The following is a 57,671-nucleotide window of genomic DNA, read 5'->3' on the forward strand; positions in this document are numbered from 1 at the left end:
ACCACACTGATCCCTTCCCGAACTCAGAGGTGAAACGCTGCTGCGGCGACGATAGTTCTCGGGTAGCCGATTGTCACAATAGCTCGATGCCAGGTTCTCTCTTCTCCTAAGCCTCCTCATTCTTCATGCGGGGGCTTTCGGTTTTTTTCTTCTTTTTTGTGAAGACCCATAAATATTGCTGTTAAATATTGCTGTTGAAGTACACATTGGCAGGAATGAAATCAAATCAAATTTTCTCCGAATCATCAAATTAGTTTCATTTTAAAGATTAGATAAGCTATTAATAATTATTTATTAACTTTGTTGTGAGAATTTTAGTTGCAGATTTGTTTTTATGAAAAAATTTGCTTCGGCAATAATGCAACTATGATTATTAATGGAACTGCCAGTATTGATGAGTTATACGCTCAAAATAATGACCAAATTTTTGGATTGGATGGGGACGATATCCTAGATGCCAGCAATGGTCAAGGGAGTAATTTACTTAATGGTGGTGGTGGCAAGGACAGACTTTTAGGTAACTTAAATGATACCTTAGTAGGTGGACTAGGTAGCGATCGCCTATATGCTTTAGGTGTATTGGGAAATAACTCCCTGAATGGCAATGAAGATAACGACCAACTGTTTGTAGTTGAGGGTGGTAATAATCAACTCGATGGTGGGTCTGGTAATGATCAGTTAGTGATTTCTGGTGGAAGTGGAAGTAACACCCTGGTTGGTGGACTTGGCAATGATGTACTCAATGTTGCCAATGGTACAGGTAATAACTATCTTGTAGGTGGTGAAAATGATGATATTTTAATTGGTGGAACAGCTAGTGATAGCTTATTTGGTGGAATTGGGGACGACTCGCTGTTTGGTGGTGTTCAAGGTAGTCAGTTAACAGGAGGTGCTGGACTAGATAGGTTTTTTATAGCTAGTGCAGCTATTCCTGATACTCCAGTAGAAGTATTAGACTTTACTAAAACGGAAGATAAAGTTATTGTTGTAGGTATCCCGGAAGTTAAATCATTTGCTGACCTCATATTAGAGCCAACCGGATCTGATACAACTATTAAAGCTAGTATCAACGGCAATATTAAAACTTTAGGTATTTTAAAAGGTATTCAAGCTAATAGTCTCACTCCTGATGACTTCAACTTTTTAGCTTCTGTTTTCTTGATTGTTCCTGCGTCAGCAAATGAAGGCAACGCTGTCACTTTCACCATAACTCGCACGGGAGATGCTCTAACTCAACAAAGTGTAACTGTCTCTACTTCCATAGTTGGTAGTGATACAGCTAGCGATAGCGATTTTGTTGCTAAAACTGAGACTATAGTTTTCAATTCTGGTGAAACTGCTAAAACCTTTACAGTTCAAACAAATCAAGACGCACTGTTTGAAGAAAACGAAACTTTTAGCGTTACTTTAACTAATCCTACAAATGGTGGGTTGATTAGTGCTACCAATGGTACAGCCCAAGGTACCATTAATAATGATGATGCTGCACCAATATTTGCGATCGCATCAGCTTCAGGAACAGAAGGAAATAGCATCACCTTCACTATCACCCGGACTGGAAACGCTCAAACATCCCAAAGTGTCACTGTTTCTACTGCTATCTCTACAGGTGACACTGCTAGCGAGAGTGACTTTGCTGCAAAAACTCAAACGCTGACTTTTGCACAGAACGAAACCAGTAAAACCTTCACGGTAGAAACTAATCAAGATTCTCAAGCTGAGGAGAATGAAACCTTCAGCGTCAACTTAACCAACCCTACCAATGGTGCAACTATCAGCACTAGCAATGGAACGGCCAAAGGTAGGATTAATGATGATGATACCACTACCACCAGTTCTGTTTTTGCGATCGCATCAGCTTCAGGAACAGAAGGAAATAGCATCAATTTCACTATCACCCGGACTGGAAATACTCAAACATCCCAAAGTGTCACCGTATCAATTCCAGAGGCATCTGTAGTCCTTTCTAATGACTTTGTTCCTAAAACTCAAACCCTCACCTTTCAAGCTGGAGATACTAGTCAAACCTTTAGCATTCAAACCATTCAAGATAACTTAATTGAACCAGATGAAACTTTCAATGTTGCTTTAAGCAACCCCACCAATGGTGCAACTATCAGTCCTACTAGTGGTACAGCACAGGGGACAATCATTGATAATGATAGCGCGATGTCCAGAAGAGAAGGTAGGGATGTATTTACCATCAAAGGTAATGCAGCCAAAGTCAGACTGAAAGCCATTCTCAAAAGACATAGTTCTAGTCTAGTCAATGAAATTGGAGTTTTTAAAGTTGATGATGAGAATGGTTCAATTAATGGAATTGTTCCAGATGGTGTAGGGTATACTCAAGCTGCATTGGCAAGAGCTAGGGTAATTTTCTCGACTATAGCTAATATTCCTAATGGATTTAGTACCCAGGACTTAACGAGCTTACGGGAATTTGAGTCTGGTGATAACCTCAGATTTTATATCATCAGAAACAGTACAACAGATGCTGTATTAGCAGGAATTACGCCATCTACAGAAGTTCTATTTTCTAATTCATTAACCCAAAAAATTACAAATTTAAATAATGGTGAGTTTTCGCTCGCGTGGGAAGATGGTTTTGGTACTAGTATTAGTGATTTTCAAGATTTAGTAGTTAATATTCAATCCACCAATGAATCATTGCCATTGGGAACTAATTTACATGGTCAAAACCAAGGTGAAGTAATCGATTTACGAGATATTAACCAAGCAGTCACAGCAGACTTTATCTTGAATCGTGAAGCAACTTTCAATAATTTTATTGGATTTTATCAAGTAGTTGATGATAATGGCGGAATTGATACTGACGGAGACCAATTAGCAGACATTTTACCTGGACAAACTGGTTATGCTCAAGCTGCTGTAAGGGGGCGTGTAGAAGGTATAGATTTAACAGTAAACAACCAAGCCACTTCTACATTTACAAACAAGCAGTTGATAGGAGGAGCAATTTTTGCACCTTTTATCATTAGTAATGGTACTGTTGACCAATTTTTAAATAATCAAGTTGACCAAGTGTATTTTGCTTACTTAGGAGCTAACCCTGATCAAACCGATCATATTAGATTGTTAGGAAATAACATCTTTGGTTTTGAAGATTTACCCGATGGTGGTGATCAAGATTTCAATGATGTTATTGTTAGGGTTAATTTGAGTATTGAGTAAAAAAATAACTAATTAGCGAGATTTTTTAAGTGAAAATTTCAAATAGGTTCCACCTAGCCCTTCAACAATACTGCGAGTATTAGCATCCATCATTTTTTGATAGGTTTCGCCATCACTACCAGGTTCACCTAGCCCCTCTAAATAAAGTTTTCTAGCGAAAATTCTCACTTTTGCTTCCTGTGCCACAGGTTCAACTAACTGAGAACTAGTAGTAGTATCGACAAAAATTGTTTTCACCCTCATTTTGCGAATATCTTGAGCTAGATTTTCTATTTTTCTATTGGTCAATTTCTTGGTATTTTTGATACCTTTTAAATTTTTCACATAAGGTAGTTCATAGGCTTGAGCATAATAAATCATGGCTTCATGAGTAGTCATTAATTTACGCTTTTTTACAGGAATACTAGCAATTCTCGACTTAATCCAGTTATTCATTTGGGTGAATTCGTTTGTCAGTTTGGCAGTATTCTTATCATAAATACCAGATTTATCTGGTATTGCTTTACTCAAGCTTTCATTAATAATTTCTAGCATTTTTATGGCATTATTTGTGCTATGCCAAATATGCGGTTCTGTGATTTTTTTACCATTTTGCACAAATTTGAGAGGTTGAGCTACAGCTTTTTGACCTACTGCGATTTGCCGTGCTGGAGAAGCTTTAATAATTTTCATTAGCTGTGGTTCAAAATTATAGCCATGATAAAGAATCAAATTAGCTCTCTCAATTTTTTGGCGGTCGGCTGATGTGGGTTGGTAAATAGTGGGATTACTACCAGGAGGAATTAAACAAGCAAGATTAATAGTTTGTTGGGCAATTTGTTTTGTTAAGTCACAAATAACGCTATTAGTAGCTACCACTAAAGGCAGATTATTATCTAATATATTAGTCGGGGATGTTTGATTATAGGATGTATTAAATCCCTTTCTATTACAGGCAACAAATCCGATTGCAAAAACAATCAAGGCTGTATTTAATACTATATAAGTTATTGTTTGTTGTTGTCTCATCGTAACTAAACTATATTAATAAAGGCACAGCTATGCCGTGCCTATAAAATAAGTGAAAATTTTCATTTATCAATATCTAGGTGTAGGCAGTTTGCCTTGCAACATCTCCAATTTAGTTTGAGTACAGGTAGCACAACTACAATTGAGTTGGTCAAGAATTGGATTGGTGGCATGAGTTAAAGTTGGTGCGAGCAATTGCAGAGTGGGTTGTGCAGATGGAACTATTGATATAGACTGGCTACTTGCTGCATGGACAGGATTGGCTAACAGTAGCACAGAAGCTAGAAAAGCAGGACAGGTAAGCAGAATCAGTTTAGCTATGTTCATATTTCTCACATAGAGGCTGCTGCTGATACAGCATAGCCAATTATTAGTCGTTAGTCATTAGTCAGTTATTGTGACCACATAAGTAATTCACCTTGTTCCCCTCCTGCGGCTAGAAATTGACCTTGGGGATGCCAAGCTAAACTGGAGAAGCCAGCAAGTGCACCTGTGAGAATTTGTTTTACCTGTTGGTTTTCATCCCAAAGACACAGCCAACCGTCAGCAGCAGCGGAAGCGAGAAAAAAGCTGTTGGGTGCAAAGGCGATCGCATTAATTATATCCACATGATTTGTTAACACTTTGGCTTCCCAACCTACAGACTCATCTGCTGATTTTTCCCACACTACCACCCCTTCTACGCTAGAAGAAGCCAACAAAGGAGCACCCACGGAGGTTTTAGCTTCTGACCAGGCTAAATGGCGAATTTTCCCCGGAAAGCCACGCATTACCCAAGGGTCAGGGTTTTCCCATTCCAAGACAGTTACACTGCGATCCATATTGCCAGAAGCCAAATATTGACCATCAGGCGACCAGGCCATGGCTATACTGACGGTAGACATAGATAGCACATAGGGTTCTTCATCCCAATTTTGGCTGTTCCAAATTTTGACACCTTTATAACCGCTAATGGCTAAATATTGACCATCTTTCCGCCAATCGATACCTAAAATTGATGAATTTTCAAAATTGAGGGTGACAACAATATCTTCCCTATCAGCATCCCATACTTGAACATAGCGACCTAAACTGAAAGCCAAGTGATTACTGGTATAACTCCAAGCTAATTTATCTACCCAAGCTGGTGCATTTTCTAAAGTAGTAATTAATTGATTTTCTCGCCAGATTTTTACTTTTCCATCTTGTCCACCCACTGCTAAATATTTACCATCGGGTGAAAAAGCAATGCAGTCTAATGATTTCCCAGTTTCACTTTGGAGGTTGATTAATTCACCATTTGACCACAGTTTGACTTCTCCAGCCCCAGAAGTAGCAGCAAGAATATTACCATCACCAGACCAAGCTAAGGCTGTAACATAATCTGCTAACTTCCCTGAATAGAATTGTTGAAATTCTGGAGATTTGCTACTGATGAAATTCATGTGTGTATTCTCAAAGTGAATTTTTATCTGCCGATGACGTAGATATCATAACCTCAGCCGTCACAACTGATAAATGCCAGTTTGTATATGCTTGATTTTGATTATTTATGAGGATTGACCAAGCACCTCTACAGGGGAAGTTTCTTCACTCTTTAGTCAATCTATGAAGGGTGTGGAAATTTGATCACACCCATTCATCGATTATGAATAAATTTAGACTCAGGAAAAGGCTATGTTAAATTTGCTCCTTGGTCTTAATGATAGCGGCTAAAGCTTTTTGGATTTCACTTTGAGCTTTTTCTAGGGACTCCTTGACAGTTGCGTCAATGGCAGGCTCGGCAGTTTCCGCTGAAGCCATACAGGTAATAGCTACATCAATAGCTTCCTTAGCAAGGTGGGACTTTTCCCAAGTTTGGGCATAATACCACGTAGGGTCGGGAATCATTTTTGTTATCCTCCTGTGATTGACAGTTTAGGTTTCCCATATCTGGAATTAGGTAATGGAGTTGTAGCTAGATTTTTGATCAATGTATTGTTGTAATACCTGTAACACAGATGAATGACGATTGTACCGCTTTGTACTGACAGAAAAGTTAAATCCATTAGTACCAACAGAAGATGCACACAACTTTAACCTCTAATGAATGTAAAGCAATACACTACTTAACTCCTAATCCGTAAAGTTAATCTTTTTTAGTATTGCAATCTGATAAAATTTGTAAGGTTTCTATAAGCTCTGAGCAATGGGATCGACTGGTGTACGGATCGCAATAGACGCTATGGGAGGGGATCACGCACCCGGTGAAATCGTCGCTGGCGCACTGCGAGCAAAAGAGGAATTGGGTGTGAACATTTTGTTGGTGGGCGATCCCCAACAAATTAAAGCTGTGATGCCGCCAAAAATCAACATGGATCGGCTGGAAATCGTGCCAGCCGAAGAAGCGATCGCCATGGATGAAGAGCCTTTAAACGCAGTCCGCAAAAAGCGTAAGGCCTCCATCAATGTCGCGATGGATTTAGTCAAAAAACAGCAGGCTGATGCAGTATTTTCAGCGGGTCACTCAGGAGCAGCAATGGCATCAGCTTTGTTGCGCTTGGGACGACTACCGGGAATTGATCGTCCAGCTATAGGTACTGTATTTCCCACCATTGTCGCCGGTAAACCAGTATTAATCCTGGATGTAGGCGCAAATGTAGACTGCCGTCCTAAATTTTTAGAGCAGTTTGCAGTGATGGGTTCAATTTACAGTCAGTATGTTTTGGGAATGCCTGAACCCAAAATTGGGTTGTTGAATATTGGCGAAGAAGATACTAAAGGTAATGACTTAGCCTTAAAGACCTACGAACTACTCCAAAAAAATCAGCAAATTAATTTTATTGGTAACGCTGAAGGGCGGGACGTGCTATCCGGCGACTTTGATGTCATTGTCTGTGATGGCTTCGTTGGGAATGTGCTATTAAAATTTGCCGAGTCTCTTGGTGGAGTAATTCTACAAATCTTGCGAGAGGAGTTACCTCAAGGGTTACATGGCCAAATTGGCACAGCGATTTTAAAACCCAACCTGAAGCGCATTAAACAGCGGATGGATCATGCTGAACATGGTGGTGCTTTACTATTAGGCGTAGACGGCATTTGCTTCATTGGTCATGGTAGTTCTCAAGCACCCTCAATTTTTAGTGCTATTCGTATGGCCAAAGAAGCTGTAGACAATCAGGTATTGACAAGACTTCAGTCCCAATATCAAATCCTACAAAACGAAGCCGATTAGGATTGAGCCATCGGCTTAATGTCATTAGTCAAGGAAAAATTCGGGAGTTCAAGAGTTGTAGGAGTATCAAATCCTCGCCTTAATTCAACTACTTAATTCTTGGAAATATTCTGAACTCCTGAACTCCTGAACTACTGAACTCCTGCTGAAAATTGACAACTGACAAAAACGCTGATAGCTGGGGAGATTAGGAGTGCAAAATATAGGCATAGCAATTACTGGAAGTGGTTCAGCATTACCAACAACTTCCTTACATAACCAGGAATTAACTCATCTAGTAGAAACATCAGATGAGTGGATTACTACAAGAACTGGGATTCAACAAAGGCGAATTGCCTCATCACAAGATTCATTATGTAAATTAGCAACGGCGGCCAGTCAACAAGCCATTGCTGCGGCTGGAATTACGGCAGCTGACATTGATTTAATTTTGTTAGCCACTTCCACCCCTGATGATTTATTTGGCACTGCCTGTAAAGTACAAGGCGAACTAGGTGCGATTAAAGCTGTGGCCTTTGACTTAACAGCTGCCTGTTCTGGCTTTGTCTTTGGACTAGTCACAGCAGCCCAATACATCAGAACTGGCGTATACCAAAATGTACTGTTGATAGGGGCAGATATCCTCTCTCGATGGGTGGATTGGCAAGACAGACGCACTTGTGTACTGTTTGGCGATGGGGCTGGGGCAGTGGTGTTGCAGGCCAATCAGAGCGATCGCTTACTTGGTTTTACCCTCAAAAGTGATGGCACGCAAAATCATTATCTCAATCTCTCCTACAATGGAGCCGCACAACAGTTAACGCCAGAAATTAGTGTCACCCAAGGAACTTATCAACCCATCACCATGAACGGCAAAGAAGTTTACCGCTTTGCTGTCCAGAAAGTTCCAGAAGTCATAGACAAAACCTTATTTGCAGCTAATCTCACCGTTGACCAAATAGATTGGCTAGTATTACACCAAGCAAATCAGCGTATTCTCAACGCCGTCGCTGAACGCTTAAATATTCCTGCACACAAAGTTATCAGTAATGTCGCTAATTACGGTAACACCTCTGCTGCCTCTATTCCCATCGCTTTAGATGAAGCAGTGCAGCAAGGCAAAATCAAGCCCAATGACATCATTGCCGCTTCTGGTTTTGGTGCTGGACTCACCTGGGGGGCAGCCATTTTTCAATGGGGCAGATAGTAACCAGGTGACAGGTGATAGGGTCTTGCCCAATCACTTATTACCCACTACCAATGATCAACTATTCATTAAGAAATTACCAAATGACTAAAACTGCATGGGTCTTTCCGGGACAAGGTTCACAAGTATTGGGCATGGGTATGGATTTATTAGAAATTCCCTCAGCCCAAGAAAAGTTTGCTCAAGCAGAGGCTATTTTAGGCTGGTCTGTAATTGATGTCTGCCAAAGTGATGAAGCTAAACTGTCTCGCACACTTTACACCCAACCTTGTTTATATGTAATCGAAAGTATTCTCGCTGATTTATTGCGGGAGAGAGGACAAAAGCCTGATGTAGTTGCTGGGCACAGTTTAGGCGAATATATTGCCCTCTATGTTGCTGAAGTTTTTGACTGGTCTACCGGACTCAAACTAGTCAAACAGAGAGCAGAAATTATGGATAGTGCTGCGGGTGGAATGATGGCAGCCCTGCTCAACTTTGACAGCGAACAGCTAGAACAAGTAATTGCCCAAACCCCTGATGTAGTTTTGGCCAATGATAACAGTCCCGCCCAAGTGGTGATTTCTGGAACTCCTGACGCAGTACATGCTGTGTTGTCCCAAGTCAAGGCTAAACGTGCTGTACCCTTAAAAGTTTCTGGAGCATTTCACTCACCTTTAATGGCTGAAGCGGCACAGTCCTTTCAAGCTATTCTGGAAGCCACTGTTTTCCAATCAGCAGTTGTGCCTGTGGCATCTAATGTTGACCCAGTTCCAGCTACTGATGCAGAAACTCTCAAACAACGTTTAATTCAACAAATGACTGGTTCAGTACGTTGGCGAGAAATTGCCTTGCAATTACCCAATAGTGGTGTAGAAAGAGTTGTGGAAATCGGCCCTGGCAATGTTCTCACTGGTTTAATTAAGCGCACAACTTCTGGCTTAACATTGGAAAATATTCGGAATGTAGCAGAATTGCCAGTGGAACGAGAATTAGTCCGCAGTTAAATCAACACTTTGGCTTGTAATTTTGGATTTTAGATTTTAGGTAGAAGTTGTACAAAAATCATCCAAAATCCGAAATCCAAAATTTCCATTGCTGATGATTTAAGAATGAAAAATCATTGTTAACAGTGGCAAAAAAGCCAACAAGAAGAAATACCAAGATAGTGTTTTGCCTTCACAAGTTGATGCTGGTGGTGTTAACAACGCCTCAATTCTCTGCTCTAATCTCTCCGCACCAGAAGAATTCAATGCGGCACAACAAACTTCTGTAGCCATGGTTTTGCCGCTGACTACTAATAGCAATGACTCTGCCAAGATTAAGGGATCTACTTGAGTAGCAGCGTAGCTATCAGCCCGTAATTCTCTCAACATTAATAATTCTTGCCACAGGGCTTCTGTATTAGGCAACCAACTGGTGCAGGAACGCACCCAACCTAGCCAAAAAAACCAAAAGGTATCTCTATAGTAGAAATGGCCTTGTTCGTGGGCTAAAACGCTTTCTATATGGCTAGGAGAGAGGGTTTGTAGTAATCCTTGACTCACTACTAGTTCTGGCTGCCAAAAGCCCATTTGACCAGCGAATAAAGCTGTGGTTGATAACAGGCGTGCAGTTTGACTACCAAGGCGAATTTGGGGACATTCCCGCGCAGATTTAACGGAATGCCATCCTTGCAGTGCTAGTTGGATACACAAACAACTAAAAAAGCCAATTTCGCATAAGGCCAGGGCGTAGCTGAAGGAGTCGATGTACATACCACCCATTTTCCCCTGTGGACCCATACACAGCACTGCCACTGATGTGATGAAAATTAGTAGAGGGGGGAAAAGAAATGAAAATAAGGTGCTGTGCCAGCGTAAATGCCAATTCCCTTGGGGTTGACTCCAAGACGACCTCAACCACCAAGCAATGGTTAAAACCGTGAAAATCATGACTAAATGCATTATTGTTCTCCCCTGGCTTGGCGTGCCGCTTGAATTCGTTGCGCGATCGCTTCTATTTGTTGACTAGTTGCTTCATCTAAACTATCGGCAAAGGCCGCAACTACATCGGGATTACCCACTGCTAAAAATCGCTGCAATTGTTCATGGGCTTTAATCATCTGTGCTTGTTGTTCAGTCAACAAGGGCCGCCAATAAAATGCTCTACCTTTTTTGTCACAGGCCAGCCAACCTTTTTCGGTGAGACGACGGAGAACCGTGGTGACGGAAGTATAAGCCAATTCTCGATTTGGGTCAGCGAGAATACGATTGTGTACATCCTTGACTGTAGCAGAACCTAGTTCCCAGACAATGCTTAAAATTTCAGCTTCTAGGGGGCCAACGGAAAGTTGTTTAGGACGATAATCGGGTAAAGGTGCCATATTTTAATTATTAGGTAATGGATTTGTCAGTTTCTAGCATTCACTGGTGACCAATCCTCAATCTTCTCTATCTTTCAGATTACAAGATGCAATGCCAAGCTTTAAGTCCTTAAAGCCATGAATATAGCCTTTTTTCAGCTTTTATAGTATTTATGTATTGATTAAGACTAGACCCCAGGCATAAACTGTAAGGGACATCAAGTAGGTAGAATATAACCGCAGTAGTATAGAGCAGGTGTATTCAAAGCGTGAAGCTATTTGTATATCACACTCCAGAATTAACCCCAACCGACGAAGCACCAGAATGTGCGATCGCGGTTGATGTCTTGCGGGCCACTAGTACAATGGCCACCGTTTTAGCCGCTGGAGGGGAAGCAGTCCAAGTCTTTAGTGATTTAGACCAACTTTTAGATGTTAGTGAAACCTGGCCTCCAGAAAAAAGATTACGGGCTGGAGAGCGTGGCGGTTCCAAAGTAGCTGGCTTTGAGTTAGGTAACTCTCCTTTAGATTGTACAGAGGAATTAGTCAAGGGCAGACGTTTATTCATTAGTACCACCAACGGAACTCGGGCCTTAACCAGGATACAAAAAGCACCTATTGTGATTGCCGCAGCTTTAATTAATCGGGCCGCAGTAGTGAATTTTATCTTGGAAAAGCAGCCAGAAACTGTTTGGATTGTTGGTTCTGGTTGGGAAGGTAGTTTTTCTCTGGAAGATACAGTTTGTGCTGGGGCGATCGCTCATAGCTTGTGGCAACAAACTCACATTCCTCTGGAGGAACTAGCTGGTAATGATGAAGTGGCTGGTGCGATCGCTCTTTACTCTCAGTGGCAAGAAAACTTATTAGGACTATTTCACCAAGCTAGTCATGGCCAGCGATTATTACGCTTAGAATGCCATGAAGACCTAAAGTATTGTTCCCAAACAGATATTTTAGATGTCCTGCCTATGCAGTATGAACCAGGTGTATTAAAAAGTCACAAAAGATAAGCAAAATTTAGTTTTTTTGTGTTTGTTTTATTTGTTTTACCCCGTTGAGGCAATTGCTAGCAATGGGGTATTTTTCATTTCCCAGGGAATAGGTCCAAAGGCTGTTGAGGTAATTAGGAGAAATACTCGATTTTCCAGGTTTTCCTACCGGAAACTAGTTCAGTGACAGCTAACATCGCACCTAGATTCACATAGTTATAGTTTCCGGTTCATTTGCCTGAAGATTATGACCGCACACTGCTCAAAGGTACACCTAACCAACCAGCAAAATTTTCTGCTTGAGTGGCATCAGGATTTTGCACAGGTACTAAATGATAATGGACATTGGGTGCATCGAGAGTCACTGAATAGGTACGCAATTCATCTTGATGGAAAACGGTGATGTGGATCAGATCATTGGGCCGATAATCCTTGAGGCGATCGCTTAACTGACCTGCTGCCACTTTCAACCCATCAATGGCCAGTATCTCATCACCTGCGTCTAATCCAGCATGATAAGCTGGTGAATCTGCCTCTATAAATTTAATGATTTCCCGACCATTTTCCGTTTTGAGTCTGACACCTAAATAAGGTTCTTCTTCTTTTTCTGCTTTCAATTCCACACCAAACAGTGTCAGGTATTTGTTGAAAGGTAGTTCTTCTACGCTGTCAATGTAAGCCTTAAAGAAGTCTGTTAAATCAATGCCCGCTACAGACTCAATCACTGCTTGCAACTGTTCGGGAGTATAGCCGATTTCCGCTTTGCCAAATTGCTGCCACATCTGCCGCATCACATCATCAAGCGATCGCTGATTGCTATGTAGGGCGCGAATCAATAGGTCTAACAGTAACGATACCATTTCCCCTTTCAAATAATAGGAAATTTGGGAATTACCGCTATTAGCATCAGGGCGATACAATTTGATCCAAGCATCAAAACTCGATTCCGACAACGGTTGTACCTTCCGTCCAGGAGTCGTTTGATAACGAGCAATTTCTTTACCCAAATAACTTAAATAGGCCTTAGCATCATAAAGTCCTGCCCGCAAAGGAATCAGCAAGTCATAGTAACTGGTAGTCCCCTCGCAAAACCATAGAGAGGGAGTGTAATTTTCCTGGTCGTAATCAAACACTTCCAAGGCTTTGGGACGAATCCGCTTCACGTTCCACAAGTGAAAGAATTCATGGGCCACCAATTGTAAAAATCGCTCATACTTATCTTGGGCACGAAAACCAAACCTTTGATAAATTAAGGAGCAAGAATTTTTATGTTCCAATCCCCCGTAAGCCTGGTTAAATAAATGCAGCAGAAACACATATCTGTCATAAGGCAAACCACCAAATAAATCTGCTTCTACTTCAATAATTTTCCCGAAGTCAGCAATCATTTTTTGGGCTTGAAAATTGCCTTTGCCCCAAATTGCCAATTCATGGGGTTTACCCAACACTTCAAATTTATACAAGCTGTGGCTGCCAATTTCAAAGGGGCTATCCACCAGGGTATCAAAATCAGCTGCCCAGAAGGTATTACTGCCCTCGGTGTGTTGTGGTAACCCAGTAGTAACTTGCCATTCTGAGTTGGGTGGAACGACAGTGATGCTAATGGGCAGGTGTTCCCAACCAGGAATGCGTAAAAATAACGCAGCCCCATTAAAATAACCATGAGTGTTATCTAAGTGGTTAGTACGCACTGATAAATCATTAGCAAACACCTGGTAGCGGATCACGACTTCTGAAGCATCACCTTTTTCTATCTGCCAGTGATTTTTACTAACTTTCTGCCAAGGTAAAGCTTCTGTCCCTGCCAATGCAGTAAAATCTTGTAAATTTTTGGCGTATTCCCTCACTAAGTAGGAGCCAGGAGTCCAAACTGGCATTTTCAAATCGAGTACGGGAAATGGGTAGTCTACCACCTGCAAAGTCACCTCAAACAGATGGGTTTCTGGTTGAGACATTGCCACTATATAGTTGATAGATGGACAGATTTCCTTAACTTGAGTATTGAGACGAGGTGCGATTGCTTCAGTCATCTTGTGTGCTGCGTCTTAAGTGATTAATCAATAGTCATTAGTCAATAGTCAATAATCCTAACCTGCTTGGATCAGGGTAGCTAAGGTCATTAGATTGTTTTAGCAAGTTACGGAGAATTGGTATTACACACTCAGATTAGTTGCTTAGGGTGGGTGTTGGGGTGTGGGGTCTAGACTTCCAGAGGGTAAGTACCCACGCCAATAGGGTGGCATAAATATGATATAATGAAACATTTTTTACATTTTTACCCCCGCCTTTACCCTGAATCTAACCTTGAGAATGTGCGATCGCTCGCCTCTTCTACTCACATCGCAACTACCAGTGTTACACAAGTTTCATGCAGTAGCTTGCTGCCTAATTGTGTAACTTCAGTGTTCAAATTTTGGCAGCTAAATTGGCCAATTGTTTAAAATTGATAATATTAATGACATTTTTTACAGGATCAATTTTTAGCCATCCCTTTTCATCCAGTTTTTCCATAATCTTCGTTGTTTCATCAACAGTAATTTCTGTCACATCCGCTAAATCTTTAAAAGAGATTTTCAAAATTTCTTTGCCGTGATCGAAATCTTGACCATAGCTTTCTCCCAAACTGACTAAAGTGTGGGCTAATTTCACTGCTGGTGGAGCTAAACGCATTTGTAGACGTAAATTAATCTGCCTCAAGCGTCGCACCATCAATTGCAGCATTCTATGATGTAGCTGTGGATCTTTAAATAAAATTTGGATGAATCTTTCACGGGATACACTTAATAATTTCACTGTTGACAAGGCAATTACATCTGTTGACCGAGGAGACTCGTCCAATACTGCCATCTCACCAAAAAAATCACCTCGACCTAAAATTGCTATGGCCACAGACTCATCTCCAGTGGTGCGTCGGACTTTCACCCAACCGGAAACAATAAAATAGACGGCATTACCCCAAGCATCTTCCATTAATACTGCTCGTTCCGCAGGGTATTCGTGTTCAACAGCTATACTAAACAGCCATTCCAACGTTTGCGGGTTAGCTGTACTTAGTAAGGGGAAAAGATCGCTTAAAACTTCGGTTTGCATGAAATGTGTGCGAGGAATGAATTCAAAACTAGAGAACTAGTACAGAATGATTCAAAATCTCTAACCACAATTTCCAAAGCTGATGGTAGAAAGTATCAGTCCTATGAAAAATTGAGGGATTTTGTCGCCATTGTACTCAGTCTGTTACTATCAGTTTTTTAGCACGCAATCATCAGCTAGTTCAGAAAACAAGTATTGCTCCTGTATCGCTAGAAAACAGATGAATTGTTAATGCTGTAATCACAACATAACAATTATTAATGGTAATAGAAAACAGCAATGATGTTTTCACATGTATTATTAGCTATTTTCCGGTAACGAATTATTACTTAAAAGGATTCGTACTTGTTGATCCAAATTTTCCATGAGTGGGTTGAGAGAGGCTAAAGCTTCTGACTGTTGAGGACTAAGCTCAAAATCAGGCAAGAACCTTTCTTGCAGTTCATTTAACAAACATCGTAGTTTTTGCACTGTCTCCAAGGTATCACGGCTCAAAAAGCCCATTTGCTGCTGATGGTAGAACTTTAATGCTGAACCCTTTAAAACTTGAATAGTTGCTTCTTCACCGTAATCCCCAGACATCACACGCAAGCGTAATAATATGGGTTTTTGATGGTAAAGGCATTCTTTTTCTACTTGTTTCGGCTCAGTTACTTTACTCATAGGTAAAGCAGCAAATCGTTTTAATTCATTTAATACACCTTGAAACACTGATAAAGGAATTTTCTCTACTTGTGCCTGTAACACTCCATTATCAGTCCAGAATATCTTTCCCTCATAAGGTTGTCTTTCCAAATAGAGACGACCAATTTTAGCAGTTATCACCCTACCCAGTAATTCTACGAGGATTTTTTTGGGGGGTATTGTTGCTAACTGATCAACAGGTGTAAATTCTGAGGGAATTTCTACAGCTATATTCGGGACTTGGTCTAACATCACTCCATCCAACATCAAATTGAGAGGAGTGAGCATATTATCTGTAGCAGACGAGTCTTCTGTTTCCGAATTCCAGGCTAAGTTTATCTCCTCTGTTTGGGTTTCTAGAGATGAGGGAGTCTTGGCTTGGGGTTCTACTTTTGGTGGCGATACTAGTTGAATTTTCGTGCCAGTAAATGTATTTTTATAATTCAGGTAGGCAGAAGATAGAGTTTGATGGGTTTCTAATGTAATTGGCTCAGTCACCATTGTGAGTTGAAGATAAGACAGAAACTGGGCCACATAATCAAGGGCTTCCCTATCTTGAGGGTCAACCATGCCCAAAACCAACTGCTGATTTTCGAGTTTTAAGGGCAAAATTTGGTGATATAGACAAGCTTCAAAGGACAATAGGCTATCAATTAGTTGAAATATTTGCAACTGCTCTGCTTCTAATTCTAGCTGAATTCCTGTGGTATTTGTTACTGAAGGGTTATTTACAGTTTGATTAATGGGTTTGCCGTCTGAAGACAACATAGGTGTAGTTTTTGGTTATGTCCTGTTATTAATTATTTTGCCTGTTGTCTCTAAGTTTAGTGGTTGGTCAGTGAAAATACGCTACTAGGCGAACTGAAAATAACAAGACTTAACCTTTGATGAACTTGGGCTAGGGAAGCTGTCCCCATGCTCAAATCATTTAATTAAACCAGTGATGTTAATTGTAAGGGTTAATAAATTTTGTTTTAGGACGCAACACGCTAATACGTAAACCGTTACTGTATTAGGTATGATGGAGACATCATGTTCAGGTAAGAATGCCTGTCTGTGTTAGCTTTGAGTCTTCCATCTGTCTTCATAGAAATGAAGTTAGATGAAACGACGCAGCTAATCAGGACAGAATCAGACAGTCAACTAATCTTGGGTTCTTAAGGTTTGGGCAGCAAGATAAACTTTAGTCCATTCACCCATCACTTGATGGGTTTTGAGCTTTAGGTGTTGGGCTGTAGACTCGATGGAATTACCTGCTCTCCGCAAGTTGAGAATTTCTCTACCTAATGGTGTTAATTGTTCGTCTAGTTGTTGCCATTTTTGTTGTGTTAGCCCCAAGTTATGTTCTGACAAGGAAATGGACAACCAACTGTCTACGAGTTCGGGCTTGCCTTTGAGGGCGAAAACTCTGACTGCATGGTAGCTGATTTTTTCTCTGAGTCGGTATACTTCTTTAATTGGTTTGTTGAGTTGTTTGGCGATTTCTTCTTGAGATTTGCCTTGGAGATAGAGTTTGAGCCAATCTACTGCTTGTTGTCCTAGATTTTGAAGTAAATAGGCTTCAAATTCTTGCTGGACGATTTGTCGCAGTACCTGTTGGTCTTCAATTTCTTTGGTTTCTTGATATTGGGCGATCGCTTGGGTATCTACTAAGCTGACTCTGTTCTCGCTGTCTTCTCCCAATACTTCTTCTGATACTAGCCGAATTAAATCACTAGCTGGTACTTGGGTTAAACCACCACGCTGACTACGACGGAGATAGTTGACAAAGCGATACACCAACAGGGGTTGATTCCGGACTGGACGTAAACAATATTCTTCCAGACTGGCAAACAACAATGTATCCCGTAATCTTTTATCGTTGCTCAATTTGGCGATATCGGCCATTTGCTGCTGCATATAAGAATCGCTTTGTAGCAACTCTTGCAATACTTCCTGTAGTACATCCACAACACTGCGTTGGCGATCGCGACTCAGAGACACCCAAGTCTGAATTTTATTTCTAATGGTCACCACGCTGCCTAAACGGCTAATTAAATGGCGATATGCCTTTTCTCTACCTGTCCCCAAATAGCGTTGCTGCAAAATTCGCCACCGATATTCCATCGCTTGTTTGGCTATCTCTAGTTCTTTGGGGTTAAGTAGGTCAAATCTTTGTAAGTCCACACCTAACAGCCAAAGAACGATACTATTTCTAGCAGCCTCACTTTGTTCTGGACATTCTACCGCCAGTCGCTTGTGCCAATATTGTGCCAGGTTTGGCCCCTCCGTTGTCATAGTGAGATTGCGCTCCTCAAAACTCTGTTGTAAAGCTAGCATCACAACCCCCATACCGACTTAACTTTTTTAACTAGTAGTTACATGCGGGAATTACTTTGTTCCCTTTCTAATTACGTCTTGCTAGACTCAATTTATGCAGGAATGTTTGATTTAACTAGTGCCCTTCCCAGAGCTATAGCAGGTGACAGGTAACAGGCTTCGCAGTGAGCGTCAGCCGAAGGGTGACAGTGCTAAAAACCTTTCAGGATCTAAGTTTTAGTTTTAGTTAATGTCCTAACTGCCTTGTCTACAGCTATAGATATAAAATTCAAGTATCCTCTGAGGAGTTAGCAAAAGTTTTTTAATTTAATTCATCCAGTTTGTTTACCCTTTTGGTAAATAGAGAGAGACAATTTAGATATCTCTTTGCTAGCTGACTGGTGACAGTCCCTAAATTTCAACAATTTCATTGGAGAGGCGAGGATGAGTTATTATTGTGGGTGACGTTATTTTTCGCTATAAGTTTCAAAATTCATTGAATAGTTAATAAATAATCACCAAGTAATCTTTTTACATACTCAATAACCTCTAAAACATCAACTTTATTTAGACTCCTAGTTAATTACTTATCAAAGATAGATAAACATTAGTTAGCAGCAAAAAAAAGTCGAAAACAAGTGTTTTCCACAATGAAATATAGTGAAGTCTACGGTTTATAAAATAATCAGAAAACACCATACATCCCTTCAGAGTAATCTTGAGGATTGTATTTAAGTTAAATATTAAGTTTTACAACTCAACAAATATCTTCACTAAAATAGTTAGATGAAGGTATTGCAGCGAAATAAGAAAACTTTTAAGCATTTTCTGTATCAGAATCTTACTATAGATATGCGGTAGATGTAGTGTGACAGAGATCACTGGTTTTGAGTTAATTTTTCCTTGCTATGCCACTACACGAACCGTACATTGGTGCAAAAACGTCTTTGATGGTGGGTGATTTTCTGGGTTAGGACTCTCTAGAGTCAACTTGAGAGAAGAGATTTGTTAAATCGACATCTGGTGGTAGAGACTGTAGAGATTTTACGTGTAAAGGCTCTACAAGGGTTATGGGAAAAGCATATTTAATTTTTGGATATATTTAATATAATTAAATTATTTCGTGATGCGTTAAAGCAGTGATCAGTAGTATTTATATATTGCATTAATTTTTATACTGACCACTGATTACAAACAGATTTAGTCTTTACCAAACTGCTTCTGATAAACTACTTCTTCTTTTTCTGTTTCTATTTTTAAATCAGAAAGAGGTTTAGCAACACAAAGCAGCGCATAGCCTTGTTTTTGCAAATCTGGACTGACACCCATTCCATCACTTTGGTCTACACTACCTTCAGTAATTAACGCAGCACAAGTTGTGCAAACCCCAGCATGGCAGGACGCGGGTAGTTCTAAACCATGAGTTTCTGCGACTGAGAGAATAGTTTCGTTTTCAGCAACTTGTATGTTAAGGATTTTACCTTGATGTTGAATTTCTACGTTGTAGGTTTTGGTCATATTACTAAAGATGTTTTTGTCAAAGTCCAAATACAAATATATGATTATATCTGATTAGGGCAATGTTTATACAAATTGCAATTAGTTATATTGTATACAGCTTGGTTCAGGGTTTTGAGGATTTAAGGATTTTCAAGATTAAATCACCATAGTTGAAGATTACAATAGAGGAATTAAAAGATAATTTCTGAAGATTTTGTTATTTTTGCTTGATTGTGTAGATAATTTTTTTTGCAATTCAAAAATCATCAACCATACACCACTCTATTTGATGAGTATTATTTGTCAATAGTTTTTAAATTTGTTGCTGTTCAATTGGCACTCACCTAAATTAAACACTACCCAGATTTAATAATCTTATAAATCCACTTCGGTACGGGTATATTTGTTTCTAGCAAAAATATTTAACTGTGGTATGTGTGACCTATTAATTGGCGAAAAATTGTTTTTCAACAACTCTTTTAGTTAGAAAAATCAGATAAACTGTGATAGCCAAATTCTGCCCAAAATTAGCTCATAATTAAAGAGATAGACTGACTAAGGAACAACACAAAAATGCTAGAACAGTATCGTCAACACACTGAAGAAAGAGCACAACTTGGTATTCCTCCGCTACCTTTGGATGCAAAACAAACATCAGAATTATGCGAATTATTGAAAAATCCACCTAAAGGCGAAGAAGAGGTATTATTACATTTATTACGCGATCGCATTCCCCCTGGAGTAGACCAAGCTGCTTATGTAAAAGCTGGTTTTCTGACAGCTATTGCTAAAGGTGAAGTTACTAGTCCCTTAGTTTCCCCGGTTCAAGCTGTGGAATTATTGGGAACTATGGTCGGTGGCTATAATGTGCAATCATTAATTGAATTGCTGAGTTTTCCAGTTGCAGAACCAGCAGCGAAGGCATTAAGTAAAACTTTATTAGTGTATGATGCGTTTCACGATGTTTTAGAGTTGTCTAAAACCAATGCTTACGCTAAAAAAGTGATAGATGCTTGGGCAGAAGCAGAATGGTTTACATCTCGTCCTACCCTTCCTGAAGCTATCACAGTTACTGTTTTCAAAGTTCCAGGAGAAACCAACACCGACGACTTATCACCCGCAACCCACGCTACCACCCGTCCTGATATTCCTTTGCACGCTTTGGCGATGTTAGAAACTCGTCAACCGGGAAGCTTGGAAACAATTGCAGAGTTGAAGAAAAAAGGACACCCAGTTGCTTACGTCGGTGATGTGGTGGGTACTGGTTCTTCTCGCAAGTCAGCTATTAACTCGGTATTGTGGCACATGGGTAATGATATTCCTTTTGTGCCGAATAAACGGGCCGGAGGATATGTTTTAGGTGGTGCGATCGCTCCTATCTTTTTTAACACAGCTGAAGATGCCGGTGCATTACCAATTCAATGTGATGTCACTAAAATGGAGACTGGTGACGTTATCACCATCTATCCTTACAAAGGCCAAATTACCAACGCTGCTGGAGAAGTAATTTCCACCTTCAGCCTCAAACCTGACACCATCTTAGACGAAGTGCGTGCAGGTGGACGCATCCCCTTATTAATTGGACGTACCCTCACCGACAAAACCCGTCAAGCATTAGGTTTAGCACCCAGCAATTTATTTATCCGTCCCCAACCACCAAAAGACACCGGCAAAGGTTACACCCTTGCACAAAAAATGGTCGGGAAAGCCTCTGGTTTACCCGGTGTGCGTCCAGGGACATCTTGCGAACCCATCATGACCACCGTCGGTTCTCAGGACACTACAGGGCCCATGACCCGTGACGAGTTAAAAGAACTAGCTTGTCTCGGTTTCAGTGCAGACTTAGTAATGCAAAGCTTCTGTCACACCGCAGCATATCCCAAACCAGTGGATATTAAAACCCATCACGACTTACCAGACTTCTTCTCTCAACGTGGTGGTGTCGCTTTGCGTCCTGGTGATGGTATCATTCACTCCTGGTTAAATAGGATGTTGTTACCCGACACCGTGGGAACAGGTGGAGACTCCCACACCCGTTTCCCCATAGGAATATCCTTCCCTGCTGGTTCTGGGTTAGTTGCGTTTGCTGGTGCATTGGGTGTGATGCCTTTGGATATGCCAGAATCAGTTTTGGTAAGATTTAAAGGAGAATTGCAACCAGGAATAACTTTACGGGATATTGTAAATGCTATTCCTTATGTTGCCATCCAAAAAGGTTTGTTAACCGTCGAGAAGCAGAACAAGAAAAACATCTTCTCAGGACGGATAATGGAAATTGAAGGTTTGCCAGATTTAAAAGTAGAACAAGCCTTTGAATTAACCGACGCTTCCGCAGAACGTTCTTGTGCAGGTTGCACAATTAAATTGAGTGAAGAAACAGTTGCGGAATATCTGCGTTCCAATATTGCCTTGTTGAAAAACATGGTCGCACGGGGATATGCTGATGCCAGAACCATTATGCGTCGTGTGGCGAAAATGGAAGAATGGTTAGCTAACCCGGTGTTATTATCAGCTGATGCCGATGCTGAATATGCAGCCATAATTGAAATTGATTTAAACGACATCAAAGAACCAATTGTTGCTGCTCCCAATGACCCCGATAATGTTAAGTTATTATCGGAAGTTGCTAATGACCCAGTACAAGAAGTATTTGTGGGTTCTTGTATGACAAATATCGGTCATTATCGGGCAACTGCCAAAGTTTTAGAAGGTGCAGGTGCAGTGAAAACTCGGTTGTGGATAGCACCACCCACCCGCATGGATGAACACCAATTAAAAGAAGAAGGTGTGTATGGCGTTTTTGGTGCTGCGGGTGCGAGAACTGAAATGCCAGGATGCAGTTTATGTATGGGTAACCAAGCGCGAGTTGCTGATGGCACAACTGTATTTTCTACTTCCACTCGCAACTTCAATAACCGTATGGGTAAAGGTGCACAAGTTTATTTAGGTTCAGCAGAATTAGCCGCAGTTTGTGCGTTGTTAGGACGTATTCCCACAGTACAGGAATATTTGGATATTGTGGCGAAGAAAATTAATCCTTTTGCTGATAATTTGTATCGGTATTTGAACTTTGATCAAATTGCCGGCTTTGAGGATGAAGGCAGAGTGATTAGTAAGGAGGAACAGGCGGCTTTGGTATAATTGTGATTAGGGTGGGTCTGGATAGACTCACCTTTATTTGACGCACATAGTATTAAGGCTCAGGATTAATATTTTTTGCGTCATACATTAAACCAAGACAAGATAAAATTAAAATCTATTTATACTCCGCTAATTAATCAACCAATTTCTGAATGCAAACATTAGCAAAAATTAATTATTAAATATGGTCACTCAATTAGAAATTACAAATCAGCGCAAAGAAAATGCAGAACAAGAAATCCGCGATAACAGAAAGCGTGTTGACTACAAGACCTTAGAATATCCTATCGAAGTAATTGTTCAAAAATATTTAGAGGGAATAGATGAAGATAAAAATGAAATTTTTATTCCAGATTATCAACGAGAAATGGCTTGGAATGAAGATACACAATCAAAATTTATTGAATCTATAATGTTAGATTTACCAATTCCTTATATTTTTGTGGCGGATGTATCAGAATCAGAAGATTCAACACGGTTGGAAATTATAGATGGTACACAACGTATTCGTACTTTAACCAGGTTTATTAATAATGAACTTACATTAGGAAATCTTGAAAAACTAACAACTCTTAATGGCTTTACTTTTAAAGATTTACTACCAACACGCCAAAGACGCTTTAATAGAACCACTATTAAAATGATTCAATTAACAGAGGAAGCGGATGAAGAAATTAGAAGGGACCTGTTCCAAAGAATTAATAGTGGTAGTGTTGAATTGAATGAAATGGAAAAACGTAGAGGAGGTGAACCAGGAAAGTGTCTTGATTTAATTGAAGAACTTTCAAAAAGTCAAATTTTTAGAAATTTATGTTCCTTTACTGAGACTGAAATTAATAAAAGAGATCCACAAGAATATGTATTACGTTTTTTTGCCTTTTTAAATAATTATCAAAATTATGGTCAGTTTGATAATAAAATTCATAAGTTCTTAAATGAATATTTAAAAATGGAAAATCAATCAGATGAGAGCAAAATAAATGCTATGAGGAATGAATTTCATTCAATGTTAGGATTTGTAGAAAGATATTGTCCTAATTCTTTACATATTTATAGAAAAACTAAAAATCGCTATGAACCTACAACTAGAATTAAGTTTGAATCTATTACTGTAGGTATTGCTTTGGCGTTAAGAGAAAATCCCAATTTAGTACCAAAAACTACTTCTTTTTTAGATTCTAATGATTTTAGAAAATTAACAAAATCTGATGCTAGTAGTTCTCAAAATAAAGTTACTAATCGTATTGAATATGTTCGTGATCACTTTTTAGTTAATTCATGACAAGTACATTATTTCAGGATTTTAATGAACGCGCCAAAGAAGTGAGTAAATACTTTTACTTTTTGAAAAACCTAGAGCAAGGTTCAATTAAATTAAATATGGGTAATGCAAATAATCCCACAACTAAACTAATAGATGATGATTTAGAAAAAACTCTTAAAGCAACAGGGTATTTATTACTATACAATCTAGTAGAAGCTACAATGCGTAATGCAATCGAAAAAATTTTTGACGAATTAAAAACGAGAAGAGTTTCTTTTGATGATGTGAGAGAAGAAATTAGAAGAATGATTATTAATCATATTAGATATAAAGATATCCAATCCGAAGATGCTCTTTTACTAGGTCTCAGAAATATTTCAGTTGATATCATATCAGTTACTTTTGATGCTCTTGTTAAGAAAGAGAATAAAAAAAGACTATTTTCTGGTAATGTGGATGCGTTAGAAATAAAAAATACAGCAAAAATTTATGGTTTTTCGTCCCAAACTAATAAGAGAAAAACTAGAGATGGAACTGATTTACTAACCATTAAGACTAATAGAAATGATTTAGCACATGGTTTTAAGTCGTTTGAGGAAGTTGGCAGAAACGCCACTGCTGATGAGTTATTGAAAATTCAAAAAAGAGTGATTTCTTATTTAAGAGAAATATTAGAAAATGTGGAAAAATATATATCAAATCAAGAATATTTACAGAGCAATGTGCAAAATAGTGAAAATATTTAGTGTATATAAATTATTAGCATCGCAGGTTAGGGGTACATATTGCTTTTTGGAAATGATGGGATGAGTTAGCGAATATCATTCTAGATATCGCTATTTGATGTAGGTAGGATGAGAGAGTGATCGCTATTTCAGGGATGATGGAATGCGATCGCTCTCCTGCTAGTATAATAATTCAAGCAGAGTGAGTATTCATACCTGACATTGGCTACATTTCCAGAGGTTAGAATATGTGCAGTACCAAATAGAATTTAAACCTAAAGCGATTAAAGATTTACAGAAAATTCCCGTAAATGACAGATAACGCATTATTAATAAAATTGAAGCAATGCAAGATGATTTACAGGGAGATGTAAAACGCTTAACTAATTTTACGCCAGAATATCGTTTAAGAGTAGGTGATTATCGAGTTTTGTTTGAATTAGAAGAACAGAATATAATCGTGTATAGGGTTAAGCATCGTAGTAAAGCTTATGAGTAGAAGGAGTTGCAAAAATGATTAAATTACATCCTGAGTTTTTAATAAAAAATGGTGAAAAGCAATTTGCAGTTTTACCTTATGAAGAGTTTTTGAAGATTCAAGAATTGTTAGAAGATTTGGAAGATTTACGAGATTTGAGAGAAGCTAAAGACGAAGAAAAAGATAGTCTTTCAGTATCTTTAGCCGATGTAAAGAAGATGTTATTATCTTGATGCCAGAAAATCAAGTGTTATTAACAGGGTAAAAATGCCAATCGACGAAGATGGGACTAATGAAGGAACAGCAACTGAGTTATTAAGGGAGATTGTACGAAAGAGTATATTGTTTTAGCTCTTCATAATCCGGAAATTTGGAAATTAACTTAGTTTAGTGTTGCTTAAAGTTTATTACTCAAGTCAATTGAGATGAAATTGCGAATTTTGAGGATTTCGGTCGGGTCATTCCTTGGAGAAGATGCCTAAGATTGAGAAGGTCTAGTATTGTATAATTTTAGGGTGAATCCTTATTGACTCAACTCGATCCTTTGCCATTTTAAAATATATGCAAAAGCAAAAAAGTATTAAAATAGAAAATTTTCGGTGTTTTCAAGACATAAAAATTAGCGGGTTTAAAAATGTTAATTTAATAGGAGGAAAAAATAATGCTGGTAAAACTTCATTGTTAGAAGCACTATTAGTTTATTTTTATCCTCATCCTTCTAGTATTGTTGGATTAAAGAGAATCAGAAAAGAATCTTCTGATACCATTAAAAGGCAACCCAAAGATGCTTGGAACAACTTTTTTTATAATCAAGACATAGAAAATAATATCAGTATTTATGGGCGTTTTGATGATGAGGAAAAAAAAGTTTCTCTTTCTATATCTCAATCTCTACAGTCTAAAATTCTTGAAGATAATGAAGATGTCAAAAAATTGCTCGATTTTATTTCAGATAGTAACTCTTCTATATCCATTTTACAAATACAACAACATTTAAATGATGAAAAAATATTTCAACGAAACTTAATTGCTCATTCTAGAGGAATTCTTTCTCCGGATTTTCCTGATGAAATTGATATTCCTTTTATTCCTTCTTCTCATAGAATATCTAACGAAGAAATTGCTAAAAAATATGACAAGATTGATTTTGAGGGTAATGGAGAAGACGTTTTACAAATGATTCAAATGCTAGATAATTCTATTGAAAATATAAGGACATATTCTCATATAGAACCAACTTTGTATTTACAAAAGAAAAATCAAAAAAGAGGCTTTCCCATTTCTTTATTTGGTGATGCGGTCTATCGTGTAGCAGAAATCACGTTAGAAATTCTTAATGAAGATCACAATGTAATATTTATAGATGAAATAGAAAATGGTATTCATTATACAAGTCAAAAGAAATTTTGGGAAGCATTATTTCGTCTTTCAAATGATTTACAAACTATGATTTTTGCAACAACTCATAGCTTAGAAATGATTAAATCATTTATGGAAGCCGGACAAAATTTCCCGAATCAAGGAGCTTATATTGAATTAGCTCATAATCCTAGGACAGATCAAATTATAGCAATTACAAGGGATACAGATATTTTGGAATATGAAATTGAGCATGGTAAACCAATAAGAGGAGAATAAGGAGTATAATTTTATTACAATGACAAATATACTAATTGTTGAAAGCAAAAATGATGAAATTTTTATTAACAAATTAATTGAATTAATGAATCTTAATAATGTAACAATAGATCAACCAATCTATATTCATGAATATGAACGCTTATCTGGACTAGACAAAACAAAATTAACTCAAGCTTTAAAGAGTCTATCTCTTAATGTTCCTAAAAAAGATATTCAAAAAGTAGGAATCATTATTGATCAAGATAATTACACGAAACAAGAAAGATTAGATTTTGTCAATGAATGCATTAATGATGTTTTTGAAAAATCTTCTGATATCAATGATGTTGATAACTTGATTGAAGTAGCTACAAAAGAAGATAATATTGGACTGAAATTAGGATGTTATTTTACCAATATTGATCAAACCGGAGAATTAGAAACCGTTCTGAAAGCTATAAAAACTCAACCTTCTCCTCATGCTGATTGTTTATACACTTGGCGTAATTGTGTTCACAAAAGTGAAATAATTATCTCAGACAAAGAGTTTGATAAATTTTGGTTTAGTATTTATCTGAGATATGACACTTGTTCTCACCAAGAATCTAAACAAGCAGGAAAAAAATGTTCAATGAGTGAATTTGCATATGTTTTGGAACACAAAAGTCATATTCTAGATTTTGAAAGTTCAATTTTAGATGATTTAAAAAATTTTTTGAGACTTTTTGCAGAGTAAGTGATTGCTTTAATTAAAGATGGTTGCCATATCATTCGTGATCCTTAAGATATTAATGGTGAACCTCCAAAAAAAGTAGAGAGAGGACAAGCACTAGTATTTAAGCTAAATATAAACAGATGTAGGTTGGGTTTAGGTAAGAAACCCAACACTCTAAAACCTTGTAAACGTTGGGTTTCACTTTGTTCAACTCAACCTACGCATCGGGAGCATTCTTTTATGGAATTGGTATTAGCGGTAGCTGACGGAAGGTATCGCTATTTGATGTAGGTAGGATGGAAGAGCGATCGCTGTTTGATGTAGGTACGATGAAGTGCGTTAGCGAAGCTCACCGTAGGTATCGCCATTTTAGGGATGATGGAATGCGATCGCTTTTCTGGTGTAGAGGAGTTGAGGAGCGATCTCTGTTTGATGTATGTGACATGAAGTGCGATCGCCATTTTAGTTAGGTAGGATGGAGGAGCGATCGCCATTTTAGTTAGGTAGGATGGAGGAGCGATCGCCATTTTAGGGATGATGGAATGCGATCGCTTTTCTGGTGTAGAGAAGTTGAGGAGCGATCTCTGTTTGATGTATGTGACATGAAGTGCGATCGCTTTTTTCGTTTTCTGGTAGCATCAAATTAGATGTAAATTTAGTGCAGAGTTACCAACCATGATTAATCTCAGTCAAGATATCCAATCCCTCTCAACTTTCAAACGCAACACCAATGAACTAATTAATCAGATGAAAGAAACTGGAAATCCTCTGATTTTAACGGTTAATGGTAAAGCTGAGTTAGTAGTACAAGATGCAGCATCTTATCAAAAAATCTTAGATTATATCAAACAATTAGAAACAATAATTGAAAACAAAAAAGAATTAGAACCGACAAAAAGCAACAACCAAAAAGCACTCGAATTATTAAAAATGTGGGAAGAAGAAGGAGATGAAGAGGAACAAACAGAAACTTTAGAGTATTTGTCTCAGTCTTTATAACAAGACCATTATTCCTAATTTTTATCTATTTTCATTATTATTATAATGCCAAGATTAATTATCCTGGATTCAGGAGTTTTAGGAATTATTACCAACCCCAAATCAACATCTATAGAATCTCAAAAATGTAAATTATGGTATCGTGACTTATTAGAAAAAGTGAAAATATTGCTTTACCGGAAATTGCTAACTATGAAGTAAGAAGAGAACTAATTAGAGCCAACAAAAACAATGGCTTAAAAAGACTAGAACAGTTACAATCAGTATTAATTTATCTTCCTATTACAACTCAGGTAATACTTTTAGCCGCGCAATTTTGGGCAGAAGTGAGACAAACAGGAAAAGCAACTGCTGATCCTAAATCTCTTGATGGTGACGTAATTTTAGCAGCACAGGCGAAAATTGCAGAACTAAATGGAAATCAAGTTATTGTTGCTACTACAAATGTAAAACATTTATCATTATTTGTAGATGCTCGTGAATGGACTGATATTGAGTAAATAGTGTTAGCTTACCGTAGGTATCGCTATTTTTAGGGATAATGGAAGAGCGATCGCTCTCCTGCTAGTATAATAATTCAAGCAGAGTGAGTATTCATACCTGACATTGGCTACATTTTCAGAGGTTAAAATATGTGCAGTACCAAATAGAATTTAAACCTAAAGCGATTAAAGATTGACAGAAAATTCCCGTAAATGACAGATAACGCATTATTAATAAAATTGAAGCAATGCAAGATGATTTACAGGGAGATGTAAAACGCTTAACTAATTTTACGCCAGAATATCGTTTAAGAGTAGGTGATTATCGAGTTTTGTTTGAATTAGAAGAACAGAATATAATCGTGTATAGGGTTAAGCATCGTAGTAAAGCTTATGAGTAGAAGGAGTTGCAAAAATGATTAAATTACATCCTGAGTTTTTAATAAAAAATGGTGAAAAGCAATTTGCAGTTTTACCTTATGAAGAGTTTTTGAAGATTCAAGAATTGTTAGAAGATTTGGAAGATTTACGAGATTTGAGAGAAGCTAAAGACGAAGAAAAAGATAGTCTTTCAGTATCTTTAGCCGATGTAAAAAAGATGTTATTATCTTGATACCAGAAAATCGAGTGTTATTAACAGGGTAAAAATGCCAGCCAAGGATATCTACCATGATGCAGTTAAAAATGCATTAATTAAGGATGGTTGGGCGATTTTAGCTGATCCTTATATAATTGAATATGAAGACGATAATTTTTTTGCTGACTTATTGGCAGAAAAAACTTTATTAGCAGAACAATAAAACCGGAGAATTGTTGTTGAAATCAAAAGTTTTATCAATACTTCACCAATGAATGACTTTCAAATTGAAGAAGATTGGACAGAGGAAGGTATTGCAACTGAGTTATTAAGAGAAGGTGTACCAAAAGAGGATATTGTTTTAGCTTTTCATGATCCAGAAACTCGTAAATTAACTGAGTTTGCTGGAGCTTAATAAAGAAAAATTTTATTGAGATAATTTATGATAGGGTGGGTTTAGATTAACTCGCCTTGATTTTATCAGATCGCTCTCCTCTTACTATCATACCAACGAGAGTTAGTGAAGGTGGGAAAAATTTTACCTGATTTACAGCATTGCAGGTGGAAGCTAACTCTCCAGACAGATGTAGAAATTTAAGAATTCAAGATATACATAAACGAACAAAACTATTTTATAAAATTACATCTCTCTTCCACTCTACACGATATCAGTTCTATATGAGGCGGCACAGAATTCCTAAATCTCTTGATAGAGACATCTTTATCTGTGTTCATCCGCGCTTATCTGCGTTCAATTGTTTCATTCTCCGCAGCTTGATAGTCATTCGGGATGAAATAAATTTACTTCCTTGGATATATCCCCATCAGCATAGATAAATCATCGATTAACTCCATGTTTAATTTCTTCCTCAAGTGTGATGGAAGTATTAAAAGTTCACTTCTTAATTACTCCTATACAGAAGAAAAGTTGTGATGACAACACATGGCAAAAAGATATCCAAAATTTAGCCAGGATTTGGCACAAGATCCAACCACAAGGCGGATCTGGTATGCAATGGCTCAAGGTAATGATTTTGAAAGCCATGATGACATAACAGAAGAAAATCTTTACCAAAAGATTTTTGCAACCCATTTCGGTCATGTGGCAATCATTTTCCTGTGGACTTCGAGTCTGTTGTTCCACGTTGCTTGGCAAGGTAACTTTGAACAATGGATTAAAGACCCCCTGCATATCCGCCCCATTGCCCATGCGATTTGGGACCCTCACTTTGGTAAACCAGCCATAGAAGCTTTTACTCAAGGTGGTGTTAACTATCCCGTGAACATTGCCTATTCTGGTGTTTATCACTGGTGGTACACCATTGGAATGCGAACCAACAATGAACTGTACATTGGTTCAGTATTTCTGTTGTTGTTAGCTGCCGTGTTTTTGTTTGCTGGATGGTTGCATTTACAGCCCAAGTTTCGCCCTAGTTTGACTTGGTTTAAAAGTGCAGAACCACGACTCAACCACCACTTAGCAGGTTTGTTTGGTCTGAGTGCTTTGGCCTGGACTGGTCACTTGATTCACGTGGCTATTCCCGAATCTCGTGGTATTCATGTGGGTTGGGATAACTTTCTCACAACCTTGCCCCACCCAGCAGGTTTAACTCCTTTCTGGACAGGTAACTGGGCTGTCTATGCTCAAAATCCCGATACAGCAGAGCATATTTTTGGGACTTCTCAAGGTGCAGGAACGGCAATTTTGACTTTTGTGGGTGGCTTTCATCCACAGACAGACTCGCTGTGGTTGACGGATATGGCCCATCACCATTTAGCGATCGCTGTTATTTTCATTATCGCCGGTCACATGTACCGTACTAACTTTGGTATTGGTCATAGCATCAAGGAAATGCTCAATGCCAGAAATTTCTTTGGTCTTGCCACCGAAGGTCAATTTAACCTTCCCCACCAAGGACTGTACGACACCTATAACAATTCCCTCCACTTCCAATTGAGTATTCACCTAGCTGCCTTGGGAACTGCCGCTTCCCTGGTGGCACAGCATATGTACTCTCTGCCTCCTTACGCCTTTATGGCCAAGGATTACACCACCCAGGCAGCCCTATATACTCACCATCAGTACATTGCTGGCTTCTTGATGATTGGTGCCTTTGCCCATGCGGGGATTTTCTGGGTGCGGGACTATGACCCAGACCAAAATAAAGGTAATGTTCTCGACCGGGTACTTCAGCATAAAGAAGCGATTATCTCTCACCTTAGCTGGGTGTCATTGTTCTTAGGATTCCATACTCTAGGGTTATATGTTCACAACGATGTTGTCGTGGCCTTTGGGACACCAGAAAAGCAAATATTGATTGAGCCGGTGTTTGCCCAATTTGTCCAAACTGCCCATGGTAAATTGCTGTATGGGATGGATGCTTTGCTATCTAATCCAGACAGTATTGCCTATACAGCTTGGCCAAATCATGGTAACGTCTGGCTGCCCGGTTGGTTAGATGCGATTAATTCTGGTACTAATTCCCTGTTTTTGACTATTGGCCCTGGCGACTTTTTGGTACATCATGCGATCGCTCTTGGTCTCCACACTACCACACTCATTTGTGTGAAAGGTGCATTAGATGCCCGTGGCAGTAAGTTAATGCCAGACAAGAAAGATTTTGGTTACAACTTCCCTTGTGATGGACCTGGTCGCGGTGGTAGTTGTCAAACCTCCTCATGGCAACAGACCTTCTACCTCGCCTTCTTCTGGATGTTGAACCTCCTGGGTTGGGTAACATTCTACTGGCACTGGAAGCATTTAGGTATTTGGCAAGGTAACGTTGCTCAGTTCAATGAAAATTCCACATACCTCATGGGTTGGTTCCGTGACTATCTGTGGGCAAACTCCGCCCAGTTAATCAATGGATATAACCCCTACGGGACAAATAATCTCTCTGTCTGGGCCTGGATGTTCCTGTTTGGACACCTAGTCTGGGCCACTGGCTTCATGTTCCTGATTAGCTGGCGAGGTTATTGGCAAGAGTTGATTGAAACTCTGGTGTGGGCCCATGAACGCACCCCCTTGGCAAACTTAGTTTATTGGAAAGATAAACCTGTAGCTTTATCCATTGTCCAAGGTTGGTTGGTGGGTTTAGTTCACTTCACAGTTGGTTATGTCCTCACCTATGCCGCCTTCCTCATAGCCTCAACCGCCAGTAAATTTGGTTGAACTTTCAAGTTTCCTCTGACCTTTTTCTCATTCTCCTCCTGCGACTACCAAGTATCGAGGAGGTTTTTTTTGACTATTTGCAGTGGCATCAATGAAGTATAGCAATGGACAGAGCGGTTAGGACATTAACTAAGAATAAAACTTATACCAATTCCATAAAAGAATGCTACAGATGCGTAGGTTGGGTTGAACAAAGTGAAACCCAACGTTTACAAGGTTTTAGAGTGTTGGGTTATGCCTTTGCTACGCAACGCTACCGCGAACGGCACACTGCGTGTTCACGCAGTGTCCCGCAGGGATACGTACCTCAACCCAACCTACATCTGTAACAATCATTTTTTAAATTGGTATTAGACAGCAAAAGGCTTTTAGCACTGTCACCTGTCACCTGTCACCTGTTACCTGTCACCTGTCACCTGCTATATTTCAACAGTAAAAATTGCTCCTTTGGGTTGATTATTTTCCACCTGAATACATCCGCCATGGGCTTCGACTGTCATCTTACAAAAAGCTAGTCCTAAGCCTATTTGTGAAACTCCAGCCATTAACGTACCAATTTCATATTTTTCAAATATTGTTTTTCTTAATTCTTCTTTGACACCAGGGCCTGAATCAACAACCCTAATTCTGGCTTTTTTGGTTTCAGGATAATCAAGTTCAAAGATAATTTGACTATTTGTTGGTGCAAATTTAATGGCATTGGATAACAGGTTATCCAAGACTCGCCGGAGTAAATTCATATCAACACTTCTAGTTTCATGTGATTCTGGCAGCTTTTTGACAATTTGTAATTTTTTCTGTTGGGCTACCGGTTCTGCGTCAGCGATTGCTGATGAACATAATTCTAATAAATTCACATCTGAATATTGTATAATCATTTTCCCAGATTCTATTTTTGCCATTAACAACAAACTATCAACCATGGATTGTAGTTTTTGTGAGGCAATGATAATTTGTTCTGTTTTTTGCTGTTGGCGTTCTGGTAGATAATCAGTGATGCGTAAAATTTCTGCTGCCAGAATGATGGATGTAATGGGATTTCGCAAATCATGAACAATCATGTTTGAGAGGTCTTCTCGCAAATTTAATGTTTCTTGCAAGGCATCATATTGTTGTTTAATCCGCAGCATGGAACGAACGCGAGAACGCAATTCTAAACCATTGACAGGTTTGCTAATAAAGTCATCAGCACCAGCAGCTAAACATTGAGACAAATCTTCCTTAGCCGTTAAGGCTGTAACCATGATGACGGGGATATGTTTCCAAACAGAATTAGACTTGAACTGATGACAAAATTCGATGCCGTTCATTTGGGGCATCATCACATCTAATAAAATTAAATCTGGTTGAAAGTGAGATAATAATTCTATAGCCTGTTGTCCGTTGGAAACATAGCTTAATTGATAACCTTCACTATCTAATAGAGCATCAATAACGTCAAAATTATCAGGTTCATCATCAATGATGAGAATCTCTGGTGTTTTTTTCATAAGAATTAATTATTTTTGATGTAATAAATTTTGGATTTTTTCTACTAACATTTTCAATTTGACTGGTTTGGTTACATAGTCATTGGCTCCTGCTGCTAAACATTTTTCGCGATCGCCTGGCATAGCTAAAGCGGTTAATACAATAATGGGAATTGGGGTTAATTCTGGATCAGCCCGCAACAATCGCATTGCTGTCAGTCCATCCATTCCCGGCATTTGAATATCCATGAGAATTAAATCAGGATGTTGGGTTTTTGTCATGGTCAGTGCCTGTTGTCCATCCTTAGCCATGATCAATCGATATCCTCTTGCCTCCAAATAGTTGGAGATACTGGCAATATTGGCTTCGTTATCTTCTACCAACAAAATCAATGGTGGGGTAGTTGGTTCTGATGGCTGATCACCGGAAGAAATAATTAATGCAGTGTGAGAATCATCTTCAGGATTTTGGAGTTTTTTGATGGAGTTACGGATTTGCTCGCGGGAAATGGGTTTGACTAAATAATCATTAGCACCTAAGGTAAAGGCCTGCGATCGCTCATCTACTACGGAAATGACTAAAACGGGTATATTTTTAGTCACTGGATGCAGTTTTAGTTGTTCCAGGATTTGCCACCCAGACAAGTTGGGTAACAAAATATCCAGCAGAATCAATGCCGGATTAATACGGATTACTTCATCAATTGCTCCTTCACCTTGAGAATAGATAGTTGCCTGTAAATCCAATTCATGCAAATAGCGGGCCAATTGTTCTGCTGCCACCATTGAATCCTCAATGATCAGCACTTGAGGATTGTTGTCTGGTAAGGCCTGTAAGTTAATGGATGGGGTAAGATTCACACTAGGGGATGGAGATATACCCTGATCAGGTATACAAACTGTAAAACAGCTACCTTGACCTGGTTGACTAGTGACCGTAACTTTGCCTAAGTGTAATTCTACCAGTTGACGCACCAGTGCTAAACCTAGACCCGTACCGCTATGTTGACGGTTTAAACTACTATCAATTTGCACAAAGGGTTGAAATAGTTTCTCTAAGTCTGGTTGAGCAATACCAATACCTGTATCAATGATGGAAAAACAAATCCATTGGCTATGATTTGGGACTTGGTGAGAACCTAAGGACAAAAATCCTATTTTGGGTTGTTCAGTGCTATTTGCTTCTTGTGGTGATTCCACCTGCTTGTAGGCTATTAACTTCACCATACCCCCACTAGGGGTAAATTTAACGGCATTATTGAGCAAATTAATCAAAATTTGGCGAATTCGCCGTTCATCTGCCAATAATTCTGGTAAATCTGGGGCTATTTCTACAGATAAATGAATATTTTTTTTCAGTGCTTGTTGTTTGACGAAGGTAATACTGGAATCGCAAAGATAGTTGACGGTGACAGGTGCGGGTTGTAATTCTAGTTTGCCAGCTTCGACCTTTGATAAATCGAGAATGTCGTTAATTAGTTCTAGGAGGTGTTTACCACTGCGTTCGATGGTAGAAATGGCACGTTTTTGGCGATCGCTTAATTGATCAAAAACTCCCTCCAATAGTCCTTCCGACATGCCCAAAATGGCATTCAGGGGAGTCCGCAATTCATGGCTCATGTTGGCCAAGAATTCGTCTTTTAGCCTGGTAGCACGGGCTAATTCAGCATTAGTTTGTAACAATTCAGCTTCAATTTGTTTGCGTTCCGTAATTTCTGAAGCTGCACCCACAATTTGTTTAGGACGATTTTCACTATCACGAGTAAATAAAGTGTCATGGCTGACAAACCAATGCCAATTACCTTGGCGATCGCGCATTCGGTACTCAATTTCCCAAATATCACTATCATTAGCAGAATTAAATCTTTCATGGTGGGCTGCGATTCTAGGCAGATCATCAGGATGGGCTAATTGTGCAAACAACTGATCACCCATGGCGCGGATATCTTCTGGAGAGAACCCCAACAACCGACCAATAACAAGATTGGTATAAACATTGATGTTTTCTTGCAAATCATAAATATAGAGAATATCTGGACTAGCTTCCGTTAGTCGCTGAATCAAATACTGACTTTCCTTTAAAGCCAATTCAGTTTTTTTCCGGTCAGTAATATCTAAGGCTGCACAGGTAATACCTTCAATATTGCCGTGTCTATCTAGTAACGGGTCAATGGTCAGCACATAGCAGATAAAATCATCTTGAACATTGACAATCACTTCTTCCCTTAACCCTTGACCTGTAGATAAAACTCGGCGTTTCAAAACTTCTAACTTGTAAGCATCCTCTGTTTGGAATAAGTCAGTATCAAACTTGCCCACTACTTCTTCAGACCTAAAACCCAAGGCTGGATTGTAAATCCAGGTATAACGCAGGTCAAGGTCTTGGTTAAACACAACAATGGGTGAATTGTTTAAAGCTATGCGGAACCTTTCTTCACTGCGGCGCAAAGCATCTTCCATGTGTTGCCTGTCAGTAATATCCTGGACTAATTTGGCAAAATAATCTACGCTGCCATCTGGTTTACGCACACAACGTACAGACACTATCACATAAACAATCTGTCCATCTTTGCGAATAAATCGCTTATCTAAGGAATATCCTTCACTCTCTCCCGTGAGGATGCGGTTTAATTTTGTTAATTCTTTGACCAAATCATCTGCATAGGTTAATTCTGTCCATTTGCAACTCATCAATTCAGTCCGTGAATAGCCCAGCATCTCACACAGACGATCATTTACTTCTAACCATTCCTGTTCAGGAGAAGTAATGGCCATCCCCACCAGAGACTGCTCAAAATAGCGTCGGAAACGTTCTTCGCTGCGGCGGAGTGCTTCTTCCACTTGTTTTTGTTCAGTAATATCGCGAAAAATACTTTGAACAACCAAGCCACTATTGGATTGAATTACACTACCTGTCATATCTATAGGAATTTGGGATTGGTCTTTTCGCAGTACCTTAGTGTCCAAAAGCTGACTATTTTTTTGTTGTGTCACCATGGTCGAGAAGGTCGCGCAGGCCCTTTCTCTATCCTCTATTGGATAAATATGGGTATAGTGCAAGCTAGTTAATTCATCTCTGGAATATCCAAATAACTCTTCTGCTTGGCGGTTTACTTCTAATAAATTGCCATGAATATCTGTCAAAATAATCGCATCACTAGCCCCATCCATTAAGGCTCGATATCGTTGTTCGCTTTCTCGCAGTGCCGCAGTCCGCTGTTCCACTCGCCCCTCTAATTGCTCATTGAGTTGGCGCAGTTGTTCTTGACTATTTCGTAATAATGCTTCTGTTTGTTTGAGTGCCGTAATATCTGATAAAGAAATCAAAAAAGCCTCTTGACCTTGCCAATAAATTTTGGCTGTTTGCATATTAACTGTCCGTCTTTTACCCGATGGTTGCAGCAATTCAATTTCTTCTTCTCGACGGCTTCTATAGTCGCAGGGAATTCCTAAAGGCCAACCGCACAATTCATCTATATTCCTACCAAACATTTGGGCAGCGGCTGGGTTGACAAAAACAATTATGCCCTGACGATCTACAGCAACTAAGCCACTGGAACTGGTTTCTACTATGGTTCGTAGGCGTTCTTCACTAATTTGTAATTCTTTTTCTATTTGCTTTCGCTCACTAATGTCTCGACAAGAATAAAGCCAAGTTCCATCGGCAATGTCTACTTTTTTGATATTAATCAGGATGGTATGAATTTTGCCATACTTATCATAAATATCTTTTTCAATATTAGTAATTTCACTTGTCAATGTTATCTGTGTTGATGCAATTATTACTTGACCTAGCAAGCGGTCAATGCTGCCCATTGCCAAAATTTCATCCACAGAATAGCCAAAGATGACATGCACATTGGGGCAAATAAAGGTAAATTTACCTGTATAGTCAGTAATGAAAACAGCATCAGCTATGTTATTTAGAGTTGTCCGGTAAATAGCTTCTGACTCTGCCAGGGCTATTTCTGCTCTTTGTCTTTCTTGTAATTCTAATTGGGCACGATGATACAATTCCGCTTGTTGGATGGCAATGGCCACATGCACCGATAATTTTTGCAATAATTCTATTTCTTCAATAAACCAATTGCGGGGAGAGCTTTGACAGGCTAACATCAATCCCCACAGTCCATTTCCTAAGATAATCGGCACTAAAATTTTGGCTTGAATGTCTAAACTTTGCAGTAATTGTCGATGACAATCCGTGAGATTTTCTTTAGCCACATCATGTACTACTCGGATTCTGCCATTCAGATATGGTTGCAGCCAAGCCTCTTGCAAACAGCAATCATTAATATCATGTCCAACGAAAGATTCCCATTCTTCACCAAAGTTATCAGCAATGACGACACCCTGATTGTGCTGTTGAAATTGATAAACGATGACGCGATCGCATTTTAAATATTTGCGGACTTCGGAGGAAATGGTATTTAAGGTATCTTCCAAGTCCAGGGAGGCCCGAATGCGACTAGTAATAATTCCTAATAACTCCTCTAGGTCTGCTTTGACTTGTAATTGTTGGGTGCGCTTTTGAATTTCTTGCTCTAGTTGGACATTGCGATTTTGCAAGAGTTCTAGTTTCTCTGTTTCTAATTGGGAAACTTTTTGCTTGAGTGAGTCTACTACTTTGTAAATATCAAAGGGATTTAAGGTTTGTAGTAAGGTGGTTTGGGTAATAATTCCTTGCAGTTCACCCTGTTCACCTGTCACCACCACTCGACTAATGCGTCGTTCTTGCATGAGTGTCAGTGCAGACCACAAAGACTCATGGACAGTGACGGAAAAAACTGGGGCACTCATAACTGTTGCCACTGCCATTAATTCCAGGTTTAACTCTAGGGATTGAAATTGGACTATATCCCGTTCCGTCACAATACCTATGGGAAAAAAGAGAGAATCTTTTTCCTCTACAATCACCACAGAACTAACTTTTTCTTTTGCCATTAAACGTGTAATATCTAACACATTTGTCTGCGAAAAAGCCTTGACTATTCGCATTGTCATGACTTCAGAAATGAGACGCAATCGCAACAAATCACTAGGATGGATAACTTGCCTGAGGCTTTCATGAGTTACCAGTCCTGTTAATTTGCCATGAGCATCTACTATGGGTAAATGACGAATTCGATGGCGCTGAAACAAATTGAGTACAGAAAAAATATCATTCAATGCCGATTGATTGATAGTAATCACACCAGAAGTCATGACCTGGGCAATCGCTAATCCCGCAATTGTTTGCCCTTCTGCGCTGAGGTTAACAACATCCCTTTCTGTAAAAATACCAACTAGTCTTTCTCCTGCCATCACCAATACGCAACTAGAGCGAGCTTCTACCAACAACTCCTGAGTAGAAGATTCAGTATCTTCTAACACACAACTAGCGCGTGCCTGACTCATCAGGGCGATCGCTTCAGTAGCCAACGTCTCTGGAGACACGACTAAAGGATGAGCAATAATCGCCTGTTCCAGATGAATAGATTCAATGAGGGAGGAGGAAATCAGCATTATAATCTGACAAAATCAGCTAATTGAAAGCGTTCGGGAAATGAGCAACCAACAACAATAGCCCAGAAAACAACTATGCCAGGACTATGTTGTAGTATAAGCATTTATAATCAGGCTCTTTAAACAGTATTTGTATTGATTTTGGCTGGAATAAAGAAAAACTTTAGAATTATCAAGATTTTATATTTCTAGATGTTGCGTTTTGGATCGCTGTGACTTCACCCAAAAACAATTAACCTGTCTGGTGAAAGACCAGTCACTACAACAACAAGGAAAGTGTTATTTAACACTTTTATATAGATGCAAAAAAGAGAAGCAATCGACTAGATATCCTCTAAATCCATTGCCAAAACCTAATTTTCTAATAAGTCTATTGTATGCAAAAGGTGTAAATTCATTACCAGACAACACTCTAATTTTTTTCTTTCTAAAAAAAGCAGCTAATAAACTGCTCATAACATTTTAATTCCCTCATCTCCCCTATTTCTCCCCTTTTCCCCTGTAAGCTCAAGTAATTCCATAGTCTATAGGTATGTTTAGCTCAAGCCCCATCCCATCTTCAGGGGCTTTTTATTTTGACACTTAAATAGGGTGCCCTATCCTTTGGTATTAGGCACCCTATGAGATTTGAGTTAATTAATGTTTGATATAGCAATGGACAGAACGGTTAGGACATTAACTAACACTAAAATCGAGACAGCCAAAGGCTTCTAGCACTGTCACCTGTCACCTGTTACCTGTCACCTGCTATATTTACCAATCACACAGATTCATTTGTGTGAATTCCACTAGCCAAGTAATTTTGCCCAAGTCATAGGCCCAACAATACCATCACTCGTTAAACCATTTTGAGCTTGATATTTCTTCATTGCTGCTTCTGACTGTGGCCCATAAATACCATCAATATCTACACCCACACGGAATTGCAGATATCTTACCACTGGTGCACCAGCATGATTAACCCGAATCACTCGTTTGGCGATGATTTGATTCAATGCCTCCCAGAAAGTGCTACCAGCAATTCCTGTGGGCATAATTCCCACTATCTTTTGAAACTTTTCAATGGCTGATGTGGTAGCTGGGCCCATAGCATTATCTTCTACTAAAGGCTTGTTATTTCTATCTGTTATTTTTAATTGATTCAGAGACTTTTGGATTCTTAACACTGTTTTATCAGGATTATCACCGTCATCAGGCACTGTTTTTACAGGTTCGCTTGCTGTTGGCACTTTCCCAGTTAAACCCTTGACTATGGCATCAGCCATGGCTTCTCCGTCATAGAGTTCCATATCCTTGGCTGAATCAATAAAGCAGCATTCTATGAGAATCGCTGGCATATTTGTGTTGCGAAGAACATACAAATGGGAACCATTTTTCACACCCCGATTAAAAAAACCTAACTTAATAATTTCATTTAATACAGGCTGGGCAATTTTTTTGGCGTTATCACTAATGGCGAATACTTCTGTCCCGTTAGCTCTACCATTAAAAGCATTAAAATGAATAGAAACAAAAAGATCCACTCTGTTTCTATTAGCTGCATCACAACGTCCAGCCAGAGAACGTCCTACACTAGAAGCACTTTTAGGTTTACAATCAACTACTTCATTACCTAAACTTCTTAATTTTTCCATAACTTTATTACCCACTTCTGTGGTTAAGTTATCTTCAAATTTAATTCCTCTAGCTCCGGTATCAGGTGGACAGTTATGACCGATATCAATGCCAAACTTCATATTTTTATCCTCAATTTATGTTAGCAAATGTGCAGATTATCTTTCTTGAAAAGTATTTTTAAATTGCACACATAAGTAGATTTTTTAGGTAAATCTACTGCTGCTAAATTATATGTAAAAAAAGACAGGACTATGATATCACAAATTGTCATAACTAGCGAAAAGACAATCTAAAAATTAATCCAGATATGTGAGTCTTTAGTGATTATTTGCCAAAGGCAAAAACAGGAGACAGAAGGTAGGGGAAAAGTTATGGTGTTAGCTAACTTTGTCATAGAGTCCCCTGACCTGGTGGCATTTTTACTGATTTTGTTCAGCAACTTTCTGTCCCCTACTACCCTTGGTCATTTTCACCTGCACCAGGAATAGCTATCACCTGTTATCCAGTAGTTGATTAACTTGCTGCCCTCGACGACCAGTTTTGATTTCATAGCGACGGGTGAGGTTATCCTCATAATTCATATCTCTAGCTGCGGCAGCACCAACAAAGGCATCACAATTTTTACCTTGTACCACAGTAGAAGAACTACTGCTATTTTCTTCATTACGGTTGCTATTTTGGTCACGGGCTTCATTGTTGTTCTGGCTACCTTGGCTGGCCCCGCTACCACTGACACCAATACCTAAGAAACTGACACCACCTCCACCACCGTCATTATGACTGCGAGATGAACTGGAACGACTGCTGCTGGAGTTAGCAAGAGCTATTTTATTAGAACTGTTGCGAGTATTGTTCCCTAAACCTATGTCACTGCATAACGCACGGGGGTCATTTGCTAAGGTTTTTTGATCAACCCAAGATTGGTGATCACCTAATCCTTGAATTTCACTGGTGCCAACGGGATTAGTTGTTGTATTTGCAGGGGAATTGTTGGCAGTGCCATTACCGATGGTAGCTCCTCTTGTTGCAGCCGCAGGAGAAAAGATGTCATTAGGCTTGAGGTCAAATGGCCCGGCAAAAGCTGGGATGGAAGTTGTAATCAGTGCGGTAGCTGTTAACAAGGAACCTGTGAAGTGATGGAATTTCATGATTAGACTCCAAAAGTGTCAGTGTGGTTGCTAAATGTTGGGTTTTATCCCCTTCACTGACTACATAGGTTGAGTCTTTTTGGTTTATGCAGTTCCTAAGTGCAATTTGTCTATGGACTCAATAGAAAGTATCGAGAAAGCCAATTATTAATTTATGAAACAAATATATAAAATAAGTTAAGATAATACCCATGTGCAATATTTAACCACTTCTACATTCTCTATTGACTAGCAGATGGATTCCAGTTAACCTAAATATAACGAGCGTTCGATATAAATTCTCTGCGTTATGCCGAAAATAGTTGATCATGAACAGTACCGTAAAGAATTACTCGGCAAATGCTTCGATTTATTTGCCCAGAAAGGCTATGCGGCTATTACTATGCGGCAAATCGCTCAGGGTTTACAGGTGTCTACTGGTACTCTTTATCACTACTTTCCCAGCAAACAAGCTTTGTTTGAGCAGTTGGTAGAGGAAATCAGTCAGCAAGATGTGGTAGCAGCTTTAGCCGAGTTGGGAGGGAAGAAGAATTTATCGGAGTCGATGGCGGCTTTGGGTAAATATTTGGTGAAAAATGAGGATTATTTAATTAAGTGGACTTACGTCTGGGTTGATTTTTGTCAACATCAAGACTCGAAAACAATGCTGAATAATAGCACTGTTTTTAAACGGGCAAATAAGCGTTATCAGCAAGCTACCTGTGATTTATTAGGAATCGACGATGATGTTTTAGCTGCCTTTGTTCTGAGTTTTGTGAATGGTGTGATTCTAGAAAAATTATGGGGTAATGAAAACATAGATTTTTTAGAACAATGTGCCATTTTGGGTAAGATGTTGACGTTGTATTTGCAGCAAAAAGAAAGTTATTTTGTGTGTAGTTAATTAGGCAAATTATTAATCATCAAAAATAGTTTTTTTGGGGAATCCAATGCGTCAAAATTTGTTGTTTAAACCTGCTAATCAAGGTTTAATTACTTTAGTTATGGCGGCTACTGCACTGACTGCGGGAATTGCTATTTATGGTATTTCTAATTTCGGTCAAGTTGGCAAAAATCCTGCACCAGAATCAGCATCAACTACCTCTAGAGTACAAAAAGTCAGTGCTTTGGGCCGACTGGAACCGGAAACGGAGGTGATTAATTTATCTGCACCTCTGGCTTTAGATGGCGATCGCGTGGCCAAATTGTTAGTCAAGGAAGGGGATAGTGTGAAAGCTGGGCAGGTGATTGCGATTTTAGATTCCCGCGATCGCTTGCAAGATGCCGTCCAACAAGCACAAACCCAGGTGAGAGTAGCCAAAGCGAAGGTAATTCAAGTGCAAGCTGGGGCAAAATCTGGGGAAATTCAAGCCCAGGAAGCGAGTATTGAAAGAATCACAGCCCAATCCCAAGGTGATAGTACAGCCCAACAGGAAGCGATCGCTCGCATCGAGGCTCAATGGCAAGGTGATAGAATTGCCCAAGGTGCAACCATTAATAAATTAGCGGCAGAATTAAACAACGCTGAAGCTGAATATCAACGCTATCAAAAACTCTATACAGAAGGGGCTATTTCCAGTTCGGTAATTGATAGCAAACGTTTAAATGTGGAAACTGCCAAACAGCAAGTAGATGAAGCTAAGGCCGTTCTCAATCGCATCAATAATACTGCCATTAAGCAACTAGCAGAAGCCAGAGTAGCTTTAAATCGGACTAATACCACTGGCAATAAACAAATTCGGGAAGCCAAAGCCACCCTCAACAGTATTGCGGAAGTTCGACCTGTGGATGTGGAAGTGGCCCAAGCAGAATTAGCCAGTGCGATCGCCACTTTAAACCGTGCCAAAACTGACCTAGAAGCAGCTTACATCAAAGCGCCTATGGCAGGTAAGGTCTTGAAAATTCATACCCATGCCGGGGAAAAAATTGATAGTGATGGCATTGCAGACTTCGCCCAAACGAACCAAATGATGGCAGTGGCAGAAGTATATCAAACTGATATCGGCAAAATTAAACTAGGTCAAAAAGCTATAGTTACCAGTCAAGCCTTTGCTGGAGAACTGCGGGGAACTGTTGACCAAATAGGTTTACAGGTTGACCGCCAAAACGTTTTTAGCGATCAACCAGGGGAAAACCTGGATAGTCGGATTGTAGAAGTAAAAATTCGCCTCAACCCTGAAGATAGTCGGAAAGTAACTGGATTGACTAATTTGCAAGTCCAAACCGTCATTGAATTGTAAAGTTTGTTTGCGATTAAGCATAACGAATGTTCGTTATTAAATATCAAAATCAAAGCATATGGTGCTGCAATTATTCCGAAAAACGCCCCTAGCTTGGCGACAGTTAATGAAAGAAAAAACCCGGTTAGCCATAGCCGTAGCTGGGATTACTTTTGCTGACATGCTGATTTTTATTCAGATGGGTTTTGAAAGTGCATTATTTGATGCTGCTATTCAACCCCATCGGAATTTACGAGCAGATTTAGTCTTAACTAATCCTCAATTTCAAACCTTATTTTCCGTCAAAAGTTTTTCTAGAGAAAGACTTTATCAAGCATTAAGTTATGACGGTGTAGAATCAGTTAATTCTGTTTATATTGCCACTGGACAATGGCGCAATCCAGCTACAAGAATGGACAGGGCAATTCTTGTCTGGGGAGTAGATCCAGTAGAACCAGGATTAACATTTCCAGAATTGTCAACCAAAAAAGATTTCCTCAAGCCCTTAAATCAAGTCTTATATGATGAAGCTGGTCGTCCAGAATATGGAGAAGTAGGTAAGATTTTTAGGGAAACAGGGAGTTTCGCCACGGAATTAAATAGCAAGGCTGTGAATGTTAAAGGTCTATTTAGTAATGGTGCTTCCTTTGCTGCTGATGGTAATGTAATTGCCAGCCATTCTACCTTTTTGCAAATATTTACAGAACGCAAGGCTGATCAAATAGAAGTAGGCTTAATTACTCTCAAACCTGGTGCAGATATTGAGCAAGTCAAAGCCCAATTGAAAGCAGGATTAAATCCAGACCCGAATCAAATTGCTGTTGATGTAGATACTCCTGAAGGATTTGCCCAGCGAGAAAGAAATTATTGGGCTACTGGTACAGGTATTGGCTTTATTTTTGGTTTGGGTGTGGGAGTTGGTTTCATTGTAGGAATTGTGATTGTTTATCAAATTCTCTATTCCGATGTGTCTGACCATTTACCAGAATATGCAACTTTAAAAGCCATGGGTTATACCGATGGTTACTTATTGGGAGTGTTGCTACAAGAAGCAATATTTTTAGCAGTTTTGGGATATTTACCTGCGTTTTTTTTGTCATTTGGGCTGTATCAACTTACCTACACGGCAACAATGCTACCTATTTTTATGAAGGTAGACCGAGCAATTAATGTGTTTATTTTGACGGTAATTATGTGTAGCGTTTCTGGGGCGATCGCTATGCGAAAACTCCGCGCTGCTGACCCAGCAGATATTTTTTAATTGAGAAAACTTCTGGTTTGCACCAACACACAAAGGGAAAATACATATGTCAATGGAAACTACTACTATCTCTGCTACAGCCCAGATAGCTACAGAAACCGTTATTGCTGTTAGTAACCTCAATCATTATTTTGGGAATGGGGCGTTAAGAAAACAAGCTTTATTTGATATTAATTTAGAAATTCAAGCCGGGGAAATTGTGATTATGACTGGCCCTTCTGGGTCAGGCAAGACAACTTTATTATCCTTGATGGGGGGTTTGCGTTCCGCCCAAGTAGGGAGTTTAAAAATTTTGGGCGAAGAAATGTGCGGTGCCAGTAGAATCCAATTGACTAAGTTACGCCGCCAAATTGGGTATATTTTCCAAGCCCATAACTTGATGAACTTCTTGACAGCGAAAGAAAATGTCCGTATGTCCTTAGAACTGCATGAAGAATATTTAAGGGAAGATATCAATGCCAAAGCGATCGCTATGTTGGAACAGGTAGGGCTAGAAAATCGCCTTGATTACTATCCAGAGAGTTTATCAGGAGGACAGAAACAACGGGTAGCGATCGCCCGTGCTTTAGTCAGTCATCCGAAAATCGTCCTCGCTGACGAACCCACAGCCGCCCTTGATAAAAAATCCGGCCGTGATGTAGTGGAATTAATGCAAAAATTAGCCAAGGAACAAGGCTGTACCATCTTGCTAGTCACCCACGATAACCGCATCCTCGATATAGCTGATCGGATCATTTACATGGAAGATGGTCAACTCATCAGTGACGGTGTGGATGCAGTTGCTAAAATGCACTAATCTAAACCTTGATGATTGGCAAAATTGTAGATGAACATTGGTAATCTATTTCAAGCTGGTGGTGTGGTCATGTGGCCACTGCTGTTCTTTTCCATCGTTGCAGTAGCATTAATCATTGAACGCATCAGCTTTTGGGTAAAAATTAGTGGTCGTCAAAACCGCGTTGTGCAGAATGTACTGCGGGTTTATCGTCAAGATAACCTAGTGACAGCCTTAGATATCTTACAAAAAAACACCGATTTACCCATTGCCCGGATTTTTTTAGCAGCTTTAGAATTAGAAGAACCAACCCCAGAAGAATTTCGTTTAGCTTTAGAAAGTGAAGCCCAAGCAGAAATTCCTCTCTTAAAACGGTTTCAAAATATTTTTGATACCATCATTGGTTTAGCACCATTGTTAGGACTGTTAGGTACAGTATTGGGTCTCATCACCTCCTTTGCATCCTTAGATATTGGTGATGTGGGAGGGACAAAAACCGCTGGTGTGACTTCGGGCATTAGTGAAGCATTAGTGTCTACCGCCTCTGGCTTAGTGGTAGCTATCTTTACTCTGTTTTTTTCTAATTCTTTTCGTGGACTTTATCAACGCCAAATTGCTTGGATTCAAGAATATGGTGGTCATTTAGAATTGCTTTACCGTCATCGTTATGAAAGAAGGCAAGTCAGCCCTAGATAATCAACTTGAATTTGGTTTGTGAGTCTTTATTTATGCGCTTACCCGAAGAACCGGATATTCCTGCCCAAATTAATATTGTGCCGATGATTGATGTCATTTTTGCAATTTTGACATTTTTCATCATGTCTACTTTGTATTTAACTCGTTCCGAAGGTTTACCAGTCAATTTACCCAAAGCCGCAACAGCCAAAGCAGCCGCGAAAGCTGCACCAATTACCATTACAATTGACTCCATCGGTGATATTAGTTTAAACCGCCAACCAGTTAACCTGAATTTGTTACCAGAGGAAATCCAAAGATTGAAGGGTAATAGTCCAGAAATATTGGTGGTGATTAATGCTGACGAAAGTTCTAGCCATGGCAACGTTGTCGCAGTTATGGATCGGGTGCGTCAGGTAGAGGGAGCAAAATTAGCGATCGCTACACAAAAATCTAATTAAGCTATTTTCGCCTTACCTTGATGATTGGTCAGTTGTTGTCAACAATTGACCAGCCAACCTAATCAGCAAAATATCGGCTAATTAAATAGTATCCTAAAGGAATCAAGCTCTTATTTAACAACTTTTATCAAGGATAAGTCTATGGCTATTTGGGTAAACGAGCAAATTGACCCCTCCGGTATGATTTACGCTTGCATTGCTTGTTGTGATGAGTCCCAAGCTAAAGACTGTCACGAATCATTTAAGCAAAATTTAACTGAAAAGCAAAAAGCAGATGGTTGGGTAGCCCAAATTCGTACTGTTCAATCTTGGGATGAAGTGCCGGTTAATGCTTTAAAACTCAATTAGTAGATGACTAAAAAATTCGGTCATCGTCTTTTCATTGTTTGTCCTAGTGAGAAAACTTTCTCCCGAAAACCATTCATTAATTTAAAAATCAACAGTCACAACCTAGATAGAGTAACCAGTTGGCAAGTTGACCAGGGTTACTCTATTAATGTTTTGATTGATTTATGTGATGAATTACTTTAAATCCATGATTATCGACTACTTTCGGCAATATCCCTGCAAATACTGACTATGATTAATAGGCGAGTAAATTTATCTTCAGTAAAACAAAAGGTTAGTCCTTGTTACAGGTCAGTGGCAATTGTGGGTTAGGATTTATAGCCTCTTGTTGATCAGCCTATTATCATTAAAAGTTGATGGTTTTTGAAAATTTTCAGGGTTATTATTAATAGCTAAGGAATAAAATAAAAACTTTCAAAAACAGAATAATTGTGGTGAGCTATATTAGGAGTTTTACATCAGCACCAAGCGGTCCGATTAATTTAGTTGGCAAAACTGGACAAGCTGTGCAAATTTCTATTCATAACCCCAGTCCTTATATCTGTGCCAACTGCGAACAGATATTACCCGATTGGAAACAGCAACAGTTTTTGTGGGTGGTGGTGATTCTCCAACAATCACGTCATCCCTTAATGGAAATCACAAAAGAAACCGAGAGAGAAAAAGAACGGTTACGGGAAAAGTTTATGAGGTTTGGTTGTGATGTGGCTTTCAATTTACGCGATCGCGGTTATCTTACAGATATAATTGACCCCCGCACAGGCTATCCTTTACTTTCCCATCCTGGTTTGGTTCCTCATGACGATACAGCTGTGGCTAAAGCTTTACTCAACTATCCTGTCATTAAGAATGATTGCTGTGTCCTAGTACATCCCGAATGGGGAACAGCAGTATATCCGAGTATTCTCATTTCCGAAGCCCCACCAGAAATTATGGAAGTTGTGATCAAAGCGATCGCACCTTTACATGGCTGGACGGAGAATACTTATGTATAACAGTCCCGTTTGTAGGCTTAAGATGAAGAAATAGCCAATAAACAAAAAATTTGGATAAACTGTTCATTTTTGACTGCTGTTTACCGTCTTTAGATAGTAGTCCTATTTGAGCTGTCTATAGGCAATCACAAGGAACAAAGAGGTAAACAGAATGTAATCACAGATTGTACAGGATGAATATACGGGGAAATTAACCAAATTTTCATAAAGAAACGGTTAAGAAATCACCCAGCAGCTAATTTTCCAGCAATCAAAATTTATTAATCCTGCATCAGTATTTGTATTTACGTCTAATTACTTTATTTAAAAATACTTGTATATAAAGAATCAGGCATAATTGAGGATAAAATTCAGAAAATACAACTTGAGGCTGATGGCGGTAGTTAAAGTTTAGATGTATTTCTTAAGTATGGCTACTGTGCCATAAATAAAATTCATGTTTTAAATTACAAGCTAGGGGTCACGAATTGAAAACAAGCTTATTTATAAATAAGAATTTAGTCTGTCCGTTTGTAAAGATTTCATATAGTGATCGCAAATCAACCAGAAATATACGGTGCATAATATTTGAAAACAGGAATCAGAACAATGGTGGTTAATTTTTTCAGGCAAGTAGAAACAAACGTCAAAATCACAGGGATGATGATTTGTCTCATTAGCGGGTGTATGTTCCTGGTTAACATGCCAGAACCAAACAATCACCTCCCAATTTTCATGACTAGTGAAGTGATCCAGACTTCTCCACAACAAGTCACTGATCAAGAGATGTACGCTCAAGATAGCAACACCTACATTCCCCCCAATTATGGCGGGCCTGACAGCCAATACGGCAGCGGCACAAGATAAGCAAGAATTAAAAATTAAAACTCCAGCACTTCTAGATTAAATACAAATTCCCACTGGAAAGTTCCCAGAAAATCTAGGTTTTTCTAGGCAAAAAGTTATTCTAGTCTGTTGACTTGTCTGCTCTCACTTCATAATCAGCCAGATTTCCACCAGAGATGGTTTTGGATTAAGGTATGGAATTGCCACTCAGGGTCTGTTTGGGGATAATCGAGACGATAATGTCCACCACGACTTTCGGTTCTAAAGACAGCACTTTTCAAAATTAAATAACCTACATCTAATAAATTGCGAGTTTCTGCCCAAAGCCTGAGTTGTGGTTCGAGATTGGGAAAATTGAGACTAGCAGCTTGCTGAGGATGTAAATTAGTTAGAAATATACTTAAAGGTAGGGCAGCAAAATCTGTTTGCCAAGATTCTATTGTAGCGATCGCTGCTTCTAAACTTGCTTGTTCCCGACAAATACCTGCACTTTGCCAGACTAACCGAGGTAACTGCTGGCGAATAGTTTCTAGCTGTGTTTGTTGATGTTCCCACTCGCTCTTAGACAAGGATAGCTGCATCGGAGTTGATTGCTTATCAGCAGCACCATCTTCACCCTTCATCCTTGCCACCCGATTTTGGATATCACCAACCTGGGCCCCAAACACAATACATTCCAACAAAGAATTACTAGCCAGACGATTTGCCCCATGCACCCCTGTACTCGCAGTTTCTCCCACCGCATATAAACCCGGAATATTGGTGCGGTTTTCTACATCTGTGAGAATACCACCCATCCAGTAATGGGCTGCTGGGGCTACAGGAACAGGTTCCTTAAAAACATCAATTCCCCAATGCTGACAAACTTTTATGATGTTAGGAAAGCGGTAACGAACTTTTTCTGGGGCGATAGGACGCATATCTAACCACACATGGGCAGTAGCCAAATCTGTAGCGGTACGTTGTAAATGACTAAAAATGGCTCGACTGACCACATCTCGTGGCGCTAATTCCCCAGAAGGGTGATAATCAAAGGCAAACCGCCGCCCTTCATCGTCTACTAAATGGGCCCCTTCTCCGCGTACAGCTTCACTAATCAGAAAACGTCCAGGTTTAGTCAGGGCTGTAGGGTGAAATTGAACAAATTCTAAATCACGGAGTATGGCCCCAGCCCGCCAGGCTATGGCCACTCCATCACCTGTACTGACTGCTGGGTTGGTAGTTTGGGCAAAGACCTGTCCACCACCACCAGTGGCTAACACCACCGCGCTAGCACGAATCCAGGTCACTTCACCTTGATAAAACAAACTAATGCCTTGACAATGACCGCTGGTGGGTTCAATCCACAAACTCAGGGCTAAGGCTTGTTGAATAACTTGAATATTGGGGCGACGTAAAACTTGGGCGGTGAGAGTGGTGGTTACTTCTCTACCTGTAGTATCGGCAGCATGGAGAACACGGGGACGAGAATGGGCGGCTTCTAAGGTTAAAGCTAAATGCTGGTCGTGACGGTCAAAGGCTACCCCTAAATTCACTAGAGATTGAATACATCGGGGGGCTGCTTGGGCTAAAAATTCTACGGCTTGAACATCACATAACCCTGCCCCTGCTTTGAGGGTATCTTCTATGTGTAACTTGGGCGAATCCTCTGGGGCAACTGCGGCTGCGATTCCACCTTGGGCCCAATCACTAGCGGACAGGGAAACGGTTTCTTTGGTAATTAAGCCAACTTGTAAGGATTCTGGCAGACATAGGGCTGTGTATAGTCCAGCTGCACCAGCACCGACAACTAAAACATCAAATTGAGGCGGAATATTTGTCTCAGGCAAGGTCAACCCCTTCGGGTAATTCGGTGAGAAGCATAAGAGTAGGGAATAGGAGGACAGATTTCCCCTAATTTTGTCCACCCATCCCCATCTCTTAAGTGTGCCACTACCTAAAACTAGGAGTGAGCGGTGATTGATGAGTTAACGGTGACAGAGATTATCTGTAGATACCGTTATTTAAGCGATCATCGCCTTCGTTAAAAGCAGGCTCATAGTCAGTGACAGTAAAATTGTCAAAGTTAGCTTCTAATAACTGTTTTTGGCGATCGCTTAATCCAGGAATATCGAGTACATCCTCTACTTTAGAGTAGGGAGCATTAGCAATAATTTTCTTAGCTAGAGTGGGATATAAACCTGGAAACTGTTGGAAACCACGAACATTGGTATTATTCAAATCAATTTTCTTACCAAATTCTGTTGCTAGTTTGGCATCTGCCCGATTTAAGCGGTCTAATGCTAAAACTGGTACTTGAGGCAAAGCAAAGCTGTTGACACTCAATGCTTGGGCTGTTTGAGTGGTACCCAACCATCCCCAGCAACCAAGCAACAAAGTAAAGACTGTTAATAAACGCACCAATCCTTTCACGATTTTTCTACCTCTCCATCAAACAAAAATAAATACTTGAAGCTAATAAGCTGTCAATTCTAGGCTGAAGTGAGAAATATGAAGGCAACCTCACAGATTAATCTAGAGGCTGGTAGAGGTGTTGTGTCCTCTGCACTTCATCTTACCTTTCAGGAGGCCAAACTATAGGTGTTTTTGTCCTGCATTCTTCATCCAGGTGTTGATAGCCGATCGCTTCATCAAAAACACAGCAGTCATCAGAAACTAATATACAGCGTATTAATATCCACAATATTTACTGCTACTGGGTTTGACTTTACTTTTATCAAAAAATACCACCCTTGGGTATTTACAGCCCTGACCAGCATAAAGGGAAAATTTAGGCAATAGCCGCCAGGAGTAAAAATAAACTATCCACCAAAATGGTACTCAAAACTGCTCCACCAAAGGCATACCAATGGTGCTGTTTGTTGGCTAGAGCGACAATTCCCATTGACATGAGGATGAGGGTGAGAATCACAGCCCAGGCTTGTCCCCAAGGGGTTTGCACGAGGGTCAGGGCATTTTTTAAGATTTGTGAAGTTTCTCCTACTTCCGCCATCATCAATTGTCGCCAGTAGGGCATTAAATCTACTAAATAAAAATATACGTCGGTTAAGACTGTGCCGAATAAGGAACCTAGATAAAACCAGTTACCTACTTTGCCCCAATTTCGGAGTAAACACCAAATGGCAAAGGGTAGACCGATGGATTCTACTGGTAAGTGCCAGAGTGGTTCCCAACGTAACCAACCCCAATAAATTGAGCCAGCTAACCAACTCCAACTGAAACCAAGGAGCAAATCCCCCCAGAGATAGGTTTGAGGGCGGGACATGAGTGTCAAACTGAGCCAAAACCACAACCCAGCGATCGCTAAACTCAAACTAGGGAGCGATCGCACTAAGGGCGCTTCTATAAATACTGGTACTGACACTAAAAATACTGCCGCAGCAAAAACTAGCAAATTTTGACGAGTACCAATTCTATGAGCAATAGAAGACGGTGAAAGGTTTCTAGGGTTTTCTTCCTCTAAATTAGGCCTAGCCGTATTTAAGGAAGTTAATGTTTGATTAATCAATGTTTTTAATATTTGTTACTAAACTTTACTTATCTACAATATCATAGACTAAAATCCCCCCCTGGGGCATTTTTATTATACGCCAGAAGTAATTGCCAAGGATAATTTTCCTGGTGAGATATGCAACCAATTGGCTGATGACTTCCACGGCAAGGCGGATAATTTGCTAGAATTACGCATTCGTTTTGGGAGTCTATTTGATGACGGCTGTCTTAGAAGTTAATAGCATTCAGTTCTTGCCCTACTTGCTACAGGTAGATGTTGCAGAAGGAAACCTGATTCAGCAATTATTCCAAGCATTTATCCTGGGTATCGTGCAAGGCATCACAGAATTTTTACCTATTAGTAGCACTGCTCACCTAGAGGTGTTTGCAAAAGCATTTAATTGGGAACAATTGGGTTCCAAAGCCTTTCTCGCTACCATTCAATTTGGCAGCGTGATCGCCGTTTTAATTTACTTTTGGCAGGATATTAAATCGATATTATCTGGCGGTTGGAAAGCCTATCGCGCCAAAGATTGGCAACAAGAAGAATGGAAATTATTAGTAGGAATAGCTATCGGGACTTTACCGGCTTTAGGTGGGGGATTTTTGCTGAAAAAAGTCCTGAATGATGAAAATTCCACTATTAATAGTATGACCAGTATTGCGATCGCCTCAATTGTCATGTCCCTACTCTTAGGTGCAGCGGAGAAATTAGGCAAACGCGAGCGCGGTTTTGATGCCTTAACCATTCGGGATGGGTTGTTAATTGGTTTAGGGCAAATGCTAGCTTTAGCACCTGGTGTTTCCCGTTCCGGTTCCACTTTAACCACCGCCCTATTTTTAGGCTTAGAAAGACAGACCGCAGCCAGATTTTCTTTCTTATTAGGTATTCCCACCTTGACAATTGCTACTTTGTATGCTTTTTTCAAAGAGGCATTAGGTAAAATAGACTTATTAGTGGTGGTGACGGGAACCCTATCAGCCTTTGTTTTTTCCTATTTGTCCATTGCTTGGTTGTTGCGTTACCTGCAAACGAAAAATACTTGGATCTTTGTGTGGTATCGCTTGGCCTTTGGGGCGACAATATTAGGAGCGATCGCTGCTGGAGTTTTGAGAAATAGTTGAGCCTAATTTTTAGAAGATATTTTAAAAGTCAAAGCTAGTCATCAAACATCCTATTTGTCTGAGGGTGGGCCAAGTCATCACCATATAAATAGACATCTGAGTAAAGACTGTAGAGACGTTACATGTAACGTCTCTACAGAGGTGATGATAAAGGCATATTTCATTAGGCAGGATATTGCTGGCAACAAACAGCCGCTACTTTGACAATATCCTCTCAAATACTCATAATCATCTATGCTTTTGTCGGGTTGTGCTATCGCTTAACCCAACCTCATATTTGATTACCTGAACCCGATTGGATGATAAGGTATATTTATTCATTAGTTACTAGTTTTAAAATCAAGAAACAGCAAACCTATTTTTTCCCTTAATTATCCAAAATTGCTATAAATATTTTTTCCATTACCTATGTCTACTATTCGTCCTGCTAAAATTACTAACGTCCTCCCCAACTCTATCGCGGCTGAAATTGGTTTTGAAGCTGGAGATGCCATAGTTGCAATTAATGGTACCCGTCCCCGTGATTTAATTGATTACCAATTTTTATGTGCGGATGAGTTGTTAGAATTAGAAGTTTTAGATGCGGCTGGTAAAACGCATCATCTGGAAATTGAAAAAGACTATGATGAAGACCTGGGGCTGGAATTTGAAACAGCCTTATTTGATGCCTTAATTCAATGTAACAACCGTTGTCCTTTTTGCTTTATTGACCAACAACCAGCAGGTAAACGTTCTAGTTTATATCTCAAAGATGACGATTATCGCCTGAGTTTTCTCTATGGTTCTTATCTGACACTGACGAATTTACCAGAAAAAGAATGGCAAAGAATAGAGCAAATGCGGTTATCACCTTTATATGTTTCTGTTCATGCCACAGAACCAGAAGTACGAATTAGATTATTAAAAAATTCCCGGGCTGGACAAATTTTAGAACAACTGAAGTGGTTTCAAAAAAGACGTTTACAAATCCATGCCCAGGTTGTAGTTTGTCCAGGGATTAATGATGGTGAACATTTAGAGAGAACCTTAACTGATTTAGTTGCTTTTCACACGGGAGAAGTGCCAACAGTTGCATCAGTAGCGGTGGTTCCTGTGGGTTTGACTAGATTTCGTCCCCCAGAAGATGAACTTGTACCCGTCACACCAACCAAAGCACAGGAAGTAATTACCCAGGTGCGATCGCTTGCCAGTAAATTTAAGCAAAAATATGGTTCTAGTGTAGTTTGGCTAGCAGATGAATGGTTTTTAATTGCTGGGGAAGAATTACCCTCAGAAGCAGAATACGAAGAATATCCACAAATTGATAATGGGGTGGGTTCTATTCGTTTATTTATCAAACAATTCCATCATGCTGCCGCTGAATTACTGCCCAGAAAAATATCTCCCTCGAAAAAGTTAACTTGGGTGGTAGGTAATGCAGTAGAAAAAGCTTTTCAATCAATTCTGAATGAGTTAAATGCCGTGGATGGTTTAGAAGTACAGATGGAAGCCTTAGCTAGTGATTATTGGGGACAAAATATTAGTGTGACTGGTTTAATTACTGGTCATGACTTGTTATTAAATCTCCAAGGAAAAGATTTAGGTACAGCAATTTTATTACCTAGTGTCATGCTCAAACATGGCGAATTAATCTTTTTAGATGATATGAGTGTAGCGGAAGTAGCAGCAACACTAAATACTCAAATTATTCCTGTATCTGGAGTCGAAGAATTAATTGATCAATGTGTAGCAGTGAATGAGCTTCACTTAATTTAGAAATCACCTTTGCATTCTTCTCTGTGTGTCTCTACGCTTCTGCGTGAAACAAAAAAATAATGACCAAAATTTTCCAATTACCAATCAAAATAGCCGGATTATTAATTGTCCAAATTCATTTATTTACAGTTAGCTTACCAACCCAAGCACAAACCACAGACCCAATTTTAAGTGTAGTCAAAGACCCAAGTAATCAGCAAAGATGGAGAGCGATCGCTAATCGATTACAGGCATCTGGTGTCAATTATTGTGTTATTCCTCTGCCAGGGCTGAAAATTACCGCTAACTTCGGTAAACCCCAAATATTATTATTACCTAATATAGAAACTTTAACTCCTGAACAGGCGATCGCCCTAGAACAGTGGACACAAAGAGGTGGAAAGCTGATTGTCACAGGGCCTGTAGGTAGTTTATCCACACCTGGTGTACGTCAACTTTTACAAAAATTACTCGGAGGTTACTGGGGATTTAGTTTAAATAGTCCTCAACAATTACAATCAGCTAATTCCAATGTGAGTAGTTGGGCTAAACCACCAGAACTATTTGGAAAAATCCAGGGTGGAGTAATTATTCCTAACCCAGCTACCAGTCAAACAAGTGCTGTTTGGCAGGCCCAAGGATATCCCGCAGCTGTTCTCACCTCAGCAACCGCTACTTTTTTAGGTTGGCGTTGGGGAATTGATACTGCTTCCAGTCGAGAATTAGATGTTGCTTGGTTAAAAGCTGCACTGCAACGTTATGTTGAACTTCCCAAACCCAGCCCAAAACCAACTTCTCACCATCGCCCTTGTGACCCTGCAATCACAACCAATACTAAACCGAAATTACCGCCCATAGGGAAAAAGCCTAAACCCAATACCAGACGCAAAACCCATATCGCAGGAAATAACAAGCCTTCTCCCACAAAGTTACAGCCTGCAACCAAATCCACACCCAGCAATTACCGGGAAGCCATTGACCAGCTAGAAGAAGCCGTCAGATTAGATGTTGTGCCTAATTCTAATGAACCAATTTCCCCAGAAGCAGCGATCGCTTTGCAACAAGAATTAGAAAACTTGATTGGTCGAGTTGAAAGCGCCCATTTAGCTGCATCAATATCTGGGTCTTCCCGGCGCAAAACTACATCTGCTACACCACAACCAGTCAAATCAATCACCAGCAACCTCTCAGAGGCTGATTTACAGGTGGTATTAACCCAAGCCAGGGAAATCGCTAAAAATATACCCTTCCTCGTTGAACGTCAAAATTTTGCCCTAGCACGTCAGCAGTGGTTACAAGCTAAAACAAAATTGTGGCAGCAATTTCCTATTGATCAACGTCTAGCACAACCAGAAATTCGCGCAGTTTGGTTAGATAGGGGGACTATTATCCGCGCTGGCAGTGAAG

General features: G+C 39.5%; 49 protein-coding genes, 1 rRNA gene and 1 pseudogene (1 of these 51 running past the window's edge). 32 read left to right on the forward strand and 19 right to left on the reverse strand.

Annotation, left to right across the window (positions count from 1 at the left end; translation table 11 throughout):
- A 5S ribosomal RNA gene (gene rrf / locus H6G73_RS25225) occupies nucleotides 1-95 on the forward strand; the annotation flags it as partial.
- A 271-nt stretch (nucleotides 96-366) separates the two neighbouring features.
- Entirely contained in the window at nucleotides 367-3,192 is a 2,826-nt protein-coding gene (locus H6G73_RS18175) for a Calx-beta domain-containing protein (protein ID WP_190607047.1), read from the forward strand.
- Between the two features lie 12 nt (nucleotides 3,193-3,204).
- Here the strand turns inward: H6G73_RS18175 and H6G73_RS18180 are convergent, their stop codons facing one another.
- From H6G73_RS18180 to H6G73_RS18195, 4 genes are all read right to left on the reverse strand, one after another.
- Nucleotides 3,205-4,200, reverse strand: a complete 996-nt coding sequence (locus H6G73_RS18180; RefSeq protein ID WP_190607048.1) for a metal ABC transporter solute-binding protein, Zn/Mn family — start codon at nucleotides 4,198-4,200, stop codon at nucleotides 3,205-3,207.
- A gap of 69 nt (nucleotides 4,201-4,269) precedes the next feature.
- Nucleotides 4,270-4,527 carry a hypothetical protein gene (locus H6G73_RS18185; protein WP_190607050.1) on the reverse strand — a complete coding sequence of 86 codons (258 nt, stop codon included), beginning with the start codon at nucleotides 4,525-4,527 and terminating at the stop codon, nucleotides 4,270-4,272.
- A 65-nt stretch (nucleotides 4,528-4,592) separates the two neighbouring features.
- Nucleotides 4,593-5,624 carry a WD40 repeat domain-containing protein gene (locus H6G73_RS18190; RefSeq protein WP_190607052.1) on the reverse strand — a complete coding sequence of 344 codons (1,032 nt, stop codon included), beginning with the start codon at nucleotides 5,622-5,624 and terminating at the stop codon, nucleotides 4,593-4,595.
- Nucleotides 5,625-5,859: 235 nt separating this feature from the next.
- Nucleotides 5,860-6,069, reverse strand: a complete 210-nt coding sequence (locus H6G73_RS18195; protein WP_190607054.1) for a hypothetical protein — start codon at nucleotides 6,067-6,069, stop codon at nucleotides 5,860-5,862.
- A gap of 298 nt (nucleotides 6,070-6,367) precedes the next feature.
- Here H6G73_RS18195 and plsX point away from each other — a divergent pair, with 298 nt between their 5' ends.
- From plsX to fabD, 3 genes are all read left to right on the forward strand, one after another.
- Nucleotides 6,368-7,393, forward strand: coding sequence for a phosphate acyltransferase PlsX (gene plsX, locus H6G73_RS18200; RefSeq protein WP_190607056.1), 1,026 nt, complete (start codon nucleotides 6,368-6,370; stop codon nucleotides 7,391-7,393).
- Between the two features lie 193 nt (nucleotides 7,394-7,586).
- Complete coding sequence (locus tag H6G73_RS18205) at nucleotides 7,587-8,579, forward strand: beta-ketoacyl-ACP synthase III (RefSeq protein WP_190607058.1); 993 nt, start codon at nucleotides 7,587-7,589, stop codon at nucleotides 8,577-8,579.
- Nucleotides 8,580-8,662: 83 nt separating this feature from the next.
- Nucleotides 8,663-9,565, forward strand: a complete 903-nt coding sequence (gene fabD / locus H6G73_RS18210) for an ACP S-malonyltransferase (protein WP_190607060.1) — start codon at nucleotides 8,663-8,665, stop codon at nucleotides 9,563-9,565.
- 99 nt (nucleotides 9,566-9,664) lie between these two features.
- On the opposite strand, the gene H6G73_RS18215 is transcribed toward fabD, so the two are convergent.
- Entirely contained in the window at nucleotides 9,665-10,504 is an 840-nt protein-coding gene (locus H6G73_RS18215; RefSeq protein WP_190607062.1) for a M56 family metallopeptidase, read from the reverse strand.
- Nucleotides 10,504-10,923, reverse strand: coding sequence for a BlaI/MecI/CopY family transcriptional regulator (locus tag H6G73_RS18220; RefSeq protein ID WP_190607064.1), 420 nt, complete (start codon nucleotides 10,921-10,923; stop codon nucleotides 10,504-10,506). The genes H6G73_RS18215 and H6G73_RS18220 overlap by 1 nt, the downstream gene beginning before the upstream one ends.
- Nucleotides 10,924-11,171: 248 nt before the next feature.
- Between H6G73_RS18220 and H6G73_RS18225 the strand changes: the two genes are divergently transcribed.
- Entirely contained in the window at nucleotides 11,172-11,912 is a 741-nt protein-coding gene (locus H6G73_RS18225) for a 2-phosphosulfolactate phosphatase family protein (protein WP_190607066.1), read from the forward strand.
- 224 nt (nucleotides 11,913-12,136) lie between these two features.
- Here H6G73_RS18225 and H6G73_RS18230 read toward each other — a convergent pair whose 3' ends face one another.
- From H6G73_RS18230 to H6G73_RS18250, 5 genes are all read right to left on the reverse strand, one after another.
- A complete protein-coding gene (locus tag H6G73_RS18230; protein ID WP_190607069.1) occupies nucleotides 12,137-13,921 on the reverse strand; it encodes a M61 family metallopeptidase in 1,785 nt (594 codons plus the stop codon).
- A 376-nt stretch (nucleotides 13,922-14,297) separates the two neighbouring features.
- Entirely contained in the window at nucleotides 14,298-14,981 is a 684-nt protein-coding gene (locus H6G73_RS18235; RefSeq protein WP_190607070.1) for a Crp/Fnr family transcriptional regulator, read from the reverse strand.
- Between the two features lie 300 nt (nucleotides 14,982-15,281).
- Complete coding sequence (locus H6G73_RS18240) at nucleotides 15,282-16,433, reverse strand: GspE/PulE/PilB domain-containing protein (protein ID WP_190607072.1); 1,152 nt, start codon at nucleotides 16,431-16,433, stop codon at nucleotides 15,282-15,284.
- A gap of 375 nt (nucleotides 16,434-16,808) precedes the next feature.
- Nucleotides 16,809-17,996 carry a HetZ-related protein 2 gene (locus H6G73_RS18245; RefSeq protein WP_190607074.1) on the reverse strand — a complete coding sequence of 396 codons (1,188 nt, stop codon included), beginning with the start codon at nucleotides 17,994-17,996 and terminating at the stop codon, nucleotides 16,809-16,811.
- Nucleotides 17,997-19,163: 1,167 nt separating this feature from the next.
- Nucleotides 19,164-19,481, reverse strand: coding sequence for a 2Fe-2S iron-sulfur cluster-binding protein (locus H6G73_RS18250; protein ID WP_190607076.1), 318 nt, complete (start codon nucleotides 19,479-19,481; stop codon nucleotides 19,164-19,166).
- Between the two features lie 555 nt (nucleotides 19,482-20,036).
- On the opposite strand from H6G73_RS18250, the gene acnB reads away from it, so the two are divergent.
- The 7 genes from acnB to H6G73_RS18285 all read left to right on the forward strand — a co-directional run bounded on the left by acnB (nucleotide 20,037) and on the right by H6G73_RS18285 (nucleotide 27,427).
- The gene (gene acnB / locus H6G73_RS18255) at nucleotides 20,037-22,604 is read left to right on the forward strand and encodes a bifunctional aconitate hydratase 2/2-methylisocitrate dehydratase (RefSeq protein WP_190607078.1); all 2,568 of its coding nucleotides are present in this window, start codon (nucleotides 20,037-20,039) and stop codon (nucleotides 22,602-22,604) included.
- Nucleotides 22,605-22,788: 184 nt separating this feature from the next.
- The gene (locus tag H6G73_RS18260) at nucleotides 22,789-23,886 is read left to right on the forward strand and encodes a DUF262 domain-containing protein (RefSeq protein WP_190607079.1); all 1,098 of its coding nucleotides are present in this window, start codon (nucleotides 22,789-22,791) and stop codon (nucleotides 23,884-23,886) included.
- Entirely contained in the window at nucleotides 23,883-24,614 is a 732-nt protein-coding gene (locus H6G73_RS18265; protein ID WP_190607081.1) for an MAE_28990/MAE_18760 family HEPN-like nuclease, read from the forward strand. Before H6G73_RS18260 ends, H6G73_RS18265 begins: the two co-directional genes overlap by 4 nt.
- A 316-nt stretch (nucleotides 24,615-24,930) precedes the next feature.
- Entirely contained in the window at nucleotides 24,931-25,092 is a 162-nt protein-coding gene (locus H6G73_RS24505; protein ID WP_313948510.1) for a type II toxin-antitoxin system RelE family toxin, read from the forward strand.
- 14 nt (nucleotides 25,093-25,106) lie between these two features.
- Nucleotides 25,107-25,304, forward strand: a complete 198-nt coding sequence (locus H6G73_RS18275; RefSeq protein WP_190607083.1) for a type II toxin-antitoxin system Phd/YefM family antitoxin — start codon at nucleotides 25,107-25,109, stop codon at nucleotides 25,302-25,304.
- 328 nt (nucleotides 25,305-25,632) lie between these two features.
- On the forward strand, nucleotides 25,633-26,709 hold the full coding sequence (locus H6G73_RS18280) for an AAA family ATPase (protein WP_190607085.1): 1,077 nt from the start codon (nucleotides 25,633-25,635) through the stop codon (nucleotides 26,707-26,709).
- Nucleotides 26,710-26,728: 19 nt separating this feature from the next.
- Nucleotides 26,729-27,427 carry a DUF3226 domain-containing protein gene (locus H6G73_RS18285; RefSeq protein ID WP_190607087.1) on the forward strand — a complete coding sequence of 233 codons (699 nt, stop codon included), beginning with the start codon at nucleotides 26,729-26,731 and terminating at the stop codon, nucleotides 27,425-27,427.
- 257 nt (nucleotides 27,428-27,684) lie between these two features.
- On the opposite strand, the gene H6G73_RS18290 is transcribed toward H6G73_RS18285, so the two are convergent.
- Nucleotides 27,685-27,933 carry a hypothetical protein gene (locus H6G73_RS18290; protein ID WP_190607088.1) on the reverse strand — a complete coding sequence of 83 codons (249 nt, stop codon included), beginning with the start codon at nucleotides 27,931-27,933 and terminating at the stop codon, nucleotides 27,685-27,687.
- Nucleotides 27,934-28,081: 148 nt separating this feature from the next.
- Here H6G73_RS18290 and H6G73_RS18295 point away from each other — a divergent pair, with 148 nt between their 5' ends.
- The 6 genes and pseudogenes from H6G73_RS18295 to psaB all read left to right on the forward strand — a co-directional run bounded on the left by H6G73_RS18295 (nucleotide 28,082) and on the right by psaB (nucleotide 32,636).
- Nucleotides 28,082-28,405 carry a type II toxin-antitoxin system Phd/YefM family antitoxin gene (locus H6G73_RS18295; RefSeq protein ID WP_190607090.1) on the forward strand — a complete coding sequence of 108 codons (324 nt, stop codon included), beginning with the start codon at nucleotides 28,082-28,084 and terminating at the stop codon, nucleotides 28,403-28,405.
- 326 nt (nucleotides 28,406-28,731) lie between these two features.
- Nucleotides 28,732-28,905 carry a hypothetical protein gene (locus tag H6G73_RS24510; protein WP_242034239.1) on the forward strand — a complete coding sequence of 58 codons (174 nt, stop codon included), beginning with the start codon at nucleotides 28,732-28,734 and terminating at the stop codon, nucleotides 28,903-28,905.
- Nucleotides 28,906-29,126: 221 nt separating this feature from the next.
- Nucleotides 29,127-29,288, forward strand: a complete 162-nt coding sequence (locus H6G73_RS24515) for a type II toxin-antitoxin system RelE family toxin (protein ID WP_313948510.1) — start codon at nucleotides 29,127-29,129, stop codon at nucleotides 29,286-29,288.
- A 14-nt stretch (nucleotides 29,289-29,302) separates the two neighbouring features.
- A complete protein-coding gene (locus tag H6G73_RS18310) occupies nucleotides 29,303-29,500 on the forward strand; it encodes a type II toxin-antitoxin system Phd/YefM family antitoxin (RefSeq protein ID WP_190607083.1) in 198 nt (65 codons plus the stop codon).
- A gap of 34 nt (nucleotides 29,501-29,534) precedes the next feature.
- Nucleotides 29,535-29,879, forward strand: a pseudogene (locus H6G73_RS24520) (element excision factor XisH family protein).
- A 528-nt stretch (nucleotides 29,880-30,407) separates the two neighbouring features.
- The gene (gene psaB / locus H6G73_RS18325; RefSeq protein ID WP_190607093.1) at nucleotides 30,408-32,636 is read left to right on the forward strand and encodes a photosystem I core protein PsaB; all 2,229 of its coding nucleotides are present in this window, start codon (nucleotides 30,408-30,410) and stop codon (nucleotides 32,634-32,636) included.
- A gap of 419 nt (nucleotides 32,637-33,055) precedes the next feature.
- Here the strand turns inward: psaB and H6G73_RS18330 are convergent, their stop codons facing one another.
- The 4 genes from H6G73_RS18330 to H6G73_RS18345 all read right to left on the reverse strand — a co-directional run bounded on the left by H6G73_RS18330 (nucleotide 33,056) and on the right by H6G73_RS18345 (nucleotide 42,375).
- Entirely contained in the window at nucleotides 33,056-34,126 is a 1,071-nt protein-coding gene (locus H6G73_RS18330; protein WP_190607094.1) for a hybrid sensor histidine kinase/response regulator, read from the reverse strand.
- A gap of 9 nt (nucleotides 34,127-34,135) precedes the next feature.
- Nucleotides 34,136-39,610 (reverse strand): PAS domain S-box protein, encoded by a 5,475-nt coding sequence (locus H6G73_RS18335; RefSeq protein WP_190607096.1) that lies wholly within the window; start codon nucleotides 39,608-39,610, stop codon nucleotides 34,136-34,138.
- 788 nt (nucleotides 39,611-40,398) lie between these two features.
- The gene (locus tag H6G73_RS18340) at nucleotides 40,399-41,346 is read right to left on the reverse strand and encodes an N-acetylmuramoyl-L-alanine amidase (protein ID WP_190607099.1); all 948 of its coding nucleotides are present in this window, start codon (nucleotides 41,344-41,346) and stop codon (nucleotides 40,399-40,401) included.
- A gap of 372 nt (nucleotides 41,347-41,718) precedes the next feature.
- Nucleotides 41,719-42,375: a hypothetical protein gene (locus tag H6G73_RS18345; protein WP_190607101.1), complete on the reverse strand. Its 657-nt coding sequence runs from the start codon at nucleotides 42,373-42,375 to the stop codon at nucleotides 41,719-41,721.
- Between the two features lie 289 nt (nucleotides 42,376-42,664).
- Here H6G73_RS18345 and H6G73_RS18350 point away from each other — a divergent pair, with 289 nt between their 5' ends.
- The 10 genes from H6G73_RS18350 to H6G73_RS18395 all read left to right on the forward strand — a co-directional run bounded on the left by H6G73_RS18350 (nucleotide 42,665) and on the right by H6G73_RS18395 (nucleotide 49,934).
- Nucleotides 42,665-43,258, forward strand: coding sequence for a TetR/AcrR family transcriptional regulator (locus H6G73_RS18350; RefSeq protein WP_190607103.1), 594 nt, complete (start codon nucleotides 42,665-42,667; stop codon nucleotides 43,256-43,258).
- 46 nt (nucleotides 43,259-43,304) lie between these two features.
- The gene (locus H6G73_RS18355; protein ID WP_190607105.1) at nucleotides 43,305-44,594 is read left to right on the forward strand and encodes an ABC exporter membrane fusion protein; all 1,290 of its coding nucleotides are present in this window, start codon (nucleotides 43,305-43,307) and stop codon (nucleotides 44,592-44,594) included.
- Between the two features lie 58 nt (nucleotides 44,595-44,652).
- Entirely contained in the window at nucleotides 44,653-45,834 is a 1,182-nt protein-coding gene (gene devC, locus H6G73_RS18360) for an ABC transporter permease DevC (RefSeq protein ID WP_190607106.1), read from the forward strand.
- Between the two features lie 52 nt (nucleotides 45,835-45,886).
- Nucleotides 45,887-46,630, forward strand: coding sequence for a DevA family ABC transporter ATP-binding protein (locus tag H6G73_RS18365; RefSeq protein WP_190607131.1), 744 nt, complete (start codon nucleotides 45,887-45,889; stop codon nucleotides 46,628-46,630).
- A gap of 30 nt (nucleotides 46,631-46,660) precedes the next feature.
- Nucleotides 46,661-47,305, forward strand: a complete 645-nt coding sequence (locus H6G73_RS18370) for a MotA/TolQ/ExbB proton channel family protein (protein ID WP_190607108.1) — start codon at nucleotides 46,661-46,663, stop codon at nucleotides 47,303-47,305.
- 32 nt (nucleotides 47,306-47,337) lie between these two features.
- Nucleotides 47,338-47,745 carry an ExbD/TolR family protein gene (locus H6G73_RS18375; protein WP_190607110.1) on the forward strand — a complete coding sequence of 136 codons (408 nt, stop codon included), beginning with the start codon at nucleotides 47,338-47,340 and terminating at the stop codon, nucleotides 47,743-47,745.
- Nucleotides 47,746-47,886: 141 nt separating this feature from the next.
- Nucleotides 47,887-48,093 carry a glycogen debranching protein gene (locus H6G73_RS18380; RefSeq protein WP_190607112.1) on the forward strand — a complete coding sequence of 69 codons (207 nt, stop codon included), beginning with the start codon at nucleotides 47,887-47,889 and terminating at the stop codon, nucleotides 48,091-48,093.
- Nucleotides 48,094-48,096: 3 nt separating this feature from the next.
- Nucleotides 48,097-48,276 (forward strand): hypothetical protein, encoded by a 180-nt coding sequence (locus H6G73_RS18385; RefSeq protein ID WP_190607113.1) that lies wholly within the window; start codon nucleotides 48,097-48,099, stop codon nucleotides 48,274-48,276.
- Between the two features lie 251 nt (nucleotides 48,277-48,527).
- Entirely contained in the window at nucleotides 48,528-49,088 is a 561-nt protein-coding gene (locus tag H6G73_RS18390; RefSeq protein ID WP_390840409.1) for a methylmalonic aciduria and homocystinuria type D protein, read from the forward strand.
- Nucleotides 49,089-49,676: 588 nt separating this feature from the next.
- Nucleotides 49,677-49,934, forward strand: a complete 258-nt coding sequence (locus tag H6G73_RS18395; RefSeq protein ID WP_190607117.1) for a hypothetical protein — start codon at nucleotides 49,677-49,679, stop codon at nucleotides 49,932-49,934.
- A gap of 134 nt (nucleotides 49,935-50,068) precedes the next feature.
- Here H6G73_RS18395 and nadB read toward each other — a convergent pair whose 3' ends face one another.
- The 3 genes from nadB to H6G73_RS18410 all read right to left on the reverse strand — a co-directional run bounded on the left by nadB (nucleotide 50,069) and on the right by H6G73_RS18410 (nucleotide 53,421).
- Nucleotides 50,069-51,742, reverse strand: coding sequence for an L-aspartate oxidase (gene nadB / locus H6G73_RS18400; RefSeq protein ID WP_190607119.1), 1,674 nt, complete (start codon nucleotides 51,740-51,742; stop codon nucleotides 50,069-50,071).
- Between the two features lie 154 nt (nucleotides 51,743-51,896).
- Nucleotides 51,897-52,325 carry a photosystem II complex extrinsic protein PsbU gene (psbU, locus tag H6G73_RS18405; RefSeq protein WP_190607121.1) on the reverse strand — a complete coding sequence of 143 codons (429 nt, stop codon included), beginning with the start codon at nucleotides 52,323-52,325 and terminating at the stop codon, nucleotides 51,897-51,899.
- Nucleotides 52,326-52,683: 358 nt separating this feature from the next.
- Nucleotides 52,684-53,421, reverse strand: coding sequence for a DUF3120 domain-containing protein (locus H6G73_RS18410; protein WP_190607122.1), 738 nt, complete (start codon nucleotides 53,419-53,421; stop codon nucleotides 52,684-52,686).
- Nucleotides 53,422-53,621: 200 nt separating this feature from the next.
- Here H6G73_RS18410 and H6G73_RS18415 point away from each other — a divergent pair, with 200 nt between their 5' ends.
- The 3 genes from H6G73_RS18415 to H6G73_RS18425 form a co-directional block, all read left to right on the forward strand.
- Nucleotides 53,622-54,530, forward strand: coding sequence for an undecaprenyl-diphosphate phosphatase (locus tag H6G73_RS18415; RefSeq protein WP_190607124.1), 909 nt, complete (start codon nucleotides 53,622-53,624; stop codon nucleotides 54,528-54,530).
- Between the two features lie 408 nt (nucleotides 54,531-54,938).
- Entirely contained in the window at nucleotides 54,939-56,285 is a 1,347-nt protein-coding gene (locus H6G73_RS18420) for a TIGR03279 family radical SAM protein (protein ID WP_190607126.1), read from the forward strand.
- A gap of 59 nt (nucleotides 56,286-56,344) precedes the next feature.
- Nucleotides 56,345-57,671 carry the beginning of a glycoside hydrolase family 10 protein gene (locus H6G73_RS18425; RefSeq protein WP_190607128.1) on the forward strand. The gene runs 1,376 nt beyond the window's last position, so 1,327 of the gene's 2,703 nt are visible here — the first part of the coding sequence; the start codon lies at nucleotides 56,345-56,347; its stop codon lies off the right edge, out of view.

The sequence above is a fragment of the Richelia sinica FACHB-800 genome, assembly GCF_014698825.1.
Taxonomy (GTDB): domain Bacteria; phylum Cyanobacteriota; class Cyanobacteriia; order Cyanobacteriales; family Nostocaceae; genus FACHB-800.

Excerpts from the sequence above, each read along its gene's own strand:
- H6G73_RS18175 (WP_190607047.1), top strand. The coding sequence starts at position 367 with ATGATTATTAATGGAACTGCCAGTATTGATGAGTTATACGCTCAAAAT.
- H6G73_RS18180 (WP_190607048.1), bottom strand. The coding sequence starts at position 4,200 with ATGAGACAACAACAAACAATAACTTATATAGTATTAAATACAGCCTTG.
- H6G73_RS18185 (WP_190607050.1), bottom strand. The coding sequence starts at position 4,527 with ATGAACATAGCTAAACTGATTCTGCTTACCTGTCCTGCTTTTCTAGCT.
- H6G73_RS18190 (WP_190607052.1), bottom strand. The coding sequence starts at position 5,624 with ATGAATTTCATCAGTAGCAAATCTCCAGAATTTCAACAATTCTATTCA.
- H6G73_RS18195 (WP_190607054.1), bottom strand. The coding sequence starts at position 6,069 with ATGATTCCCGACCCTACGTGGTATTATGCCCAAACTTGGGAAAAGTCC.
- plsX (WP_190607056.1), top strand. The coding sequence starts at position 6,368 with ATGGGATCGACTGGTGTACGGATCGCAATAGACGCTATGGGAGGGGAT.
- fabD (WP_190607060.1), top strand. The coding sequence starts at position 8,663 with ATGACTAAAACTGCATGGGTCTTTCCGGGACAAGGTTCACAAGTATTG.
- H6G73_RS18215 (WP_190607062.1), bottom strand. The coding sequence starts at position 10,504 with ATGCATTTAGTCATGATTTTCACGGTTTTAACCATTGCTTGGTGGTTG.
- H6G73_RS18220 (WP_190607064.1), bottom strand. The coding sequence starts at position 10,923 with ATGGCACCTTTACCCGATTATCGTCCTAAACAACTTTCCGTTGGCCCC.
- H6G73_RS18230 (WP_190607069.1), bottom strand. The coding sequence starts at position 13,921 with ATGACTGAAGCAATCGCACCTCGTCTCAATACTCAAGTTAAGGAAATC.
- H6G73_RS18235 (WP_190607070.1), bottom strand. The coding sequence starts at position 14,981 with ATGCAAACCGAAGTTTTAAGCGATCTTTTCCCCTTACTAAGTACAGCT.
- H6G73_RS18240 (WP_190607072.1), bottom strand. The coding sequence starts at position 16,433 with ATGTTGTCTTCAGACGGCAAACCCATTAATCAAACTGTAAATAACCCT.
- H6G73_RS18245 (WP_190607074.1), bottom strand. The coding sequence starts at position 17,996 with ATGGGGGTTGTGATGCTAGCTTTACAACAGAGTTTTGAGGAGCGCAAT.
- H6G73_RS18250 (WP_190607076.1), bottom strand. The coding sequence starts at position 19,481 with ATGACCAAAACCTACAACGTAGAAATTCAACATCAAGGTAAAATCCTT.
- acnB (WP_190607078.1), top strand. The coding sequence starts at position 20,037 with ATGCTAGAACAGTATCGTCAACACACTGAAGAAAGAGCACAACTTGGT.
- H6G73_RS18260 (WP_190607079.1), top strand. The coding sequence starts at position 22,789 with ATGGTCACTCAATTAGAAATTACAAATCAGCGCAAAGAAAATGCAGAA.
- H6G73_RS18265 (WP_190607081.1), top strand. The coding sequence starts at position 23,883 with ATGACAAGTACATTATTTCAGGATTTTAATGAACGCGCCAAAGAAGTG.
- H6G73_RS18275 (WP_190607083.1), top strand. The coding sequence starts at position 25,107 with ATGATTAAATTACATCCTGAGTTTTTAATAAAAAATGGTGAAAAGCAA.
- H6G73_RS18280 (WP_190607085.1), top strand. The coding sequence starts at position 25,633 with ATGCAAAAGCAAAAAAGTATTAAAATAGAAAATTTTCGGTGTTTTCAA.
- H6G73_RS18285 (WP_190607087.1), top strand. The coding sequence starts at position 26,729 with ATGACAAATATACTAATTGTTGAAAGCAAAAATGATGAAATTTTTATT.
- H6G73_RS18290 (WP_190607088.1), bottom strand. The coding sequence starts at position 27,933 with ATGGCGATCGCTCCTCCATCCTACCTAACTAAAATGGCGATCGCTCCT.
- H6G73_RS18295 (WP_190607090.1), top strand. The coding sequence starts at position 28,082 with ATGATTAATCTCAGTCAAGATATCCAATCCCTCTCAACTTTCAAACGC.
- H6G73_RS18310 (WP_190607083.1), top strand. The coding sequence starts at position 29,303 with ATGATTAAATTACATCCTGAGTTTTTAATAAAAAATGGTGAAAAGCAA.
- psaB (WP_190607093.1), top strand. The coding sequence starts at position 30,408 with ATGGCAAAAAGATATCCAAAATTTAGCCAGGATTTGGCACAAGATCCA.
- H6G73_RS18330 (WP_190607094.1), bottom strand. The coding sequence starts at position 34,126 with ATGAAAAAAACACCAGAGATTCTCATCATTGATGATGAACCTGATAAT.
- H6G73_RS18335 (WP_190607096.1), bottom strand. The coding sequence starts at position 39,610 with ATGCTGATTTCCTCCTCCCTCATTGAATCTATTCATCTGGAACAGGCG.
- H6G73_RS18340 (WP_190607099.1), bottom strand. The coding sequence starts at position 41,346 with ATGAAGTTTGGCATTGATATCGGTCATAACTGTCCACCTGATACCGGA.
- H6G73_RS18345 (WP_190607101.1), bottom strand. The coding sequence starts at position 42,375 with ATGAAATTCCATCACTTCACAGGTTCCTTGTTAACAGCTACCGCACTG.
- H6G73_RS18350 (WP_190607103.1), top strand. The coding sequence starts at position 42,665 with ATGCCGAAAATAGTTGATCATGAACAGTACCGTAAAGAATTACTCGGC.
- H6G73_RS18355 (WP_190607105.1), top strand. The coding sequence starts at position 43,305 with ATGCGTCAAAATTTGTTGTTTAAACCTGCTAATCAAGGTTTAATTACT.
- devC (WP_190607106.1), top strand. The coding sequence starts at position 44,653 with ATGGTGCTGCAATTATTCCGAAAAACGCCCCTAGCTTGGCGACAGTTA.
- H6G73_RS18365 (WP_190607131.1), top strand. The coding sequence starts at position 45,887 with ATGGAAACTACTACTATCTCTGCTACAGCCCAGATAGCTACAGAAACC.
- H6G73_RS18370 (WP_190607108.1), top strand. The coding sequence starts at position 46,661 with ATGAACATTGGTAATCTATTTCAAGCTGGTGGTGTGGTCATGTGGCCA.
- H6G73_RS18375 (WP_190607110.1), top strand. The coding sequence starts at position 47,338 with ATGCGCTTACCCGAAGAACCGGATATTCCTGCCCAAATTAATATTGTG.
- H6G73_RS18380 (WP_190607112.1), top strand. The coding sequence starts at position 47,887 with ATGGCTATTTGGGTAAACGAGCAAATTGACCCCTCCGGTATGATTTAC.
- H6G73_RS18385 (WP_190607113.1), top strand. The coding sequence starts at position 48,097 with ATGACTAAAAAATTCGGTCATCGTCTTTTCATTGTTTGTCCTAGTGAG.
- H6G73_RS18395 (WP_190607117.1), top strand. The coding sequence starts at position 49,677 with ATGGTGGTTAATTTTTTCAGGCAAGTAGAAACAAACGTCAAAATCACA.
- H6G73_RS18415 (WP_190607124.1), top strand. The coding sequence starts at position 53,622 with ATGACGGCTGTCTTAGAAGTTAATAGCATTCAGTTCTTGCCCTACTTG.
- H6G73_RS18420 (WP_190607126.1), top strand. The coding sequence starts at position 54,939 with ATGTCTACTATTCGTCCTGCTAAAATTACTAACGTCCTCCCCAACTCT.